Origin of the sequence: Vibrio hepatarius (assembly GCF_001274785.1) — a bacterium.
In the GTDB taxonomy this organism is placed as follows: Bacteria; Pseudomonadota; Gammaproteobacteria; order Enterobacterales; family Vibrionaceae; genus Vibrio; species Vibrio hepatarius.
The window spans coordinates 171,807-229,477 of sequence record NZ_LHPI01000009.1 but is presented as its reverse complement, the minus strand read 5'-3'; the positions used below and the strand labels follow the sequence as shown (position 1 = coordinate 229,477).

At 46.8% G+C, this 57,671-nt stretch carries 46 protein-coding genes (2 of these 46 cut by a window edge); 27 read left to right on the top strand and 19 right to left on the bottom strand.

Annotation, left to right across the window (positions count from 1 at the left end; translation table 11 throughout):
• Positions 1–1,792: the 3' portion of an efflux RND transporter permease subunit gene (locus tag AKJ31_RS11775; RefSeq protein WP_053409295.1), read on the top strand. 1,274 nt of this gene lie to the left of the window's left edge; the window shows 1,792 of its 3,066 coding nt (coding positions 1,275–3,066); its start codon lies beyond the left edge, outside the window; its stop codon occupies positions 1,790–1,792.
• A gap of 181 nt (positions 1,793–1,973) precedes the next feature.
• Positions 1,974–2,828 carry a LysR family transcriptional regulator gene (locus tag AKJ31_RS11770; RefSeq protein WP_053409294.1) on the top strand — a complete coding sequence of 285 codons (855 nt, stop codon included), beginning with the start codon at positions 1,974–1,976 and terminating at the stop codon, positions 2,826–2,828.
• A 7-nt stretch (positions 2,829–2,835) separates the two neighbouring features.
• On the opposite strand, the gene AKJ31_RS23605 is transcribed toward AKJ31_RS11770, so the two are convergent.
• Complete coding sequence (locus AKJ31_RS23605; RefSeq protein WP_053409293.1) at positions 2,836–3,273, bottom strand: prepilin peptidase; 438 nt, start codon at positions 3,271–3,273, stop codon at positions 2,836–2,838.
• Positions 3,274–3,479: 206 nt separating this feature from the next.
• Between AKJ31_RS23605 and AKJ31_RS11760 the strand changes: the two genes are divergently transcribed.
• From AKJ31_RS11760 to AKJ31_RS11695, 14 genes are all read left to right on the top strand, one after another.
• A complete protein-coding gene (locus AKJ31_RS11760) occupies positions 3,480–3,704 on the top strand; it encodes a Flp family type IVb pilin (RefSeq protein WP_053409292.1) in 225 nt (74 codons plus the stop codon).
• A gap of 63 nt (positions 3,705–3,767) precedes the next feature.
• Positions 3,768–4,526, top strand: coding sequence for a hypothetical protein (locus AKJ31_RS11755; RefSeq protein WP_072161317.1), 759 nt, complete (start codon positions 3,768–3,770; stop codon positions 4,524–4,526).
• Entirely contained in the window at positions 4,523–5,854 is a 1,332-nt protein-coding gene (locus AKJ31_RS11750; protein WP_053409290.1) for a type II and III secretion system protein family protein, read from the top strand. Before AKJ31_RS11755 ends, AKJ31_RS11750 begins: the two co-directional genes overlap by 4 nt.
• Complete coding sequence (locus tag AKJ31_RS11745; RefSeq protein WP_053409289.1) at positions 5,854–6,330, top strand: hypothetical protein; 477 nt, start codon at positions 5,854–5,856, stop codon at positions 6,328–6,330. Before AKJ31_RS11750 ends, AKJ31_RS11745 begins: the two co-directional genes overlap by 1 nt.
• A 1-nt stretch (position 6,331) precedes the next feature.
• On the top strand, positions 6,332–7,534 hold the full coding sequence (locus AKJ31_RS11740; RefSeq protein ID WP_053409376.1) for a CpaE/TadZ family protein: 1,203 nt from the start codon (positions 6,332–6,334) through the stop codon (positions 7,532–7,534).
• Positions 7,522–8,787 carry a TadA family conjugal transfer-associated ATPase gene (locus AKJ31_RS11735; protein ID WP_053409288.1) on the top strand — a complete coding sequence of 422 codons (1,266 nt, stop codon included), beginning with the start codon at positions 7,522–7,524 and terminating at the stop codon, positions 8,785–8,787. The genes AKJ31_RS11740 and AKJ31_RS11735 overlap by 13 nt, the downstream gene beginning before the upstream one ends.
• On the top strand, positions 8,784–9,695 hold the full coding sequence (locus AKJ31_RS11730) for a type II secretion system F family protein (RefSeq protein ID WP_053409287.1): 912 nt from the start codon (positions 8,784–8,786) through the stop codon (positions 9,693–9,695). The genes AKJ31_RS11735 and AKJ31_RS11730 overlap by 4 nt, the downstream gene beginning before the upstream one ends.
• Positions 9,695–10,567, top strand: a complete 873-nt coding sequence (locus tag AKJ31_RS11725; RefSeq protein WP_053409286.1) for a type II secretion system F family protein — start codon at positions 9,695–9,697, stop codon at positions 10,565–10,567. Before AKJ31_RS11730 ends, AKJ31_RS11725 begins: the two co-directional genes overlap by 1 nt.
• Entirely contained in the window at positions 10,564–11,706 is a 1,143-nt protein-coding gene (locus AKJ31_RS11720; RefSeq protein ID WP_053409285.1) for a tetratricopeptide repeat protein, read from the top strand. The genes AKJ31_RS11725 and AKJ31_RS11720 overlap by 4 nt, the downstream gene beginning before the upstream one ends.
• A complete protein-coding gene (locus AKJ31_RS11715; RefSeq protein ID WP_072161314.1) occupies positions 11,703–12,230 on the top strand; it encodes a TadE family protein in 528 nt (175 codons plus the stop codon). The genes AKJ31_RS11720 and AKJ31_RS11715 overlap by 4 nt, the downstream gene beginning before the upstream one ends.
• A 34-nt stretch (positions 12,231–12,264) precedes the next feature.
• The gene (gene tadF, locus AKJ31_RS11710) at positions 12,265–12,837 is read left to right on the top strand and encodes a tight adherence pilus pseudopilin TadF (RefSeq protein WP_245639053.1); all 573 of its coding nucleotides are present in this window, start codon (positions 12,265–12,267) and stop codon (positions 12,835–12,837) included.
• A complete protein-coding gene (locus AKJ31_RS11705) occupies positions 12,837–14,087 on the top strand; it encodes a pilus assembly protein TadG (RefSeq protein ID WP_053409282.1) in 1,251 nt (416 codons plus the stop codon). The genes tadF and AKJ31_RS11705 overlap by 1 nt, the downstream gene beginning before the upstream one ends.
• Positions 14,088–14,669, top strand: a complete 582-nt coding sequence (locus AKJ31_RS11700; RefSeq protein ID WP_053409281.1) for an OmpA family protein — start codon at positions 14,088–14,090, stop codon at positions 14,667–14,669.
• Positions 14,670–14,786: 117 nt separating this feature from the next.
• Positions 14,787–15,143 carry a YibL family ribosome-associated protein gene (locus AKJ31_RS11695; protein ID WP_053409280.1) on the top strand — a complete coding sequence of 119 codons (357 nt, stop codon included), beginning with the start codon at positions 14,787–14,789 and terminating at the stop codon, positions 15,141–15,143.
• Between the two features lie 92 nt (positions 15,144–15,235).
• Here the strand turns inward: AKJ31_RS11695 and AKJ31_RS11690 are convergent, their stop codons facing one another.
• From AKJ31_RS11690 to malT, 3 genes are all read right to left on the bottom strand, one after another.
• Entirely contained in the window at positions 15,236–18,118 is a 2,883-nt protein-coding gene (locus tag AKJ31_RS11690) for an alkaline phosphatase family protein (RefSeq protein ID WP_053409279.1), read from the bottom strand.
• Positions 18,119–18,318: 200 nt separating this feature from the next.
• Positions 18,319–19,482, bottom strand: coding sequence for an amino acid permease (locus tag AKJ31_RS11685; RefSeq protein ID WP_053409278.1), 1,164 nt, complete (start codon positions 19,480–19,482; stop codon positions 18,319–18,321).
• Positions 19,483–19,792: 310 nt separating this feature from the next.
• Positions 19,793–22,501 carry an HTH-type transcriptional regulator MalT gene (gene malT, locus AKJ31_RS11680; RefSeq protein WP_053409277.1) on the bottom strand — a complete coding sequence of 903 codons (2,709 nt, stop codon included), beginning with the start codon at positions 22,499–22,501 and terminating at the stop codon, positions 19,793–19,795.
• A gap of 556 nt (positions 22,502–23,057) precedes the next feature.
• Between malT and AKJ31_RS11675 the strand changes: the two genes are divergently transcribed.
• The 4 genes from AKJ31_RS11675 (at position 23,058) to AKJ31_RS11660 (ending at position 30,999) form a co-directional block, all read left to right on the top strand.
• A complete protein-coding gene (locus AKJ31_RS11675) occupies positions 23,058–25,511 on the top strand; it encodes a glycogen/starch/alpha-glucan phosphorylase (protein WP_053409276.1) in 2,454 nt (817 codons plus the stop codon).
• A gap of 91 nt (positions 25,512–25,602) precedes the next feature.
• A complete protein-coding gene (gene malQ / locus AKJ31_RS11670; protein ID WP_053409275.1) occupies positions 25,603–27,783 on the top strand; it encodes a 4-alpha-glucanotransferase in 2,181 nt (726 codons plus the stop codon).
• 164 nt (positions 27,784–27,947) lie between these two features.
• Positions 27,948–30,125 carry a 1,4-alpha-glucan branching protein GlgB gene (gene glgB, locus AKJ31_RS11665; protein ID WP_416340942.1) on the top strand — a complete coding sequence of 726 codons (2,178 nt, stop codon included), beginning with the start codon at positions 27,948–27,950 and terminating at the stop codon, positions 30,123–30,125.
• Positions 30,126–30,360: 235 nt separating this feature from the next.
• Entirely contained in the window at positions 30,361–30,999 is a 639-nt protein-coding gene (locus AKJ31_RS11660; RefSeq protein ID WP_053409273.1) for a hypothetical protein, read from the top strand.
• A 45-nt stretch (positions 31,000–31,044) separates the two neighbouring features.
• Here AKJ31_RS11660 and AKJ31_RS11655 read toward each other — a convergent pair whose 3' ends face one another.
• From AKJ31_RS11655 to AKJ31_RS11645, 3 genes are all read right to left on the bottom strand, one after another.
• Positions 31,045–31,818, bottom strand: coding sequence for a hypothetical protein (locus AKJ31_RS11655; protein WP_053409272.1), 774 nt, complete (start codon positions 31,816–31,818; stop codon positions 31,045–31,047).
• A 188-nt stretch (positions 31,819–32,006) separates the two neighbouring features.
• The gene (locus AKJ31_RS11650; protein WP_053409271.1) at positions 32,007–32,804 is read right to left on the bottom strand and encodes a Cof-type HAD-IIB family hydrolase; all 798 of its coding nucleotides are present in this window, start codon (positions 32,802–32,804) and stop codon (positions 32,007–32,009) included.
• A gap of 135 nt (positions 32,805–32,939) precedes the next feature.
• Complete coding sequence (locus AKJ31_RS11645; protein ID WP_053409270.1) at positions 32,940–34,688, bottom strand: SgrR family transcriptional regulator; 1,749 nt, start codon at positions 34,686–34,688, stop codon at positions 32,940–32,942.
• A gap of 502 nt (positions 34,689–35,190) precedes the next feature.
• On the opposite strand from AKJ31_RS11645, the gene AKJ31_RS23240 reads away from it, so the two are divergent.
• Entirely contained in the window at positions 35,191–35,367 is a 177-nt protein-coding gene (locus AKJ31_RS23240) for a hypothetical protein (protein WP_169780630.1), read from the top strand.
• A 90-nt stretch (positions 35,368–35,457) separates the two neighbouring features.
• Here the strand turns inward: AKJ31_RS23240 and nagB are convergent, their stop codons facing one another.
• Complete coding sequence (gene nagB / locus AKJ31_RS11640) at positions 35,458–36,258, bottom strand: glucosamine-6-phosphate deaminase (protein WP_053409269.1); 801 nt, start codon at positions 36,256–36,258, stop codon at positions 35,458–35,460.
• A gap of 364 nt (positions 36,259–36,622) precedes the next feature.
• Here nagB and AKJ31_RS11635 point away from each other — a divergent pair, with 364 nt between their 5' ends.
• Positions 36,623–37,864 (top strand): tetratricopeptide repeat protein, encoded by a 1,242-nt coding sequence (locus AKJ31_RS11635; RefSeq protein ID WP_072161313.1) that lies wholly within the window; start codon positions 36,623–36,625, stop codon positions 37,862–37,864.
• 73 nt (positions 37,865–37,937) lie between these two features.
• Here the strand turns inward: AKJ31_RS11635 and sstT are convergent, their stop codons facing one another.
• The 5 genes from sstT to AKJ31_RS11610 all read right to left on the bottom strand — a co-directional run bounded on the left by sstT (position 37,938) and on the right by AKJ31_RS11610 (position 41,485).
• Entirely contained in the window at positions 37,938–39,158 is a 1,221-nt protein-coding gene (sstT, locus tag AKJ31_RS11630) for a serine/threonine transporter SstT (protein WP_053409268.1), read from the bottom strand.
• A 222-nt stretch (positions 39,159–39,380) separates the two neighbouring features.
• A complete protein-coding gene (locus AKJ31_RS11625; protein WP_053409267.1) occupies positions 39,381–39,827 on the bottom strand; it encodes a copper chaperone PCu(A)C in 447 nt (148 codons plus the stop codon).
• A gap of 1 nt (position 39,828) precedes the next feature.
• Entirely contained in the window at positions 39,829–40,425 is a 597-nt protein-coding gene (locus AKJ31_RS11620) for an SCO family protein (RefSeq protein ID WP_053409266.1), read from the bottom strand.
• A complete protein-coding gene (locus AKJ31_RS11615; RefSeq protein ID WP_053409265.1) occupies positions 40,422–40,850 on the bottom strand; it encodes a hypothetical protein in 429 nt (142 codons plus the stop codon). Before AKJ31_RS11615 ends, AKJ31_RS11620 begins: the two co-directional genes overlap by 4 nt.
• A 101-nt stretch (positions 40,851–40,951) precedes the next feature.
• Positions 40,952–41,485 carry a GNAT family N-acetyltransferase gene (locus AKJ31_RS11610; protein ID WP_053409264.1) on the bottom strand — a complete coding sequence of 178 codons (534 nt, stop codon included), beginning with the start codon at positions 41,483–41,485 and terminating at the stop codon, positions 40,952–40,954.
• A 226-nt stretch (positions 41,486–41,711) separates the two neighbouring features.
• Here AKJ31_RS11610 and AKJ31_RS11605 point away from each other — a divergent pair, with 226 nt between their 5' ends.
• On the top strand, positions 41,712–42,989 hold the full coding sequence (locus tag AKJ31_RS11605; RefSeq protein ID WP_053409263.1) for an HD-GYP domain-containing protein: 1,278 nt from the start codon (positions 41,712–41,714) through the stop codon (positions 42,987–42,989).
• Between the two features lie 16 nt (positions 42,990–43,005).
• Here the strand turns inward: AKJ31_RS11605 and AKJ31_RS11600 are convergent, their stop codons facing one another.
• Positions 43,006–43,635, bottom strand: coding sequence for a DUF2057 family protein (locus AKJ31_RS11600; protein WP_053409262.1), 630 nt, complete (start codon positions 43,633–43,635; stop codon positions 43,006–43,008).
• A gap of 417 nt (positions 43,636–44,052) precedes the next feature.
• Here AKJ31_RS11600 and AKJ31_RS11595 point away from each other — a divergent pair, with 417 nt between their 5' ends.
• Positions 44,053–45,450 carry a tryptophanase gene (locus AKJ31_RS11595; RefSeq protein ID WP_053409261.1) on the top strand — a complete coding sequence of 466 codons (1,398 nt, stop codon included), beginning with the start codon at positions 44,053–44,055 and terminating at the stop codon, positions 45,448–45,450.
• Positions 45,451–45,794: 344 nt separating this feature from the next.
• Positions 45,795–48,344: a glycosyl hydrolase family 18 protein gene (locus tag AKJ31_RS11590; RefSeq protein WP_053409260.1), complete on the top strand. Its 2,550-nt coding sequence runs from the start codon at positions 45,795–45,797 to the stop codon at positions 48,342–48,344.
• A gap of 96 nt (positions 48,345–48,440) precedes the next feature.
• Here AKJ31_RS11590 and AKJ31_RS11585 read toward each other — a convergent pair whose 3' ends face one another.
• The 4 genes from AKJ31_RS11585 to AKJ31_RS11570 are packed head-to-tail and all read right to left on the bottom strand — an operon-like array spanning position 48,441 to position 54,601.
• Complete coding sequence (locus AKJ31_RS11585; RefSeq protein WP_053409259.1) at positions 48,441–50,555, bottom strand: type I secretion system permease/ATPase; 2,115 nt, start codon at positions 50,553–50,555, stop codon at positions 48,441–48,443.
• A 21-nt stretch (positions 50,556–50,576) separates the two neighbouring features.
• Complete coding sequence (locus tag AKJ31_RS11580; protein WP_053409258.1) at positions 50,577–52,487, bottom strand: bifunctional diguanylate cyclase/phosphodiesterase; 1,911 nt, start codon at positions 52,485–52,487, stop codon at positions 50,577–50,579.
• A gap of 5 nt (positions 52,488–52,492) precedes the next feature.
• Positions 52,493–53,155: a transglutaminase-like cysteine peptidase gene (locus AKJ31_RS11575; RefSeq protein ID WP_053409257.1), complete on the bottom strand. Its 663-nt coding sequence runs from the start codon at positions 53,153–53,155 to the stop codon at positions 52,493–52,495.
• Positions 53,156–53,209: 54 nt separating this feature from the next.
• Positions 53,210–54,601 (bottom strand): HlyD family type I secretion periplasmic adaptor subunit, encoded by a 1,392-nt coding sequence (locus AKJ31_RS11570; RefSeq protein ID WP_053409256.1) that lies wholly within the window; start codon positions 54,599–54,601, stop codon positions 53,210–53,212.
• Positions 54,602–54,812: 211 nt separating this feature from the next.
• On the opposite strand from AKJ31_RS11570, the gene pdxH reads away from it, so the two are divergent.
• Positions 54,813–55,448, top strand: coding sequence for a pyridoxamine 5'-phosphate oxidase (pdxH, locus tag AKJ31_RS11565; RefSeq protein ID WP_053409255.1), 636 nt, complete (start codon positions 54,813–54,815; stop codon positions 55,446–55,448).
• Positions 55,449–55,466: 18 nt separating this feature from the next.
• Here pdxH and AKJ31_RS11560 read toward each other — a convergent pair whose 3' ends face one another.
• A complete protein-coding gene (locus AKJ31_RS11560; protein ID WP_053409254.1) occupies positions 55,467–56,177 on the bottom strand; it encodes a helix-turn-helix transcriptional regulator in 711 nt (236 codons plus the stop codon).
• Positions 56,178–56,980: 803 nt separating this feature from the next.
• On the opposite strand from AKJ31_RS11560, the gene AKJ31_RS11555 reads away from it, so the two are divergent.
• Positions 56,981–57,671 carry the 5' portion of a helix-turn-helix domain-containing protein gene (locus AKJ31_RS11555; RefSeq protein ID WP_053409253.1) on the top strand. The gene runs 125 nt beyond the window's last position, so 691 of the gene's 816 nt are visible here — the first part of the coding sequence; it begins with the start codon at positions 56,981–56,983; the stop codon falls past the right edge of the window.

Here is a 57,671-nt window from a genome sequence, read left to right as displayed (position 1 = left end):
TCCCTTAGAAGCCGCTATTGAAGGCAGCAAAGAGATCGCTTTCCCTGTGATTTCGATGACGATGACGTTGGCTGTGGTTTATACCCCTATCGGTTTTATGTCCGGGTTGACCGTAGACTTGTTCCGTCAGTTTGCGTTTACCCTCGCAGCGGCGGTATTGATTTCTGGCTTTGTCGCACTGACTTTATCCCCCGTGATGTGCGCCTACATCATTAAGCCACAACCACAGTCAGCCAGTTGGTTCTTATGGGTAGAGGCGAAGTTAAAACGACTGATTGAACGCTACGTTAAAGAGCTGACCAAATGGTTTGATCGTAAGTGGTGGGTCTTCGGGGGATTAATCGCAGTCACCTTGGCTTCGGCAGCTATTTTCTGGCTATCACCTAATGTTCTACTGCCCACTGAAGACACGGGGTTTATCGAAGTGAAAGTGCAAGCACCAAATGGCGCAAATCGCCAATATCACCTTGAACATCTGGCAGAGCTAAACCGCATTATCGATAGGGATGCGAGTGTCGAACAGAATATGTCTTACATTGAAGATGATCCTTATAACCACATACTGCTGAAACCTTGGGAGGAAAGAGCACAAAGCGCAGAAGAGGTCGCAGGTCGATTGGCTGCAGATTCACAAACAGAGCTTTCCGCCTATAAAGCCTCTTATTTAGTTCGCTCCGCAGCTGACCTTAATATCGCCGATCAGGTCAAACTCGAAATTGTCACATCGGACAAAGATGCTGAGCAGCTGTATCAAACGGTAGCCGAAATTACTAAGTTGCTCAAAGCGTACCCTGGATTAACAAACGTCCTCAATTCTACCGCCCGAGATGAACTGGGCTATGAGCTATGGATAGACAATAATGCGATCCTCTTATCTGAGGTGGACTATGAAGAAGTCACGGAGGCACTATCGACGTATCTCAGTGCTGTTCAGCCTGGTAACTTGCAGGCCAAAGATGGTTTTACCTATCCAATCAGAGTGCAAGTGAAGCAAGAAAACTTGGGGGACTTTACGGTACTTAACAACTTGAATGTTGTCTCCGAAACAGGGGAAACGCTGCCTCTGTCGCAATTTGTCGAGATCAAACCGGCCACGCTGGACACCAAGGTGCAAACGTTTATGGGCTTGGACGCTGCAGAGATCACCGCCGACCTATCGCCGGGCTACACGGCTGATGAAGTTAAATCATACATTGATGAGCATCTGCCGCAGTTTTTAGCGGACAATCAAAGGTTCTACTTCAACGGAACGATAAAAGAGTTGATGGAGTCTCAACAGGGAACACAGTTGTTGTTTGGGATGGCGATTGTGTTTATTTATCTCATATTAGCGGCTCAATTTGAGAGTTTTAGAGACCCGTTGTTAATACTGCTTACCGTGCCTCTGTGTGTGATTGGCGCCTTGTTGTCACTGTGGTTGTTTGGTCAAAGCATCAACATTTATTCGAAAATTGGTTTGCTTACCCTCGTTGGTTTGGTGACCAAACACGGCATTCTGTTGGTTGAATTTGCCAATAAGCGACAGCGAGAAGGGATGTCTGAGCTTGGCGCCATTATCTCGAGTGTGCGCTCACGTTTTAGACCAATCATGATGACGACGGTAACTATGATTCTGGGGGCGATGCCGTTGGCTTTAAGTGAAGGCCCCGGTTCGGTAGGACGAGAAAATATCGGTTTGGTATTAGTGGGCGGGTTAATTTCTGGAACCTTGTTTACACTGTTTGTTGTTCCTGTTGCATATTATGCCGTCGCGTCGATAAAAAATGAATTATCTGAACGTATGACAAGATAATAAATTAAATTTGATTTGCATTGACTAATTATTATTGAAGAATAAACAAAACTAATACCAATCGTATTGAGTGTTAATTTTATTTCTTCTTATATGAATATAAAAATAAACCGTATAGTTGTTACGTTATAAACATGATAGTAAGTATAAGTGTTTATAATTAAGATCTTGAGAATCTGTTATGAAAACTCAAACCAAAACCATAGATGTAAAGTACTTAAAAACCTTCTATCAAGTGGTTAAACATAAAAATCTAACTGCCGCCGCGGACGCACTTTTTATGACTCAACCTGCTGTCTCACAACATATTAAAAAAATTGAGACAATCATTGGCACAGAGGTCTTTGATAGACAGGACAGGTTTGGACTGACGAGACAAGGAAAGATACTCCTTTCTTACGCCGACCAATCAATGAACTTGTATGAAAAGCTGTTTGAAGATTTGGAACGAGCAAACACTAAAGAAAAAGTCAGCATCGCGATTTCTGACTCATTCAGTCAAAAGATTATCGATCAGATACTCAACGAGCTAAGAATGTTAGACAAAATGGAAACGTCTGTGTCGTTCTTTTGCTCTTCTTCTTTTCCTGAAAGAACTGAAGAATTCGATCTTATTTTCAGTTTCAACCACTTGGTTAATAATACGGGAAAGTCTTATAACATCAGTTCTTCCCATTATGTTATGGCGCACAGCCTCAATTCAGAACACGTACCTGAAGTGATTGTTTATTGCCAAACGTTGAGAAAGTCGCACGTCCAGACAATATTAATCCAAAACAATATTGACATTAGCAAGGTAAAAAATTGGATCACAACCAGTTGCTCGACGCTGATAAAAAGCCAGCTGCAGTTTGATAATACGCTAGTCATATGCCCTGATTGGTGTATCAAGGGCATAGACTGTTATGTGTCGCCGACCAAACAGCTTTTGAACATGTACGTATGGTGTAGTGATACGCTGACCAAAGAATTCGACACCAAAGGGATTAAACGTCGAATTCATCAGGTGCTAGGTGACAATGGATTGTACCAATAGGGCAGTATTAGGCGGATAAAACCGAGAGCAAGCAGCCTAGCCAGTATGAAAACGATATAGGTATCCCGAGAGGGATGCCTTTATCGAGTGAAAGACCATGGCACCTAGATCGACAAAATATGAGTACAACTACCAGTTGAGCGAACGTTGCACAGGTCAGCAGTAGTAATACCAATATTTGATATTGAGGAGCGACACCGACGACGAATACAGCTAAAAGCTTGATGTCTCCCCCGCCAATGAATCCCTTTCTCCAGAGCAACATAGCCGCAATAAGTACCAAAACTGCAATTCCAACTGTTTGAGTAAAGTAACCAAGCGATATCGATAATAGAGAGGTGAACAATAGTGTAAAAATGACGAGTGGGTTTGGGATTTTTCTATATTTTATATCTTTCCAAGATACCATGATTGATAGAAATAATAATCCTAATATATAGACCATATTTTTCATTGCTAATGGATATTAAATTACCTATATAACTATTATCCACTATTGCTTTCAAATAAATGTTTTTTATTACCTTATAAACAATAAAGAAACTATAACTCATTGTTATTGTTATATTTAAAATGTTAATTGGTCAATGTGAATTAATTTAAATATTATTATTAAGCCAGTTAGTGGTTTAATTTATTAAAGGTAAAACAATGTACTTAAATATAATGGCTAAGTTATATGAGTTTAAGCTGTACTTACTCGAATTGCGCGATGATCAACGTGGAGTTACTGCGGTTGAATATGCAATTATTGCCGTAGCAATGTCAGCAATTATTTTAGCTGTATTTAAAAATGGAGCTTTGAAACAAGCGTTAGTGGATGCAGTTGATGCTGTGAAAACCAACATAGGAACAGCTAACCAGCAAGGAAAATAAAATCTTTTAAACCCTTTTAAAACATAATTAATTAGAGGCCGTAATGGCCTCTAGGTTAGCCTTATGAATAGAAAAATAATATTTGTTCTTGTCGCGCTTTGCATATTTGTGACGCTCTTTTATTTGCAGGGGATTCTACTCTCAGGAGCCGAATCCGAGCCAGAGGAAAAGGCAAAAGAAGAGACAGTTCCTGTTTTGGAAATGGTGCGAGACAGAAATAAGGCGGAGCTCGTTGATGCTCATGACTATAAAGTGGTTGACGTTTTGAAGTCTGAATATATGCGTGAAAACTACGATTCTCAGAAAGATATTGAAATCGGGGAGGGCGCTCGCTATAGAGAGAGTATAAAAGCCAAGCGTAAAGTCAAAGCCAGCACGATTAGCAACATCAGTGACGATGACTATATGGTCTTGTCACTAAATCAAGATGAAGTGCCTTATTACTACGAGGAAGAAAACAACCAGTTTCTAAATGCTCTTCCATTGAAGCCAGGCAACTTAATTAGCTTTTTATCGACGACTTCTACAAAGCCGGACACGGACTATTCTAACCGTCGGGGCGAGCTGGTTAGCCGCGTTATCATCAATGATGCCAAGGTGTTGAAGGTCGTGAAAGACGACGCAAGCGAAGAGAAAGCAAGTTACGCGCTGATTATTGCCCTGTCGGTTTCGGACATTTTAAAGCTAGAAATGGCGAGAAAACTTGGTGATGTCCAAATCATTCATTCTGGCCTTGTGTCTGGCAATCTCACTTTCAAAAGCAGCGATATTTTGGGCACTAAGCACACAATTCGTGAGCTACGAGGAAACGATAGCCAATGAAAGTCCTACTTCGTCGCTCTCTAATAGTATTGGTGTGTTTTTTATCTTCTCACGCCGTGGCATCAGAGCTTATGAATCTTGACCAAGGTGCTGCTAAGACACTGAAATTAAATCGAAAAATAGACACCATCTTCATCGGTGACACTAAGATCGCGGATTACAAAATTGTTGATCAGACCAAAGCTGTTGTTTATGGGATCGGGGTTGGATCGACGTCAGTCATCGTCTACGACATTGGTGGAAATGAAATCTATAACGCTGAGTTGGTGGTTAATCAAAGTTTGCGACTGCTTAAGCAGACGTTAATCGCTCGTTTTCCTGATGAATCTGTCACGGTGTCCAACGTCGGCGATCAAGTTGTACTGGACGGTGTGGTCAGTAGCGAGCAGATCAAAAGCCAAGTGTATCGCCTAGTCGGAGAACTACTGAAAAAAAATAGCAGTTTTAATACGAAGACTATCGAGAGTGCGCAGAGCGATGAAAAGGAAGAGCTGACTTACACCAGAAATTACCTCTACGAGGGCATCATTAACAACCTCAAAGTGCTAAGTACCGAGCAGATCAATTTAAAGCTGACGGTCGCTGAGGTCTCCAATTCTTTTCTCACCGAGTTAGGGGTTTCCTATTCCGATATTGGTGGGGGAGAAGTGGGCAAGTTCTATAACAAGATCCTCGATTTCACCGCACAAGACATCGTGTCGATTATTGCTGCCAGCGATAACGATGAAGTCGGGCAGATCCTCGCACAACCTAATCTCTCGGTGATTTCTGGTGAAACCGCCAGTTTCTTGGTCGGCGGTGAAATCCCCTTGGCGATCAAGCAGGACGATACCTACACCATTCAATACAAGGAGTACGGTGTAAAGCTATCAATGGTGGCGAAAGTGACCGATTCGGAAAACATCCGGTTGTCGCTGCTTCCTGAAGTAAGTTCGATCGATACTGTTAACCGTACTGAGAATGCCTCCTACAACTTCCCATCGCTTAAAACAAGAAAGGCACAAACCACGGTTCAACTCAAAGATGGTCAGAGTTTTGTCTTGGCGGGCTTGTTAACCACAGAAGAGAAGGAGTCGCTGAAGAAGATCCCAATTTTGGGTGACATCCCAATTCTTGGTGCGCTGTTCAGCAGTACCAAATCAGACAGCAAGAAAACCGAGTTGATCATTGTTGCCACCGTCAATCTTGTTGATCCAGTAGAAACAGACCAGATCAAATTGCCTGCGTTTAAACGAACCAGCGATATCGAGCGCTTACTGAGATTTTCGATACAAGACGCCGATGAGTCTGGTCTAGATAAAACCATCGAAGCGGGAGGCTTCAACTGATGAGACTTCAACTGATGAGAATAGTCACGATCTGTTTTGTGGTGTTCGCGCTGGCCGCCTGCGCTGTGCATACGCCGTCAAACACACTTTCGATTGTCAAAATGAAAGAAACGTTTGAATTAGAGAAAACCCGCAAAGACGTAGCGTTGCAAAAAGTGTCGGAATTTATCTTAGACGTCAATATGCGTGAAGCGAAGTCTAAGTTTGAGATCAATTACTTACCCGATCAAAGTGAGCTTATCGATGAGTTGGTCGTCAGTCTAAAAAATCAAGGGGTTCCTCAGCAGAGGTTTGTCTTGAACGCGACAGATAAAGACATGACTAAAGCGGTCAAAGTTGTCGCTGTGTATCTCAAGGTCCGCAATTCGGATTGCGGCTACCTCTCTTTTCACAATGCTCAGTCTTATCGATTTGGTTGTGCACTTGAGCACAATCGCAACATCAGTCTGGTCAATCCAATAGAAAGTGGTGATTAACGTGGACTTAAATAACTTGTTCAATCAAACCAATCGCGAACCAGAAGGAGAGATTACCTCTCGTGATCTGGTGGTATCAGACAACGCGAGCTTTATCGACTCTGTCGTTGAGTTATACGCCATGGAAGGCTTCTCCAAGCCGTTGTCGCAGCAAGACTACAGTTTTGCCAGCAAGCCGAAAAAGGAAACCGCAAGCTTGCAGAATGTCATTTTAGATATGCGTTCGAGCAGCAACTTGGTGGAAGATGTCTCTCAAATCGCCAGCCAATTGGACATTTCTGTGTCACTGATTGTGGTGGGTGTCGTTGATTCTATCCGCATTTATGATCTCGTCATGAGTATTGGTGCCACGTACGTTTTGTGGGACGAAGAGCTAAATGGGTTGCTCACAGCAGTTCAATTGAGTGCATTAAGTGAGGGCCCCAAAACAACCAGTACTCGGGTTGCGAAGCGTATTCTCATGATTGGCTCTAAAGGTGGGGTGGGGCTTTCGACGGTAACGTCGGCGCTGTCTTATTCGTTGTCTGAGTTTGCGGGGTTAAAAGTGCTGCTGGTAGACCACGACTATGGCGCACTTAACTGCGATATTTTCCTCGGCGTTAAAAGCAATAAGTCTAAGCCGCAGCTTAGTATTGATCCGCAAGATATCGATGAAGCAGTCGCGCTGACCTATATCAGTAGCATGCGAGACAAGCTCGATTATCTCGTGCTGGACAAGCATGGCGATGGCGCTCTGAGTCATACCGAGCGTTTGTATTCGCTTTCGTCCCAGTTGGCGTCGAAATACAATTTCATCGTAGATTCACTGCCGTTTTCCGCATTTGACGATATCAACTTCCAAGAAATCAACGACATCTACCATCGTATCTTTGTCGTGTGTGAGCCGTCGGTCTCGTCATTGCGTTCCTATAACCTAATGAAGCGTAAGCTCGGCAAAGCCAAGCATGAGGTGATCTTTTCTCTTTCTCGCCAGAACAAAGACTTTTTGATGACTTTAGCGAACGCCAAAGCGCGGATCAAATGTCGTCAAAGCATCGATATTCCCTATGAAGCCGCTCTGGAAAAAGCCGTGTTGCAAAATGGTTTGGGCGACCTGCTGCAGGGACGTTTTGGCACTCCGATCAGCGAGTTAGTACTGTCACTTACCGGTAAAAATATTAAGAAAAACAATCGATTTGGGCGGTTTCAATTATGGAGCAGTTAAAACAGGTATATGTCGAGCTGCGCAGCGAGATCTTTGATGCGCTGGACGCTGCAACGTTAGCAGAAACGAGCAACAGTGAACTGTCGAATCAGTTGAAAGAAACCGTTAATTTATTGATAGAAAAGCGAAAAATGACGGTTAGTAGCGCGCAGCGAAGCGAAATCGTCAAAGCGTTGTTGGATGAATTAAAAGGCTTGGGGCCGCTTCAGTCATTGCTAGAAAACGACCATATCTCTGACATTATGATCAATGGTCCTTCGGACATCTTCATTGAAATTGCCGGAAAAGTGCAAAAGTCTGAGATCCAATTCGTTAACGAAAAACAGCTCAATACCATCGCAAAGCGAATTGCGTCTGTTGTCGGGCGACGTATTGATGATTCGAAACCACTATGTGACGCGCGCTTAGCCGACGGCAGCCGCGTAAACATTGTCATTCCGCCCTTAGCCATTGATGGAACATCGGTTTCGATTCGTAAATTCAAAGAGCAGAAAATCCGCCTAGAACACCTTGTTGAGTTTGGTGCGATGTCGGTAGAAATGGCAAAAGTCCTCTCTATTGCTAGCCATTGTAAGTGCAACATTCTCATCTCTGGCGGTACTGGTTCGGGTAAAACCACCCTGCTTAACGCGCTGTCAGGCTTTATCGGTGACAGCGAACGGATTGTCACGATAGAAGATGCGGCTGAATTGCAGCTGCAGCAACCTCATATTGTGCGCTTGGAAACCCGTGAAGCCAGCGTCGAAGGGACGGGAGAAGTCACAGCACGAGATCTGGTAATTAATGCGCTGCGTATGCGCCCGGATAGGATCATTGTTGGGGAGTGTCGTGGCGGCGAAGCATTCGAGATGCTACAAGCGATGAACACCGGTCACGACGGTTCCATGTCGACACTGCACGCCAATACACCGAGAGATGCGATTGCCCGTATCGAAAGCATGGTGATGATGGCCACCGCCAACTTGCCGATTCAGGCGATCCGCAGAACCATCGTCAGTGCGGTTGACCTGATTGTGCAGGTCAAAAGGTTACATGATGGCTCGCGTAAAGTGATGTACATCTCAGAGATAGTTGGGTTGGAAGGCGAAAGTGTCGTGATGGAAGACATCTTCCGTTTTGAGAACAGCGGCCATTTTGAAGAGGGTAAAATTCAGGGCGAGTACCATACTCCTGGGTTATCAAAGCGTTCTGTGATCTATGAGCGAGCCCGTTTTTTTGGCTTGGAGGGTGCGCTTAAGGAGCTGTTTTCATGATGGTTGTTATTTTTGCGTGGTTGGGGTTGCTGGGATTTTATTTCTACAGCAGAAGAAACAGCGAAAAAGTACTCTCAGAACTGATTGATGACAGTGGCTCATTTGAAGGAGTGGAAGGCGTCAAATCCGTGATCGATGTGCGCCGTTTTAACGATGACTGGTTAACGCGAGCAAAGTTTGCCACTAAAGAGATTGAGCGATTATTAGACCCTAATCCTTTGGCAAAATTGGCGCTGTTTTTCATCATAAGCGCACTGATCATTTGGTTCGTTAACGACTCTTTCTTTAAACAGAACATTTGGTACGTGTTGCTTGTGCTGCAACCAACCCTGTTGGTTTTTTTTCTCGTTAAACTCAAATCACTCAGAGCCAAACAATTTCAAAGTAACTTCCCGGACGCGTTAAACATTCTTTCTGGAGCGCTTTCTGCTGGGCAGAGCATTGTGCACGCGTTCGAGTACGTTGGCGTTCGGCTCGATAATGATGTGGGTGCCGAGTTTAAACTCATGTCTGAGCGTTTGCTGATTGGCGAAGACGCTGATGATGTGTTGATGCGCAGCGCTTCATCGTTTCCTTATGTTGAGTACTTTTTCTTTATCGCTGCGATACGCATCAACCTAAGCCGTGGTGGTCAACTGAAAGAAGTCATCAACCGCATTAACCGCATCATGTTTAACGTTCGCGCCATCGAAAAGAAGAAAAACGCGTTGACGTCTGAGGCGCGTTCTTCGGCGAAAATCATCGCCGCGTTGCCGTTTATTTTCTTAGCGATATTGAAGTTTACCAGCCCAGAAAATTATAACTTCGTGATGTTTGAAGACGGCGGAAAAGTGATTTTTTACTACGTCGTCGTCAGTGAGCTCATTGGTTTTTTCTGTATTTGGATGATATTGCGAGGCGTCGATTGATGACTGAAAGCTATTCATCATTGCTGATCGTCTTACCGCTGTTCTTTATGTCGTTGGGGATTGCGTTATTTGTCATGAAAGCGATTGATAACGCCAAAGGACAACTTGCCGCGCGGAAAGCGATAGGCGAGGAAAGTGACCATGATCCATATATGGATGCGCTCGCGGTTCTGTTGAAAGTGCTCAACTTTAATCAGCAAGAAACCAAAGAGAAATTAGTCAAAGCGGGGATATACAGCAATGTGATTGCCAATGTGTATTACTTGATAAAAATCGTCCCATTCGTTGTTTGCCTGTGCGTAGCGATATTCCTATTGATAGCGGAATTCTTTGATATCTCAATGTTTGTTGTCGTCGTCGCGTTAAGTGCGATTGTCTTCCTGATTGCGCCCGATGCCTATGTTGCTTCACGCGGTAATCGAATCACCAGAAAAATCAGTAACCGTTTACCTTTTTTACTCGATCTGATGAACGTCTGTGTCCATACCGGTATGACGATAGAAGCGAGCCTAGAGTATCTCGCGAAAGAGCTTCGTACCGTAGATAAACATCTTGCCTACGTGCTGAAAAAAACGCTCGAGCGGGCTCAGCTTGTTGGCATCGAGAGGGCGTTGGAAGATTTTTACACCTTTGTCCCCACCGCGGAGGCCCAAAGCGTGGTGATGACCTTAACGCAAAGCCTCAAATACGGCTCGTCGGTTGGGCCTGTGCTAGGAACGCTCGCTTGCGATATTCGAGAGCTGAGCATGATGGACCTTGAAGAGAAGATCGGAAAGATGGGCGCCAAAATGTCGATTCCTCTTATCGCGTTTATCATGGTGCCGATCATCGTGTTGATCGCGGCACCGGGAATCATGAGGATGCTGGCATGAGTCGATTTACGAAAGAACTCGCCGTGCTGTGGTTGATTTGCCTTAGCGGGTGCTCAGGTATGGATGACGAGTTGGTAACGCAAGAATCCATGCTATTGAAATCTGGCGATCAACAACCTCTGATTGAGTTTTATAAAGTCAATATCAACCGAGTGCCAGAGTATAAGTATCGATTGGTGAATTCCTATTTGGATGTCGGCGATATTAAATCCGCGAACCTGTATATCAATACTTTTAGCGAAGATGAAGCCGATGAGCCGGAATATATTCTCTCTCTCGCACGGCTGCACTACGAAAAAGGTATGCTCAGTAGCAGCGAAATGGAAATGAGAAAGTACCTCGACAATGGTGGAGAGCAGTATCAGTACCACTTAATGATGGGCAAGGTATACGCGAGAAAAAAGCAGTATCAGGAAGCGATTAACCATTTCGAGGAGAGTCGCAAACACGGTGCTTCCGACCGAGATGCACTGAATAACATCGCGGTGGTTCGAATGATGGAAGGAAAACCCGTCGAAGCGATGGATATTCTTTACGACCTGTACTCGAACAATCCCAATGACGAAAAAATAAGTTCAAACCTGATTGTTGCGTCGATCATCGCACAACGTCCAGACATTGCCTTCGATGTATTGCGGAAAGTCCGCCCTGACAAAGAAGCCCACAAACAGTTAGAGACGTTAATGAAATCGGTGGGGAAATCGACGCTCAACCTGAATGAACCTGGGATGGGAAACGAGGGCGCGAAACCACCTCACAAAACATTGAAGCCATCACTCAATATCGATAAGAGTCCCCCTATGAACAACAATTCAAACGTGATTGAAAAAGAGATAGGACAGCACAACGCCAAGCTTAACAACGTACGCAGGATCGAACCTGTCAGGACATTAACGCCACTTAAGACGCCAGTTTACCGTGTGCAAGTTCTGGCAACTTATAAACCGATTCCGCCGGAATTCTTAGATTTCCTTAAAGACAATTACGGTAAGGTCTATGTCTACAACCACGGTCTGTGGAAGCGATATTGTGTTGGTCAATTTAACGACTTAGAACAAGCCAAACTGTTTTTGAATAGCTTGAACATTAAAGGCGCTTTTGTCGTCAATTATGTTCAGAAGAAGTTCATCGAATTATGAACAAGCAAAAGGGCTCCATCACCGTTGAAGCCGCGTTAGGACTACCCATTTTGATCATGGCGGTACTGACTTGGGTAGAAGTGTGCGTGTTTACCTATTCAACCGCTTTAACTGATCATGCCCTGACAATTGGTGTAATGAAGATTAAAAAGCAAGGCAACTTGTATCAATCAACAAAAGTGGACTACGAACGCTTGCTTACTGCCGAGTTGAAGAATTCGGGGGGCGCGCTTTGGAATGCTGTCACCAAGCAAGGCTCGGTGCAATCTTCCATTCAATACCTGTCGGGTTATCAAGAGCTGGTGGATTGCAGCCTGTTGCCCGCAGATGAACGTGAAAACTGTGCTAGTGGAGAAGGGGACTCCAGCAACAAACCTGTCGCGATCTACAAACTGAAGTATGAATATCAGCCGATGTTCAATTTTCTCATGCCAAATATGGAGATACGTCGTGAAATCATTTCAATTCAAGAAAATGAACGCTGTGCGTTTCAAATGGATGGCGGCGGGGACTGCGCGGGATAGAGCATCGATGCATTGCTCTCAGCGGGGCTCTTTTGTGGTGGAATTTGCACTGGTGTTGGTGGTCTTCTCCAGCCTTTTTGCCATGGTGGTGAACTACTCCGTGGCGATCAACACCAAAGGGCAACTCGACCGCGTGGCGTATTCTCTCGCGACCATTGTGGCGGAGCGCAGGCAACTGTTTAATAGCTCTCTTGATGTCTGTGAGCCTGAAAACTCCGGCGATTGTAGCCAACGGGGGAACGATCTCTATTCATTGGTTAGCGCCTCCATGGCGAGCATGATGCCCAACTTCGATCAAACTAAGTTTGGTTTACGTGTTGAGCAGGTGTCGCTAGATAGAGAAGTCGTCAGTAGCGGCGGAGCCGAATTTGATAAACGCTATGAGCGAGTCGATAAAGGCGCGATTTCACAATGCGACATTACGACAGAAGCGCAGAAGATGAACGAAGAGGATGCGAAGCGATTATTGCCTCTCACCACTCGTGGTAGGCGTTTACCGCTCTATCAGGTTTCGGTGTGTTATGCGGTGCCGTTTAATCTTCTTGGTATCACCAGTGGTGAAGTCAACTACGTTGTTTCAACGTCTTATGCGTTTGCGAGGGTGTAATGAAACCGTCCAAAAGTAAGCAACAAGGTATCGCGGGCATTGTTTATGTTTCCATGCTGCCGTTGATGGTAATGGTGCTCGCGTTTTCCATGCAGCTGTCGCAACAGTTTCTCTCTCACGCCAAGTTGGCGGAGGCGTCGGAAGTGGCCAGTTTAGCGGTGATTGCCAGTCCGAAAGGTGACGAAGCCGGGAACCAAGACTACGTGAGAGCGGTGGTGGACCGCTATGTACTGGACAACAAAGATGATATCTCCGTTAGCGTGAGCCGGGAGGAATGTCATTACGGAGATGGCTGCGTTGAGCGAAGTGAAGAAGCGGGGCCATTTGTCGACTTCTTTGTCAAAGTGAAAGCAAACTACCAATCTTGGATCGCGTACGACAGCATCAATCTGGAACCAGAGTTCAGCTTAAGCGGAGAATCGTCTTCAAGAAAATACTTACCGCTGCCTGTTGATGTGTACTTTATTCTGGACGTGAGTTCTTCGATGAGTGAAGACTCGGGAAGTGAGGGCTTACAACGAATCGAAGTAGTCAAAAAAGTTATTGCCCGTGTAGTGAATGACATTAAAGATTTTAAAACAGACGTTAAGAGCCGCGTCGCTTTAGCGGCATATTCCGGTTATAGCATTAAGAAAAAAGGCGCGCGATTGGTTCCCTACGATTACGCGTCATACGATACGCCACAAGAAACCGTTGAGAACATGTTTAACCCGCCACAGCGAATTGACGACAGTGTAGGAGGGTTACTGAGATACCATGATATCCCTTTAACTGAGGACTACGAACCCTTCTTAAACACACTGACCAGTGACTCATTTGAGTTGGGAAGCACCGGGACTCAATCCTGGCAAGGCATTATGTCGGCTGCGCAAGAAGCGGACAAGGCAACAGAGCTCAATCCTCAGCAAGTTTTTATCATTTTATCTGACGGCATGGATAACCCGAAGGGAGAGGGGGTCGATATGAATTTGCACTACTTAAAAAGCCTAGTCGACCTTGGCTTATGTACAAAGCTCAAACATCGTATTTCTAACAAGCCGAATCGATTTCAAAGTGAATCCCCAACCGACAAGGAAAAAACCAAAGTGACGATGGGCGTCATCGGGGTGAACTACAAAGTGGACCCTAGTGATGGCTTTGGTGACTGTGTCGGACAAAAGAATATCTATCACGCGCGCGATGGCGAGGATGTTTATAAGTACATTCTCAATTTGATGAATGAAGAAACCGGTCGTTTGAGAGAAGGGTAAATGATGAGAATAAACAACGTCTGGAGTTTGATTTGTCTATCTCTATCTTATCCGTCGCTATCGAACTGTTTGCCCGTCGAGGTTAACAGCGTGCGAAGTACAGAGTGGGTCGCGACGTACCAAGTCACTACTCAGGTGATGGGCAAGATACAAGAAGAGAAAACCATCGAGAACAATCGGGTTTTAGACCGAAAACAACTCACGCTGCCAACCAATGCGAAGGAAGAAGAGTGTATCTATGATACGCAAAGCCAAACACTGCTGCTGAATTATATGTTTGACCAATACCGTTTGACGGGCTCTCAACATCAGATTCTGAAGCAGTATGTCGAGCTGGTGGGCGACGATGTAGACATTTTGGTTGAAGGGCATGCGGACAGTACCGGAACCGAGCGGTACAACAAATGGCTATCTGAGCGGCGTGCTCGCGAAGTGGCGATCTATCTCAAAGATTCGCTGAAGCTGGGCAATCGAATCAAACTCGTTGCGTTTGGCGAGGCCTCTCCAGCTTGCTCGTTACCGGAAAACAAACGGAACGGGTGCAACCGACGGGTTGTTCTCAGTTTGAAATCTCAGGCTTAAAAATCACCGCGCCTGAGGCTGACAATGCTACAATCGGTAGCAGTGATTAACACTAGGGTGTGAGTATCGCTTATGCTACACTCGCCGCCTTTTCAGAATTCAATAGAGATTGTAACCATGAGCCTAAAGCAAGAACTTCAGCAATTACATAATCGCCTAGATACCACAAAACGTAAGCTGGACGCTGCGAAAGGTCGTGGTGACCAAGAACTCGTAACTCGTTTTACTGACGAAGCGGACAAGCTAGAGAAGAAAATTAACTCGCTTAAAGGTAAGCAAAGCTACGATATCAACAAAGAGCGCAAGAGCTTGTTGGACATGCCGTTTTCGCGTGAAATTACCAAAGCAGAACAAGCGGACATGGGTAAGCTGAAAAAGTCAGTCAAAGGTCTAGTGGTAGTACACCCGATGACCAAACTAGGCAAAGAGTTACGTCTAGAAGTGATGACAGGTTTTGCTCCAAAAGAGTTTTAATCCATCGCTCAGATAAAATGAAAAAGCGCCGTTTGGCGCTTTTTTCGTTTTCAGCCCTAAACCACCTACTTCAGTAGGTGGTAATTTACTTATTACTGTTGAATATCCAGCTTGTTGAGCAACGACGGATAACCCCAGCCGTTTGTACCAGCTTGCACGTCTTCTCCGGACAGGTATTGATATAACGTCGGCGCTAGTGAGCCGTTAGCTTCAATGGTGAGTGGAGACGCTTTTTCTCCAATTGGTGTGCCCCAGAAGCCAATAAAGGCATCCTTTTCAAGATAGCTTTCCCCCGCATGGCGCCCCGGCACTTTGGTGTTGTAACCCACGCCATCTTTCGGGAATAGGTTAACGGTCCCTGCGCGCTCTTCTGCATACAATTCTGCTAGTTCAACCACAGAATTAGGCCTTGGCGTAAAGCGTGACAACTCTTTCCATTCTGCGCTAGTACACCAGGTTGATGAGTCCGATTGCTGCGCTTTGTGCAAACACTTGTCGACCAGTTGGCTAAATTGCTCAAACGCTCGTGCATCGGGCTTTGGCAAATAAGGGTTTAGTGTTTGTGCTCCGAGTAGCTGAACTTTACCGGTCAATGAATGATAGAAATAGCGGTCACCGTTTTTGATGATCACCTCATCGTGTCTCTGACCGTCTCGGTTTGCGATCAAACGGACTTCACAACTCGACTCATTGCACGCGGTGTTGCGCACCGCCATGTAGTCCAAACTCTCATCTAAATAGCCAAGTGCTTCTGCAATCAAGTCAACGTGTTTACCCTGTGGCGCGTTGATTGGCGTCCACTCGGTTAACTCTTGGTAGGTCGGCTGTGCTTGCCAACCGCTGCGTGAGTTAAAAGTGTCGAGCATAAAGTTGCCCCCCGCTGTGGAGGCCACCACGACATCAAGGGTTTTGTTGCTCGGATAGTTGAGCGCGTTGGTAATCTTTGGCCCTTCGCCTTCATCGGAAGAGATTTTCTTCACTACCAGTGGGTAACCGAGCTTGTCTTGCAACGGCTCAAAAATTACTTTTTCTGGGTTAAGCGTGTGGTAAACCGGCGATAAACCGTGGTCGCCTGCCATACCAAAGAGTGTGTTGTCGTACACACCCGCACGGTGGAAAGTGGTTTCCACCTGAGAAATCCAGTAGTCGAGACGGTTGAGTTCGCCAGTCGGCATTATGATCTCATCGCTAAATGGGCCGACAAAATGGGCAAAGTGATCCGGCCAAGGATTATAGATGAGTGTGTAGTCTGGCATGCCTTGACCGTCGAGTTCGGCGAATGCCGCAAGATCTTGTTCTATCTTCCACTTACGCGTTAAACGAGTGTAGATGTCCCAAATTGGGATCTCTTGGTAGCTTTTGATGTTATCGATCAGTGCTTGGCGTTGCTTGGTCAGTTGTTGCTCGACCTCTGCACGTTGGTTGAGCTCGCGCAGACAGCGCTTCTCGCCAAAATCACGCAGGGTTTCACCCGCACCTAAGTTCACCAAGGCGTCATAACTGGTGTGTGCGTTCCAATCGTATTGCGCATTACAGTTGAGCGTTTTTAAGTGCACCAAACGGTCAAACATGGTTTGCACATTGTTGGCTTGTATTAATCGGTCGAGTTGTAGCGCATCATTGCCAAAGAAGTAATAGGCGCGGTCTTCATGGCGGTCAACAAAATGAAAGTTTGGAATGCCAGTGCCCGCGTCCCCAGAGACTTTGGCGCCCGTTTTGATTATCGGCAGGTTACGCACACTAATGGTTGGCGTTGAGGAGACGCCAACGCGAGCGATTGAGTCGCTATATTCGCTATACAGGCGCTTAAAAAACGGTAAGTAGTGTGGATCTTTATAAACTTGCTCAGAGAGAATTTGTAAGAATCGGGTATCTTGTACGTGTTCCGGCTGCCCTTGAGAGAACTCGGGTTGAGCTTTGAGTTGCGTGAGGTGCTCTTGGTATGCTTTATCAATAAAAGGCTTATCTGGGTCGACCAAGCCTTCCATCAAACCTTGTTGTAAGCCATCGACGGTAATCTGAACGGCAAAGCGGCGGTTTTGCTGTGAACTAAGAAACTCAATTACCTGACTCGGCTCAGAATCAAAGCTCTCTTGTAGCCAGTCATTCAGTCGCTGCTCTCGTTCATCGTAGTAAACAAACTGACGGTAGGCTTTGAGGACATTCAAGCGCACAAAGTCGATCAAGCTGATAGTGATCGCTTGCGCTTTATTGTTCACTTTATTGGCGTATTTTGGGTCGTTATCAGCAATGATCGCCAGCACAGCGTTTTTCATCTCGCCGTCTTCCATCCCATTTGCCGTTTGCTGCATGATCCCGACAACAATCGGTTGAATCTTCGCCACAAGCGCCAGATCATTGTCGTTTTTGCTCAAGTAAGTGTAGTGATCGGGCAATTGATCCATGTCTTGCCATTCACCCACTTGGAACAGTGCGTCATACACTGTCACCATCGAAGCCATAAATTCGCTATCGACTTTCAGCCCTTCTTGGTGGGCTTGGTCTTTACTGTGCTTGCTGACTTCCTCATTGGCGTGATCTTGGGTGGTAAACAGCGTGTGTTCAAAGCCCCTTAGCGCTTGTTGGTCATAAACGGTCCGCAAGTACGCTTTAAACTGGTCGTCATCACCGATGCCAGTGTATCGGTCATAAAATTGGTAAAGAAAGTAGCCGAGTGGAATCGCGTAGGTTGGGTCTGCCAACTGCCCCATGACTTTGGTTTTGGTCTTGGCATCGAGCGGTAACGTCAACAAGTACGCCTCTAGCGTCATACCGCCAATGGTAAACAGCGTCATATCGCGCGCGAAGCGGGTCGAGTAGGAGAGTGACGAAACGATTTGGTTCTTAAGCACTTCACTGGAGTTAAATAATCCACCAATCACGGGTGTGTTACCGACGTCAGCGTGCACAACATGTGTGTATGAAAACGCGCTTACTAGCGCAATCGACAGAGTACTAGATTTAAACCAAGCCATTGATCGCCTTCTTTAACCAACTATTAAGAGTATCCATTGTGGCAGCAGATTGTTGGAGTGCAAAGAGTTATACAAGGCGTTGTATAGAGAGTGGGAGCGGATTAACTCTATCGCAACTTCGTTGAGAGATGTATTGATAGCGAGATAGAAAAAAGCCCTCAGATTAGAGGGCTAAAAGAGGTGTTCATTTGGCTTATCGGTTACCCCATAAACCAAGAAACAAAGATTAAACCACCAAACAAAAAGGTGCTGATTAATGCCGTGTTGCCGCCAGACGCGGTGTAGTACATCTCGGTCTCAGGCTGATCAAATGCAGGATGGCGCACTTTACGCACCATCGCCAGCGGTCCCCAGATGGCAAGGAACACGAGCACCATACCCGCGTAGTCCAACATGCTGACAAACTGGTTGGAGAATAGCGCCGCTAACGCGATCGGCAAAATGAACGTCAGGCCATAAGCCGTATATTTGTTGCTGGTCAACATATCTCGGTTTTGGTCGTACAGCGCCATTGACACCCCAAGGAAAGACGTTACTAACGCCAATGCAGAGAACAACGCAATAATCGCTTTGATACTGCCATTTTGGCCGCTAAAGGCGTTGATGAGCTCGGAGATGGTTTGGAACTGGGAGATGGCTGCAGTGCCGAGGTTACCGATAATCGCCAACAACCAAGTCAAGTAACATACCAAAGGAATGATTGAGCCCAGCAAGATCATATTGCGAATCTGCGTGTGGCTGGCGCCGCGGTTATAGTTCACTAGGGAAGGAATCACCACCATAGAAGCAAAACTGGTGAAAATGATGGCGCTGTATTTGATGACATCGCGCCCAGAGTAATCGCTCGCTTCGGTCAAATAATCTAGATTGATGTTACCAAACAAAGACAGAATCACGATAAACAGCATCGCGACCATCAATAAAAACAAGCCGCGGTTGAGTCGGTCGATGTATGAAGTGCCGGAAACCACAATCACGCCCATAAGCAGACTAAACAAGGTGTAGCTGGTGGTTGCGGAAACTTCGATACCAAAGTCGCTGGCCAATTTATGGATGATGTCTCCGATACCCAGTACATACGCGATTGACATGCACACTAGTAATAGATAGAACAACACGTTGATAAAGTGCTTACCTTTGGTTCCCAGCGTTAAGTGTGCGACGCTGCTCATGCTGTTACTTTGCTCGGTTTTGCTGCACGCTTCGGCAAGCAGGAGCGCGGAATAGGTGGTACCGATAAAAATCACCAGCATCAGGATAGCGCTGGTAACAAAACCAAACTGCGCTAACACCATAGGTATTGCCAGCATACCTGCGCCTAATGCTGTACCCGCCAATATCAAGGCGCTACCAAACAACTTCATATTCAAAAGAAAATACCCCAACGGAAAAAAGAGAAACTACGAACTGTAAAAAAATATTTCCACAGAGAGTAGCAAATTTTTTTGTCAGAAAAGGTCAGAGTTATATAAGGATTCTTGGATTTTTTTGACGCTCGAAGCCTTGTATTTACTTGCTTTATAGGAGCTTGCAAGTATCGATATTGGGCGTGAATGCTCGCAGGTTTGCTGGGAGAATAAAAGGCGGTTTGATAGAGGTAGTTGACGGGATGAACTGCTCTAAACCAATAAAAAGCCCAACCCTCAGAATAGAGAGCTGGGCTTATTTTTCGGCTTAGTAGCCCATTAACTGCAGCAAATTCTCAGCGGTTTTGACCGCTTCTTTGCGGTTGGCAATATTGAGTTTTTGATACAGGTTACGAATGTGCGTTTTGATCGTGGTGCCAGCGACGTCTAGTTCTTGCGCGATTTGCTCATTACTAAAACCAGAGTAAATCAGACCAAGTACCTGCCATTCACGTTGAGTTAGCGGGCTAGTGCGTACTAACTCCGGAATGTTAGGGTGATTAACTAGCTTCTCGACAAACTCTTCGTCGAAGTGAACCGAGCGACTGCGTTGAGTGGTTGAGATCTCTTTAAGCAGTTGCTGCGCGCGATGACGCTCCAAGTCACCCAGTTCATTCTTGTGGTTAAGTTTTTCTAACACCGGACCGATCTTCGCACCGTCAATCAGGAAGTTGCCCAACATGCCGGTTTGGTTAGTCAGTTCTAACGCCTGTTTCAGGCATCGATGCGCTTTGTCCTCATCGTTCATCGCGATCGCCAGTACCGACTCAACAATCAAGTTGCGGTTTGTGTCTGTCAGCAAGTGGTTGTCTTGCGCCGCTTTGTGAATGAAGTTGAGTGTTTTTTCTGCTTCTTCATACAAGCCAAGATTTATCTGCGCGCGAGCAATGTTACGCCACTGCAATTGGGTAAAGTGGTTACACGCTTCTTCTGGTGTCACGGTGGTTTCTAGCCACTGCTTGATCGATTCCATATCTCCACGCGCTTGCCAGAACAGAATCAACGACAGCGATGCATTGGCGGTCCAGTCGACGTGATAGGTCGATTGCTTGAGCAAGTGAACGATCTGGTCGATAAACTTACCTGCTTTGTCTAGTTCACCTCGACCGATCGCGATGCGTGCCAGCATGGAGTAGCTATGTAAGTGCTTACTTGAGCTATGGTTACCGAGAACTCTAAGCCCTTTGTACGCGCACTCTTCTGCTTCGTCTAAGCGATTCCAGCACCAGAGGATTTGAGCGCGAACTCGTAGCAAGAACTCGTGCAGCGGGACTTGGTGTAACTGCTGCTCTTCGATCAGCTTGAAGGCGTTATCCTGCACTTCAAACGCGGCTTGAACGTAGCCTTGAGCAATAAGAATCTCGCTTTGCTGCAACATCGCCCACAATGCTTGGTGGTATACCTGATACTGGCGTGCTAGCTTTTCGGTTTGCTGCATCATAGGTAACGCACGGCTTAGATGACCGAGCACGTGGTTCACTTCGCCTACTACTGATGTGGCGACAATGCGGCTTCGGTAAACCGTGCTGTCTAATTGGCTTAGGGATAACTCGGCTAATTCGAGTGCTTTTTCTGGCTCATTTTGGTTGATCGCGACCTGCGCACGCAGTGCGTTGAATTCGCCTTGTTCTTTGGTGCTTAACACGACGTTAAACGCTTTCATTTGCTCGTCGGCTTTCGACAACAAATCACCCACATCGTTGTACCTGTGCTGACTTTGTGCCAACCAGGCTTGCAACATGCAAAGTTTCGGGTCGCTATACAGCTGCTCTTGCGTCAGGGTATCGATCGCTTTTTCCAGCGTTTGCAGTTCACCACTGTTAAACATCTTCCAGCCGTATTGGCTAAGAATGTCGGCCGTGAGCTGACTGTTGCGCGCTTGCTGAGCGTGGCGTAGTGCCTGATGCGGGGAAGAGAGCTTCAACCACGCACAAGCCGCGGTTTGGTGCAGTTCCGTTTCTTGCTGTGGAATGCGTGCAGAACGCTCGTGAGTCAGGAACTCTGCAAACAAGTTATGAAAACGATACCAGTTTTGCTCTCCCTCAAGCGGATGAATAAACAGGCCAAAGCGATTCAGCGACTCGATCATACTGAGCGCATCGTCACGTTTGGTTAACGCGGAAACCAGCGCATCATTGAAGTGATCCAGCACCGAACACTGCAACAGAAACATACGGGTTTCTTGGTCAAGTAGGTCGAACACTTCTTCGACCAAGTAATCCCACAAATGGGCGTGGTTGAACTCAGAGAATGACTCCGCTGATTGTGCCAACGTTTTGTGTTGATGCTGGGCTTGCAGGGCGATCAACTGCAACGCAGACGGCCAACCTTCGACATAATTTCTCAGGTTGGTAGCGGTCGTATCGTCGATACCATCCGCGACACGTTGATTAAAGAAGCGTGTGGTTTCTTCGGTATCAAACGCCAGTAACTCATTGCCGATCTCGATCATTAAGTCACGTACGCGCAAGTTCGCAGTCCCCAACGGTGGAGTGGCACGGCTAGTCACTACCAACGTGAGGTTGTCTGGCATGTGTTTTAAGAAGAAGCGCATCGCTTCATGGATATCGTCGTCGCTAATCAGGTGGTAGTCATCGAGCACCAAGTAACACTCTTGATGAAATTCCGCCATTTCCGCAAAAACTTCGCCAAAAAGTGAGTGAAGTGAAGAGAACTGGCGTTTTTCTGCAAGTTTTTGCGAGTTGGGGCAAGCGCCATTGGTTGCCTTATTTAACGCTTGAAGTAGGTAGTTGATAAAGCGAAATGAGTCATTGTCGCTTTCATCTATGCTGTACCAGCCGACATTCATTTTGTCTGAAAGCCACTGGGATGCCATCGTAGTTTTTCCGTAGCCTGCCGGCGAGCGAAACAGTACGAGCTTGTAACAAGGAGCCTGCTGTAATAAATCAAGAACTCTCGGGCGGACAATCGCGTTGTGTAAGCGTCCCGGGCGGGTTAGTTTCGAAGGAATCCACATCTTCTTTTCCCTGTTCTGAGTTGCTCATTATCGTTATGTAATGGTGAGCATTGCTGTTTAAATATTGGCCAGAAACGGCCAGTTGACAGGGATGTTACTTGAGAACTCTATCTACAGTTATTGATCAACAGCTAGATTTTTGTCTAATTCACACTTTGCCTTTATCTACGCCTCAGTTTTGTGATTTTAATCACCTTTAGGTGGTGTTTGAAGTGGGATTTAAACCGTACTTCACACCAAAAATGATGAAAATTGCGAAATAGAGGAAAACTTAATGTGATCTAGTATACATAATCATCAATTGGATGTTTTTGTATACATCTAACTTTCATACACCAACAGTAGGGTTAACTAGGTTTATGGTGTGATCTTAGTCACCAGAGCTTAGGGTTAAACGTGCTTAATTGAGAGTTTGATCACTGAGACTCTGGTTGTAAGCCTTCTACGCCCTGACTCCTCCTCCTAATCCACCGTGAGGGGAGGAGGATGTTTTGCTTGTCGTGCAGATGCACGATATGTCTCAGATGGATTGAAACCAATAAGTGAGATTTCTCTAATGAAACCTACGCAGCAGAAAAAATTTGATAAAGCGTCTTTCCAAGAAAGCGTAAAGAAGCACCTAACCGCAACTTACGCAACGACAATTGAAAAAGCAGATAGTCGCTCTTGGTATCTTGCTATGGGCAGCGCGCTTGCTGAGCTTACTACTTTTGACATGCTTGAAACCGAGCAAGATGAAAGAATCATCAACGCGAAAAGCGTCAACTACCTATCTCTAGAATTCCTTATCGGTCGCCTAACGGGCAACAACCTAATCAGCATGGGTTTGTACGAACAAATCACGGAAGCGATGGGAGAGCTAGGTCAAAACTTAACAGACCTACTAGAAGAAGAGCGCGACCCATCATTGGGTAATGGCGGCCTAGGCCGTTTGGCAGCGTGTTTCATGGACTCACTGGCTGCGCAAGAATTCCCAACGGTAGGTTACGGTCTTCATTACGAGTACGGCCTGTTTAAACAGTCTTTCAAAGAAGGCCACCAACAAGAAGCACCAGACGCGTGGCGCTGTGTAGAAGGTTACCCGTGGGAAATCGCACGACCAGACCTTGCTCAAGAGATCGGTTTCTACGGCCACGTTGAAACGTACCAAGAGGGCGGTAAAGAGCGTCGCCGCTGGGTTCCGGGTATGACAGTGAAAGCGATGCCTTGGGATCTCCCTATCGTCGGTTACGAATCAGATACCGTATACCCGCTGCGTCTTTGGGAATGTCAGGCTCTCGCGCCATTCTCACTCGCAAGCTTTAACAACGGTGACTACTTCGAAGCTCAGCACTCTCTTATCGATGCGGGCAACATCACTAAAGTGCTTTATCCGAACGACAACCACGAGAAAGGCAAGACTCTGCGTCTAATGCAGCAGTACTTCCACAGTGCGGCGTCGGTACGCGATATTCTTCGTCGTCACGAAGAAGCGGGTCATACACTAGCATCGCTACCTAAGTACGAAACGATTCAGCTTAACGATACGCACCCAACGATCGCCATCCCTGAACTGATGCGCATTCTGATCGATGAGAAAGGCTTAGGCTGGGAAGAAGCGTGGGATATCAGCTCGAAGACATTCGCGTACACCAACCACACGCTATTACCAGAAGCACTAGAAACGTGGAGCGAGTCTTTGATCCAACGTCTACTGCCTCGTCATATGGAAATCATTTACCATATCAACCACTTGTTCTTGCAAGAAGTTCGCGCTAAATGGCCGGGCGATGTGGCGAAGCAGCAAAAACTGTCCATCATCCAAGAAGGTTTCCACCGTATGGTACGCATGGCGAACCTATGTGTGATCGGCTCTTATGCGGTAAACGGCGTAGCGGCGCTTCACTCTGAATTAGTCAAACGTGACTTGTTCCCTGAGTTTAACGAGCTATACCCAACTCGCCTGCAAAACGTAACCAACGGTATTACACCTCGTCGCTGGTTGAAGTTCTGTAACCCAGGCCTATCTGCGCTGATTAGCGAAAAGATTGGCAGCGACTGGCCAGCGCATTTGGAGCAACTTGAGCAAATCGCGCAATTTGCTGACGACGCGACGTTCCAAAAAGAGTTCATGGCAGTTAAGAAGCAGAACAAACAGCGCTTAGCAGATTGGGTCAAAGAGAACATGGGTATCGAACTGGATACTAACGCGATCTTTGACGTGCAAATCAAACGTCTACACGAGTACAAACGTCAGCACCTGAACATGCTGCACATTTTGTCTCTTTACCATCGTCTGTTGAACGATCCTAACTTCGACATGGTGCCGCGCGTGGTGTTCTTTGCCGCGAAAGCCGCTCCGGGTTACCACCTAGCGAAAGAGATCATTTACGCACTCAACAAGATCGCGGATAAGGTCAACAACGATCCACGTATCGGCAACAAGCTGAAAGTCGTGTTCATCCCTGACTACCGCGTGAGCATGGCTGAGATCATTATCCCAGCGGCGGACGTTTCAGAGCAAATCTCGACTGCAGGTAAAGAAGCTTCGGGTACTGGTAACATGAAGATGGCGCTAAACGGTGCGCTAACTATCGGTACAATGGATGGTGCTAACGTTGAGATTCGTGAAGAAGTGGGTGATGAGAACATCTACATCTTCGGTCTAGATGTTGACGGCGTAGAAGCGATTCGCGCACAAGGTTACAACCCGTTCGATTACTACAACGCAGACCCACTATTGAAAGCGTCGCTAGATTTGTTATTGGGTGATGAGTTTACTCCGGGTGAGCCGGGCAAACTGCGCGCCACATACGACAGCTTGCTAGACGGTGGTGACCAGTATCTATGTCTTGCGGACTTTGCATCTTACGTCGCGGCGCACGAAGCGATGGACAAACAGTACCGCGACCAAGCTGGCTGGGCGAAGAAAGCGATTCTGAATACGGCGCTGGTGGGCAAATTCAGCTCAGACCGCTCAATTCGCGACTACGTCAACAATATTTGGAAACTAGAAGCGGTTAAACGTTAATTCCACATGATAAAAAGCCAAGGCGTGAAGCCTTGGCTCTCTTAATTTACACCCTACATTTGAAGGCAAAGTCAGTCCTTCGGAGAGAGCGATGAACGATCAACATACATTAAAACAAGTCGCTGAAATGGCAAGAATCGCCGACAGCTATGTGAGCGCGTGGGGAGATGAAGCAAAAGTCGAAGACGAAACCATTCGTCGCTTACTTGCGTCTTTAGGCTACGACACCACCAACGATGACACTCTTCTTAAATCTGCCGAGAAAAAGCACAAGAAGCCTGTGCTAGAGCCAGTGCAGGTTGTTCGCGACGGTGAACCGGTTGAAGTGGCGCTGAATTTAGGCGCGAGCGCGCGTGAAAGCGAGTTCAACTGGCGTTTAGATACCGAGCAAGGAGAGGTACTTGAAGGCTATCTTCAATCTCAGGTTGTAAGAGATGAGCGTAAAGAGGGTGGCCCTCTAGTGTTTGCGTTGCCGAGTGATTTAGCGTGGGGTTACCACAAGCTAACGATTACTCGTAAGCGCCGTAAATCGCCGTATGAGATGACGCTGATTGTGACGCCAAAAGCGTGTTACAAGCAGGAGCAAATCGAGCACGGCAAAAAAATGTGGGGTCCAAGTGTTCAGCTTTACACCTTGCGTACCCAACATAACTGGGGGATGGGTGACTTTGGTGATCTGAAACAACTGGTTGCTGACATCGCTTCACGTGGTGGTGATTTTGTTGGTCTTAACCCGATCCACTCTCTATTCCCCGCGAATCCGGAAGGGGCGAGCCCATACAGCCCGTCTTCTCGTCGCTGGCTGAACATTCTCTACATCGACGTTAGCTCAGTACCTGAGTTTGCGTTGAGCGTTGAAGCGCAGCAACAAGTTGGCAGCGCAGAGTTCCAGCAACGTCTGCAAAAAGCGCGCGACTCTCATTGGGTCAATTACACCGAAGTGGCGGACCTCAAACTGAGCGTACTACCACTGCTGTTTGACGAGTTTAAAAAGCGTCATCTGGACAAGAACAGCGAACGTGCACAAGCATTCTTGGCATTTGTTGAAGAGGGCGGTGACAGCCTGATGCATCAAGCCGCGTTTGATGCACTGCACGCTAAATTGCACGCGCAAGACAGCAACGTGTGGGGCTGGCCAGTCTTCCCAGAAGAGTACCGCCGTTTCGAGAGCGGTGCGGTGAAGAAGTTCATCGAGCAGAACCAAGACCAAGTGCACCTTTACATGTACTTGCAATGGGTCGCAGACACTCAGATCAACGAAGCGCAAGCGCTAGCCGAAGAAAAAGGTATGTCTGTTGGTTTATACCGCGATTTAGCGGTCGGTGTGGCGGACTCTGGCGCCGAAACGTGGGCAGATGAAGGCAACTTGATTCTGGATGCCAGCATCGGCGCGCCGCCAGATATTCTTGGGCCTTTGGGGCAAAACTGGGGCTTACCACCGCTGAATCCACAAGTGCTGCGTGCAACTGGTTATGACGCTTACGTACAACTGCTGCGTGCCAACATGAAACATTGCGGCGCTCTGCGTATTGACCACGTACTTGGCCTGCTGCGTTTGTGGTGGATTCCGAAGGGTGAAGACGCGACCAATGGCGCGTACATCTACTACCCGGTTGAAGACATGCTGGCGATCTTGGCGTTGGAATCGCACCGTCATCAATGTAGCGTGATCGGCGAAGATTTGGGCACTGTGCCTGATGAAATTGTTGAGATTCTGCGTGATGCGGGTGTGCACTCATATAAAGTGTTCTTCTTTGAAACTTCGGAAGAAGACGGTGGCTTTATTTCTCCAGCGCACTATGCTGAACAATCGATGTCGGCGCTATGTACCCACGATATGCCGACGTTACGTGGCTTTTGGCATTGCGATGACCTGAAAATGGGTCAAGAGCTTGGTCTGTATCCAGATCCTGAGCAGCTAGAGGTGCTGTTTGCGAACCGTCTAGAATGCAAGCAAGGTATTCTTGATTCGGTTGCGTGGCACGGCTATCTGCCTGAAGGTGTCGGTCGCGATGCGCAATACGTGCCGATGGACTCTTACTTAGCCGAAGCGCTTCAACTGCATGTTGCGGCAGGTGCGTCGACTTTACTTAGCGTGCAGCTTGAGGACTGGTTAGAAATGGATAAGCCAGTCAACATTCCGGGCACAGTCGATGAGTATCCAAACTGGCGTCGTAAATTGTCGATGAACCTTGACGAAGTGTTTGCTCAAGAAGGGGTGAATCGAATAGCGAAAAAGTTGACCGAGGTCCGTGCTAAGGTAAGCAATTAGCAAAGCAATCTCAATGTTGACACGGAAAGTTTCGAGTTAATCACTCTATGTGAAAATAGAATTCAGTAAACTTTTAACACGCTATTAAGCCCGCACCTATTTTAGCGGGCTTTTTTATAACAAGATTCAATTGAAAGTTAGGTTAGGAGAGAAGTATTTTGAAAATGAAAACTCTAAACAAACAATTAGAAGCATATGCCCAACTTTCACAAGCTGCGTTTGCTGACCCTTTTGCCTTTTTAGGCCCATTCATTGACCCCAAACAGGGTGTTGCACTTCGGGTTTGGATGCCAGGTGCGAGTAAAGTATCTCTGATGATTGACGGTGAAGACCGCGTTGAACTGGAACGTGAAGAAGAGTCGGGTTTCGTCTTAAAACAAGAGCGAAACCTGCACTTTACCCATTACTCACTTGCAGTTGATTGGAACGGCACAGAGCAGATAGTGGATGACCCGTATCAGTATCACTCGATTTACGCCGAGTACGATGACCTGCACACGCCAAAAGATATGTACAAGCATATGGGCGCTCAGTTCATTACGATGGAGCGTGACGGCAAGCAAATCTCAGGTACGCGATTCTTGGTTTATGCACCGCACGCGAGCTCATGCAGCTTGGTGGGCGCGTTTAACCAGTGGGATGGCCGTCGCCACCCAATGCAACGTCTAGACTACGGTATTTGGGGCCTGTTTGTACCGAACCTGCCAGAAGGCACCCAATACAAGTTTGAACTCAAAGGGCCAAACGGTGAGGGGCTACCACATAAAGCGGACCCATGGGGCGCGCATTCAGAGCAATACCCGTCGTTTGCTTCGTTGACGTACGACCACACCCGCTATCAATGGCAGGATGAGAAGTGGCAAAACCGTCCGGTTACGGAAAAACGCAAACAAGCGCTATCGTTTTATGAGCTGCACGTAGGCTCTTGGAAGCGTAATGAAAACGGTGATTTCCTCAATTACCGCGAGCTGGCAGATGAATTGATCCCGTACCTCGTTGATATGGGTTACAGCCACGTTGAGCTAATGCCTGTGTCTGAGCACCCATTCTACGGCTCGTGGGGTTATCAACCTGTCGGCCTGTTCGCGCCGACTAGCCGCTACGGTTCTCCTGATGATTTCAAATACTTCGTTGACCAATGTCACCAAGCCGGTCTTGGTGTGGTGCTCGACTGGGTGCCAGCACACTTCCCGTCCGACGATCACGGCTTAGCCAACTTTGATGGAACGCCGTTGTACCATGATCCGGACCCTCGTCGCGGCTGGCATCAAGATTGGAACTCATTCATTTACGATATGGGGCGCGAGCACGTACGCCGTTTCCTAGTGTCAAATGCACTGTATTGGTTTGAACAGTTCCACATCGACGGTATCCGCGTTGATGCGGTGGCTTCAATGCTGTACTTAGATTACTCGCGCAGCCACGACCAATGGATCCCGAACGTTAATGGTGGCAACGAAAACTACGATGCTATCGCGACGCTGAAGTGGATGAACGAAGAAGTTTACAAATACTTCCCGAATGCGATGACGATTGCCGAAGAATCGACCGCTTTCCCTGGTGTTTCGGCGCCAACGTTTATGGGGGGCCTTGGTTTTGGCTTTAAGTGGAATATGGGTTGGATGCACGACTCGCTGTCGTACATTAAAGAAGACCCAATTCATCGTAAGTACCATCACAACACCATCACTTTCCCATTGGTGTACGCGCACAGTGAGAACTACGTGTTGTCGCTATCCCACGATGAAGTTGTGTACGGCAAAGGTTCGATTCACGACAAAATGCCGGGTGATGAATGGCAAAAGACCGCCAACTTGCGTGCGTATTTAGGTTACATGTATGCGCAGCCAGGTAAGAAACTCAACTTTATGGGTGCTGAAATTGGCCAAACCGCAGAATGGAATCATGATGACCAATTGCAATGGTTCTTACTGCAATTTGAACGCCACCAAGGTGTGCAAGCACTCACTCGTGATCTGAACAATCTGTATCGTGATGAAAAAGCGATGCATGACCAAGATTGTGACCCAGCGGGTTTCGAATGGCGACTACAAGACTCGGCTGAAGCGTCAGTATTGGCACACGAGCGTATCAGCGAAGGCGGTGAGCGTATTTTGGTGATCAGCAACTTCACCCCAGTACCGCACGATTCGTTCCGTCTAGGTGTGCCTAACGAGGGGACATACGAATTGCTGCTGAATACTGATGATGCCAAGTACCACGGTAGCGATTATGCGGTGAAAGCGAACGTCAAAACTGAAGCAACACAAAGCGAAGGTTTACCGCAATCACTACTATTGAGCTTACCGCCGCTTTCTACGGTGTTCTACAAGCTGAAATAACCCACCTGTGAAGATACAAAAAGCCCGGATGTCCGGGCTTTTTTGTTGCATATAGCTCAATGGGTTATCTTAGAAATGGGATAATATTGTAATCTTGTCGTAACAATGAAATCGGCTCCAATCACCACCTAGGCTCGACTGTATCTTAGCTAAAGTTTGAATAGGTAAAGCGAACTGAGAGAGCGTTCTCGCAGCGTCATTGTGAGGCTAGACGCTCTCGAAAGGCGGTGGGATTATGAAGAAGTACTACTCGTTGTTAATACTTCCTAGCCAATTGATTGCTGCTGAACTACAAGTCTCCCTTGAATTACTCGATGGCACTTATGTGGGTGAACCTAAGTTCTATTACGATTTGCCGTATAGCGATAGTCCAGGTTTCTATTACGAAGAAAATAGTTTGGAATTTGGCATTGGAGTGAAATATATCCATGACTTTGAGAACTGGGATTTGTTTGTCAAAGCGGCGATGGGCACTTCGGAGCTGAGAAACTCTCGCACATCTGAGCTGGGTATACGCTATCGCCCCAATCCGAATCACTGGATCAGCGTAAAATACAAGGGCACTTACGCGAAAGAAGAATACGAAATTGACCAGCGCATCATCGACCCTGAACACCAAAATACGATCACTAATGGTGAGTGGGCAATGTGGGCGATCGCTAGATATCGACTCAATTTAAACCAGTACTGGGGTTATCCTTTCTATGTTGGGGTAGAAGCCTCAAAAGAACTGAATTCTCCTGAGTTGATGGAAGATGAATTTTCGATGTTGGCGGGCTTTCATCACGACATGTTCTTTGCGGAGTTGAAAGCGGGTGAAGATTTGGTCGCGGCTTCATTGGGGCTGAGTTTTGAAATGTTATGGGGTAAGTAGCCGCTTAAGTGAGGCTACTTACTGACAAGTTCTTTAAGTCATTTTTCAAAGTTGGTAGTTAAACTCAATGCGGTGGTCGCCGTCACCAAAGTGAGTATTTTCACTCCAGTTGGCAAAGTAACGCATATTGAAGCGTGGGGTGAACTGGTACGAAATCGCGAACTCATGATTCAGCACACTGCTGTCCCCTTCAAAACCGTGATCTTTGAAGTTATCTGAGCCGGATAATGTCGTCATCCACATCGGGTTGTAATTAAGCCAAATTTTGTCGGTAACAGCAATTTTGGTGTAAGTACCTACTAGCGCGAAAGTGCCCGGTACAGAGTAGCCGCTTTGAACTTTTCCATCGTCACCCACTACGTTATTGCCAAACGCTACACCCGCGCCAGCGAGAGGAAAAAAGCTCACCGGTCCGAGTGCGGGTAGGGCTTGCAGCATACTGTAAGAGGCGGTTCCAAATTCGTTGTTGGTGTTGTAGTTGATGTCGATTTGTTTACCGTGACCATTTTTTACATTAGCGGTAAAATTGCGGATGCGAAATGAGTCGATGCTGTCGTTGGTTTGTGACTCATCGTCGTACCAGCCAAGGGTATCTCCAGCAATCCCTTTGACTTCTAAGACATTCATTCCTGCCTTGTTTTCAACACCCGTATCGTACGTTTGTCCATATTTCAGATTGAGTCCTTTATTGGTCACGCCCGCGCCGATCTGCGCAAAAATAGCCAAAGGATCAGACATGTCTTGGGTAGTGTCTTCGTTCGCAAGGGTTTGAGTGATGGGGAGTGCTGCTAAAGCACAGAACGTAATGAACTTTTTCATTGATAACCTCATCAATTAGTGGATTGCGCTCAATATGTCACGCGCTACTCACAAAGTAATGGGGCAAAAGTTTACTCATCCGACGAAAGCGAAATTTCAAGTGTTCGCTGACAGCGAAGCCTTACAAGTCAGTTGGTGGAGAGTAAAGTGAGGGTAAGCCGACGGCGATCAACTTACCCAGAGAGGATTTAGAGCAGTTGTTGCTTGATGACGGTGAATACCCCCGCTTGTTTATTGCTCGGAGCAGTAAAGCGAGCGATTTGTTTCACTTTAGGGTGAGCGTTTTCCATCGCGTACGAGTGGCCACTCGCTTTGAGCATTTCCAGATCATTTAGGTAATCGCCGAAGCTCATGGTCTGTTCAAAGCTAAAGCCAAGTGTACGTTGTAAGTGCTCAATCGCCGCACCTTTCGACGCTTCTGCATTCATCAGGTCTAGCCAGATTTTCGCGCTGACAACCACTTGATGCGTGTGACCAAAGGCTTGGTTGAAAGTAGGGTAAACCAGCTCTTCAGTACCGCCAAAATGACAGATCGCAACTTTGATGAAGTCATCTTCAACTTGCAGCAAGTCTTCCACGTATTGGCAGCGGTGGTAGTATTTGGCGAACTCTTTTAGCGCATCTGGATCTTGAGTTTCGATATAAGCGGACTTTTTGCCACACAATACAATCTGTGCGCCTTCAATCGCGCGTGCTTGCTCGATAATCGCTTTGATTGATGGCTTATCAATCTCGCAGCTATACAGCTCTTCACCTTGATGCATCACCAAGGTGCCGTTTTCAGCGATAAACATCATCTGCTCTTTTACTGGCGCGAACGTTTCAATCAGGCTGTAGTACTGACGACCCGATGCCGCAGCAAAAATGATCCCTTTCTGTGTCAGTTGCGGATAAATGTCGAAAAATTCAGGGTTAAGTTGGCCGTTTTCGTCAAGAAGCGTACCGTCCATATCGGCGGCAATAAATTTAATATCACTGTTTGGCATAATCGCGAAGGTGCTCTGAATCGGAGAATATCTTGTATGAATGAAGCTGAATACGTTACAGGAACTGCCCTGCGACTCAAGTGATTTTCGTCAAGTCAGCCTGAGAAAGCGCAAATTCATCCTTTTGAACCAAACCTAGTCGGTCGACCATACGTTGCGAATATCCGGCCATCCCCAGTTAGTTAGCGCTACGTCCTTGAGTACGCCATGAAAGCGCAGTGTCTGCCGGTGGTGAAACAGAGGAATTAACCAGTACTGATTGATCAGCGCCGAGGCAATCGGCTCAAGTGCATTAAGGTACTCTTCTAGCGGGTTCTCTGAGCGCAATTGGTTGAGTGATTGCGCCAACCAATGTTGTGACGATTCACCAATGCAGTGTTGCAAAATGGGGTTGTGGTACAGGCTGTTAAACGCAGATGCATGTCGGTTGTCATCTAAGTTAATGTTAGTAATCACCAGAGATTCGCAGAGCTCACCATCCATCGCTCGTTGGTTGAGCTCTCGGTAAGAGTAAACATTGACTGCCACTTTACAGCCGAGCGCTTGCAGAATGCTCTTGACCGCGTAGGCGCAGTGTTTCAATGCGCTGTAGTCATAAACGGCAATTGAAAGTTGCGTAGGTAATGGCGCTGCTCCGGCTTTAGGGCGGAGGACTTTTTGCCAACCGGGCAGTAAATTTTGTGCCCGGACGCAACCAAACAAGGTATTGGCCTTTTTTAACTGCTCAAACACGTTGGTTGGCGCAAGAATGTCAGATAAGTAGCGGCATTGGGCGTTGTCCCAACTCGTCTCACCACGTTGGTTGAACAGGACAAATAGACAACCATCTTCGGTCTGAGACTCTTGGCTGTCTTTGTCTGTACTTGTGTCTGCAGCATGTGAAAGGTAGTAATTGCAGCCTTGGTCGTGGGCTTCGGGCTGATTGGTCTCAATCTGTTTTTCTGCGCCATGAGAATCGTCAAATTGCCAGATAGTGACTTGGTCCGTCAGCGCTCGGCAGGCGTAGTAGCGCTCAAACGCTTTGAGACACAATTTGGCGTTTGAGTGTTCAGTGACCACAAAAGGTCCGCTGCCAACCACCAATGTTTGTCCCACTTGGTTGACCTGACTTGCGGGCTGAATGCCATATTTCACGCCCGATATCAGCCCCCCAAAGCCTTGGTCCGCTTTACTGAGTTGAAACACCACTTTGTTGTTTTGCGGCGCTTGCACATCAAGCAAATGTGCCAACTCGCTTTGGTAATTGGGTAAAGATTTTAGCTTGCCAAAAAGACTGACAATGCAATTGCCGTCGATCGCCGTCCCATTGTGGAAACACAGTCCAGGTCTGAGGTAAAACGTCCAAGTGCGGGCGTGTTGGTCGCATTCCCAATGGTGGGCGAGTTGTGGCTCCAACTGACCTTGTGCATTGCTCCCCACCAGACAGCAATATACTTGGCGCATTAAATAGCGTTCACTCGAGCGCTGTAAAAGGTGAGGGACTAACCGTTCCAATGGTCGTTTATAGGTCAACTGAATATGTAACCTGCCTTCACGCATGGACGCACCCGAAGTACTTTGCAGTAACTGACCAAACGCCGCTTTGTCGTCATCCAAGATCGAGAGTGCTTTTTCATACTTACCTTCGCGCACGCGAATCGCGGCCAACTGGCCTTTTAGCTCGTTCAACGGATACTTCAACACCAGTGACGAACGTTGGTTACGACCGACCTTAGGCGTCCATTCCAACCAGTCTAGTTTTTGCATGTCGTTGAGTAAGTTACGTGCATGACGAGGACTGGTGAAAAGCGTTTCTGCCACATTCGGCAGAGAGGTTTTGATCTCCTCTCCCGTTCCCCAATTCGAAAGGCGACTGTAGTAGCGTAATAGGGTTAAGTCGGACAAAGTATTCTCGATACTATGAAAATGATGGTTTAAGAGTGTTCCTTATTTTGCCTATTTTCAAGCAATCTCTGTTTGGTTTTGTTGAAAAACACTAAAAATAGGAAGTAAAAGAATGGATTTTCTCTGTGTTGATAATCCTAGTTTAGTGCCAGAATAGCGATTGTGGTTAACCACACTACCCAGCACTGATTGGGTTTATGCTCCAAACACCCCCGCGATCATTCCAATCAGTGCTTTTTCAAATCCTTTCCACCCTTCAAATTGACTACCACTCAGTCACTCAGTCGCTTACTGCTTCGCCAACGAAATTTCGTGCAAAAGCGGCTCGGTATATTGCTTATTCGCTAGGGTGAACCAGTAGCGATGTATCGTTTTTTACACTGTAAATGAAAGCGTCCGAATGCTTGCCGACAAATCTGAGCGGAAGAAACTGTTACCAAAGCAAAACGGTTATCTATACTGATTAGTGGGATGCCGTAGTGGCTCGGCAAAAGGAGGTAACATGGAACTGCGCAATGAAAGGGGTGAGATTACTCAATTGGCGGATAATCTTACCATCAAAGAGATTCAGGAAATGGGTTACACCATCGATCTATGTGATGAAGCGTTCGATCCGAATGAACACTGGCACGCGAATGGTGACAATTCGGCAACAAGAGGCGAATTTCCTGAAGACTAGATCGCTTTTCTCAGCAATAAAAAATCCGAGGCGATGTAGGTGTTACCTACATACCAACCTCGGATTTTTTGATTCTAGTGCTTAACTAAATTAGAAGCCTTCGATGTTTTTCGCTTCTAGTTCAGAGAAGTATTTCACTGTTTTTACTTTCAGCTCTTGAGTTGCTGGCTCGTCACATACAATCACTGCTTTCGGGTGAAGCTGCAGCGCCGAAACAGTCCATAGGTGATTTACACAACCTTCTACTGCTGCTTCTAGTGCTAGTGCTTTGTTGTGACCAGTCACTAGGATCATCACTTCTTCTGCGTCAAGCAGCGTACCCACACCGATAGTTAGTGCGTACTTAGGAACTTGGTTGATGTCGCCGTCGAAGAAACGAGAGTTTGCGATACGAGTATCTTCAGTCAGTGTTTTGATACGTGTACGAGAAGATAGCGAAGATGCTGGCTCGTTGAACGCGATGTGACCGTCATTACCTACGCCACCCATAAATAGGTTAATTTTGCCGTAAGCTTTGATTTTGTCTTCGTAACGTTTGCACTCAGCGTCGTTGTCTGGTGCGTTACCATCAAGCAGGTTGATGTTCTCTTCTTGGATATCAACGTGGTTGAAGAAGTTGTTGTACATGAAAGAGCGGTATGATTCTGGGTGATCCGCTGGGATGCCAATGTACTCATCCATGTTAAATGTCACAACATGCTTGAAGCTAACTTCGCCAGCTTTGTGCATTTCGATCAGTGCTTTGTAAGTAGCAAGCGGAGTACCACCAGTTGGTAGACCCAGAACGAATGGACGTTCTGCTGTTGGTTTGAAGTCATTGATACGCTTAACAATGTGAGCCGCTGCCCACTTACCTACTTGTGCTGCCTGCTTTAACGGGATAAGTCTCATTGTGTGCCCCTAATATTGGATTTAGTGATGCTCTGATTCATTAATTCGCATTATAAAATAAGTCTGGAGCTTCTGCTATTGTTTTTGGTCAAAATTTCACAAATTATTTGACGATACCTAATAAATAGGTAAGAAAACGTTATCGGACAAGTTTATTTGTCTATAGTTTAATCATTAATTTTCTTCGTTAATTTTTATGTTGTTAAGCAAAGTTTTTGATTAAAAGAGAAAAAATTCCTTTACCAATCACATCTGATGGCGTGGATTCGCGTCTTGTTTCCAATCACAAGGTATGATGATAAAACTCAAACAATTGCTGCACCTGCCGATACAAGATACGTTAGGTCAAGAAAAAGAAAGTTGAATGAATATTATAGGCATCGCGATAGGTATCACCGGACTGCTGTTACTGGGCATGTTTTTATGGATGCTCGCGTTATCCATGCGTCGAAAGCGTATGGAACAAGAACGAAAAGAGCGCGAGTTAGCTTATCGAAAAGCGATGGAACGCGACCGCAAGCAAGAGCGCGAAGACCGCATTTACAAAGCGGAGCACGATGATATCCCTTCTATTTTGTACTTGGCGAAAGAAGCTGAGCGCACTCGACCAAAAGAAGCCCTGCATTGGTACACTAAAGCGGCCAAGCTCGATAATGTTACCGGCATGTACGGGATTATCCGCCTTAGTAATCGCATGAATCAGGACATGGTACTGCGCGAACAATCGCGCTTCTGGCAAATTTGTATCTCAGCGATTGAAGGCAGTTTGGAACACAAGTTTGAGATGGGCAATGCGCTATTTTATGGGCGTGGTACCGAGCGAGATATTCCTAAAGCGATCGAAGTGCTTGAGTCGGCAGCGAACTTTAATCATGTTAACTCCCTGCTGTTTTTAGGCGACTGGTGGATATCGGACTCGAACCCTCAGCAAGAACCGGCGTATGCCCTTGAACTGTTCCGCCGAGCGGCAGCGCTAAAAAGTAACGAAGGACGGATGAAACTAGGCCTGTGTTACATCAAAGGTATCGGCGTTGCTGCTAACCATGAGTTGGGTTGCTACTGGTTAGAGCGCGCTTGTGAACGTGGCTATTTAGAAGCAATGTACCGCGCTGGCGAGGCTTGGATGGACTATCGCCCGAATGGCAGTGCGATCGCCTACATCTGGCTGTTTTTAGCGACTCAGCTTGGCTACGCGCCAGCCAAAACGTTGCGTGATAGAGTGGCGCTCAATTTAGGTGTGGATACCGTGGTCGGATTACAAGCGTTGTGTAAGCCGATCATCAAGAAGATTCGTGAAAACAAAGTGGGTAAACACTCGATCATCAAAGCGTTGAATAAGCTCTATAAACGTACGGTTCCTTTGCAAGAGCAAGATGTGCCGAAACATGATGTTGTCCAAGAGCCTGAGTTAGACCTGGAACCAGATTTTACCAAGTTTAGCAATCAGGTTTTGGAATCAGAGCAGGCTCAAAGCCCTATGCAACAAGGTCATTCGCAAGAAAGTCATCAGCAAGGCAGTAACCAGGCAAACGATGATGATGTTGGAATCGAACTTGCGACCGATTCTGAGGACAAACCTGAGAAGTTAGATTTTCGCCAGTTTTAGTCTCTGCCCATGCAGTAGATAAAAGATAAAAAAACGGCCTCTGTATCAGAGGCCGTTTTTCGTTATTTGTAGATTATTGCTGTTCTTGTTTGTGTTTTGCTTTACACACAGCAGCCGTGAATACGACGTCGGTAGAACTGTTCAATGCCGTTTCCGCAGAGTCTTGAACCACACCGATGATGAAGCCAACCGCGACAACTTGCATTGCGATATCGTTTGGAATACCAAACAGACCACACGCGAGAGGGATAAGCAGTAGCGAACCGCCCGCAACACCAGATGCACCACAAGCAGATACTGCCGCAACGATGCTCAATAGTACCGCTGTTAGCAGGTCAATTTCGATACCCATCGTGTGCACGGCAGCTAGGGTTAGCGTCGTAATGGTGATCGCCGCGCCAGCCATGTTGATGGTCGCGCCTAGAGGAATCGATACTGAGTAAGTATCTTCGTCCAGCTTAAGCTTCTCACATAGCGCCATGTTCACTGGGATGTTCGCCGCACTTGAACGAGTAAAGAATGCCGTTACGCCACTTTCGCGTAGACATTGCAGAACAAGTGGGTATGGGTTCTCACCCGTTTTAACGAAAACGATGATTGGGTTTACGATTAGCGCAATGATCGCCATTGAGCCCAGCAGTACTGCTAGCAGCTGTGCGTAACCAGCCAGTGCTTCAAAGCCTGTGGTTGCCAGTGTTGCAGACACTAAACCAAAGATACCAAATGGCGCTAGACGAATAATAAAGCGAACGATCTGAGAAACGCCGTGGCTTAGGTCTTCAAATACCGCTTTGGTTGTGCCAGACGCGTGGTGAAGGGCTAAACCAAGACCGACAGCCCAAGCGAGAATACCGATGTAGTTTGCGCTCATCAGAGCATTAACTGGGTTATCGACAATTTTGAACAACAGAGTGTTTAGAACTTCAGCGATACCTTGAGGTGGAGTTGCGCCTTCAGCACCCGCGACTAGCGTCAATGTGGTCGGGAATAAGAAGCTAAGTACAACTGCGGTCAGTGCTGCAGTGAATGTACCGAAAAGGTAAAGAACCACGATTGGGCGCATGTAAGTGTGTTGGTTTTTCTTTTGGTTGGCGATAGAAGCCGCAACCAGAATAAAGACCAAAATAGGAGCGACGGCTTTTAGCGCGCCAACGAAAAGGCTTCCAAGTAATCCTGCGCTCTTTGCGTATTCTGGGGCGATAGTTGCCAGACCTACACCGAGAACGATACCGGCAAGGATTTGCAATACGAGGTTACCTCGCGCAAATCGGGCAATAAATGAGTTGTGTTGCATAGTGAATCCCTGCAAATGATTAGTTTTATAGGTTGTTTTGACTGCAGCGAGTAGGGCTGCGGGAAACATACTATCGTGTTGAAATAATGTGTCTATAATTAATTTAAATTTAGTAATAAAAATTAATCAGCAAAGTATTGGTTACTTTTTGTATCGTAATTGTTCAATTTAACGCGATAAAAAAAGGAGCATTGCGCTCCTTATTTTGTCTTTGTTGATATTTTAGTGGTTATGCTTCATGCCACTCATTACTTTTTTAATCGGCGCTTTAAAGCTCTGTGTGTCGCCATTGGCGAACGTCACTTTAACGTCAATCTGGTTTCCTTCCACTAAAGGCTCTGCTAATTGGAACAACATGATGTGTAAGCTGCCTGGTTTTAATACCGTGGTGCTTTGCGCTGGTAGAATAATTTGCTCAACCTGACGCATCTTCATCACGTCACCTTCTTTTATTACATCATGCAGTTCAACCTTGCCAGCTGCGCTGGTGGATGCTGCAACGATCACTCGCTCTGCGTCACCTTTGTTTTCAAACTCAGCAAACACCGCACTGGTAGGCGCGTTTGGTGGTGTTGCTCTTGCGTATGCGTGCTGTACAGAAACGTCCGTTGCTGCTTGAGCAAAAGGGCTGAGTACCAACCCCATAAGAAGAAGAGTTTTCAGCTTCATATTATTGTCCTTCTGATGTGAGGGTAGTAAACGCTTCGACCAAAGGTGCTGGCGTGAGGGTGTGCGGCACTTTAGTGATTAAGGTGCCATCAGGCTTAAGGAAATAAAAGTACGAGCTATGGTCGAGAGTGTATTTGAGCTCTGAATTCTCAAGTATGGTTTTACGGAAGATGACGCCATAACGATGAGCGAGCGGGGTAGTGATATCAAGTGGTGCAGACAACCCTTCGATCATCGGATGGAAATACTGCGCGTATTTGTATGAGTCAGCCGCTGCGTCACGCTCAGGGTCGAGGGAGATAAACATAGGGCGAAAACGCGCTTTGGTCTCTTCGTCAATTTGGTTGAGTGCGCCAGCCAACATCGCCAAAGACGTTGGGCAAACGTCAGGGCAACGAGTAAAGCCAAAGTAGACAACGCGGATACGTGGGTCCTGCGGGTCGAAGATCTCCACCGCTTGGCTGTCTTCACCAAATAAAGTCACGCTATCAGATTGCGCTTGGTTACTCTGTACCGATGCCTGCGAATCAAGATAGGTTTTGACACCGAAACCCAGCGCGAATGCGACAACTAAAATTAATGACCAGTTCTTGCTCATCTTTCCATCCTTAGCGATGTTTTAATGTTTTGTTGACCATCAGAAAGCTCACCAACCCATGTCATCTCTTCGGTGGTACAAACAGGGAGAATAACGTCACCAGTGAATGCGCCGTTGGGGCTTTTGGTCAGTTTGAATACCGCTGTGCCCATTTCCATTTCGTGTCCTTCCAGTTTGAGAAGTAGCTCAGAAGCATTGGTTTGTGGCCATTCAACGGAAATATGAGTGGGAATAAGTGGTTGGCTGACATCTCGATCAACGGTGATGCTGACGCCATCTTGAATACATGGCTGAGACGACAGCAAGCAGTAGTCATCCAGCGATACAGTATTGACTTGACTCTTGAGCTTTTCGTAGACGTCTCCGGCAAAGAAACCAGCACATAACGCTACGACAAGCAGCAGTATTTTGACTAACGAGGGCACAGGGATCTCTCATGATTTTTAAACCCGCATCCTAGCATTATGTGCGGGCAAATACATGAACACGCTTAGAATTCTGTGCTAATCATCCGTCGAGACTAAGGTTATTTGCGACGATGAATGCCGTACACCGCATGATCTAATATGCGGTCGCCCACTTTTTCATGGTTGGTGATGATTCCTTCCAGTGACATACCGACGCGCTCAGCGACCAGTCTGCTAGGCAGGTTTTCGTTGGCTGCGGATAGCTGCACCTTTTCCATACCGTAGTCATTGAAAGCAATATCAATCAGCTTTTTCACCACTCGGGTCATAATGCCTTTGCCCTGCTGAGATTGAGACAACCAGTAGCCGACTTCGACGCATTTGGTATCGTGGTTGATGGCGTTAAAACTGCAGTTGCCAACAATATTATCTTGATAGATGATAGCGCAGGTCATCGACTTACCATCCGCATACTCGTGCAATACACGTTGTATGAACATGCGAAAATCCTGCTCACTTTGGCAATACGGTGGCCAAGCTAACCATTGGGATAAATATTCATTTTGTGTGGATACTAATTCAGAATAAGTCGAAGCGAACGACTCATGTACTAAGCTGATCTTTAACTCATCATCTATCGTTATTGAGAACATATTTAGCCTATCAACTGAAGTGGTAAAGCTAACTTATCAGACAATGAATGGTTAGACCACTATCAATAGCCACATTAAATATAAGAGCTATGTAGCACAAATAAAGTGTATTACGTTACCTTAATCACAATTTCAACAATAGCCTTTTAACTAGTGTGGTCTTTTGTCTGGGAGTTTAGTTTACTCTCGGCCTGAAATAATTAGTCAATACGTTGGTGCGGAGTATATGGATTTGCCACAGGAAAACGTCAGTGTGGATTTACGGCAGGTACTGTTTGAAATGGCAAGTGCATTAGATGCGGTCGGTGTGGACGATATTCACCACGGACACCGGGTCGCTTACATTGCGTATCAATGCGCGCAAAGAATGGGTTGGAACCAAGAACGAGCGCAAATGGCGTTTGCGTTAGGACTGATTCACGATTGTGGTGTCTCGCAAGCTGAAGAGCGTACGTCGTTACTGAGTTCGTTGAAGCCAACCGATACCCGGCGGCACTGCATTAAAGGCTTCCATCTGCTCAATTCTTGTAAACCGCTCACAGAGTTGGCTTTACCCATTTTGCATCACCATACATGGTGGCAAGATCTGGTTGAGCACGATGGTCTATCCGAAGAGGATAAGCAGTTCGCCGCGCTAATCTTTTTATCCGACCGAGTGGACTACCTTCACACCGAATATACGCTTGATAGCTTCGGCAACATTACTGACGCGAGTCGCAATGAGATAGCCAAGTCGATCCTGCAACTCTCGGGGACGATGTTTGAACCAAATCAAGTGCAGCATATGCTCGAACTGGTTGATAGCGATGACTTTTGGTTTTCAATGGATCCTCGCTACATAGAAAGCCTGGCGCAGCGGTTTAGTCCCGTCCCGTTCTTTTCTCAACAACTCGATTTGGAAGAAACCATCGAAGTGGCTGAACTGTTCGCGCAACTGGTGGATGCGAAAAGTTCGTTTACGTTTCACCATTCCAAGAACGTGGCCAAATTAACCGAGTATCTCGGCTTACTAATGGGCTTTTCTCCCCGCTTTCAACGCATGCTGTATTTGGCGGGTTTGGTGCACGACATTGGTAAACTCAATACGCCAGTGTCGATTTTGCACAAGCCGTCAGAACTGACCGACGAAGAATACGTCTGTATCCGTCGTCATGCGACCGATACGCGCCAAGCCTTGGTTAAGATGTTCCATTCTCAGGCAGTGATTGACTGGGCGTCAAACCACCATGAAAGGTTAGATGGCTCGGGCTATCCTCTGGGTAAAACGGCTAAGGAGCTGGATAAACCGAGTCGGATCGTTGCGGTAGCGGATGTATTCCAAGCTTTGACGCAATCTCGTCCATATCGACAAGGGTTATCGTTAGAGCAAGCAATGTTGATTTTGCAGGAGTTGGTGGAAGACGGTCAATTAGACCAAGAGATATTCGCCTGTCTGCGCCAACATGCGGACGTTTGCTATCAAATCTCTGTCAGTTGCAGTGATGTAAAAATGGCCAGTGCGTAAACACTGGCCATTGGCATTATTTTGATTCAAGCACAAACTGCTTAAAACGTTCTTTAGTTGCTTTGTCCGCCTTCTCGTACCAGAAATGCAGCATTTCTTCTGGTGTAGTATCGCCTTGTGTGGCTGCAGCGTTGCGCATTGCTTGGCTTGTCGGCTCATAAACAGAAGCCACACCACCGCGGCGGTTGTACTCAAGGACTTCTTGCTTGTAGTTACGACCGACTTGCATGCCATCTTTTAACAACAGGTCTTGTTTAAGTTTTACTGTCGCACCTTTGTCATCAAGTAAGCGCCATTGCTCTTTATCGAGCTTCTGTCTTGCTTGTTTCTCGTTGCGGTATTCTGGCAGTTGGAACTCAAGTTTGGTTTCGCTTGCGTCGAACTTCGCTAGTACTGCTTGGCTTTCAACGATAATGCGGTCGTTACCTTGGCTAAAGTATGGCTTGTAACGGAATAGGATTTGGTTTTCGCCATCCGGCAATACCAGTGATTTGTGTGCGTCGAACAAGCTGCCTTCTAGCTTTGGTGTTTCTCCATTGGCAACCAGCACTTCGATAGTATCTGGCACAGCGACGGTAACTTGGGCAAGTGCGTTTCCGCTTAAACATAACGTTGCTAAAGCAAGCGATGAGATCTTCATGTTCATTTTGGAATCTTCTCCGTTTTTATTGTGCGGTAACTTTGCACTTCTGTAGGAACTTTCGCAATCGTCTTGTTCGCACAATCGCAATATTTAACCTTGCTATGACGATTTTGCTCGGCGATTGTTTAGCCAATAATCGCAGTTTTGCGTTACGTTTCACGGTAACCGAGAAAAAATACTCCTATATTATTCTCACGTCTAACACCAACGAAAAGGATAACGCTATGAATTGCATTTGGATGCACGACAGCCGCGCAGTGTTGTCGTCATGGTATAACTTAGACTACTGCCTCTCTCTGCAAAGCAAAGAATCTGCTGCTGTTTAATCTCCTAGGTGCGCCCGCACCGTTATAACTCGTTTATTCAATTATCTTGTGCGCTTTTTGGCGCAGATAGACTCGTATTTATAGGAAATTAAACATGAAACGTATCCCAGAACCTTTTCGCATCAAAATGGTAGAACCGATCAAAATGACGACCTACCAAGACCGTGTTGAAGCACTAGCAGAAGCAGGCCTAAATCCATTTTTATTAAGAAGCGATGATGTCTATATCGACCTGCTAACGGACTCTGGTACCGGCGCGATGAGTGACAACCAGTGGGCTGGTTTGATGATGGGTGATGAGTCGTACGCAGGTAGCCGAAACTATTACAACCTGTGTGCGGCGGTTGAGCACTTTTTTGGCTACAAGCTAACGGTTCCTGCTCACCAAGGGCGCGGCGCTGAACAAATTTTGTTCCCAGCCTTGATTGAACGTATGAAAGCTGTTCGTGGTGGTACTGAGCCTGTGTTCATCTCCAACTATCACTTCGATACGACGGCTGGGCATATTGAGCTCAATGGCGGTAAAGCGATCAACGTTGTCGATAAGCACGCTTTTGACACCACCACACCGTATGATTGGAAAGGTAACTTCGACCTACAGAAACTGACGGCAACCATCGAGCAATACGGCGCAAAAAACATCTGTGCGATCATCACTACCGTGACTTGTAATAGCTCGGGCGGCCAGCCTGTGTCGATGGAGAACATGCGCGCGGTGTATGAGATCGCATCGAAGAACGACATTCCAGTGGTGATCGACTCGGCTCGCTACTGTGAAAACGCTTACTTCATCAAGAAGCGCGAAGAGGGCTACCAAGACAAATCGATCTTAGAAATCATCCGTGAGATGTACCAATACGGCGATATGTTGACCATGTCTGCGAAGAAAGACCCGATGGTCAACATCGGTGGTTTGTGCTGTATTCGTGACCACAAAGAACTGTTCCAAGCGGTGCAAACGCGTTGTGTTCCAATGGAAGGTTTTGTGACCTATGGCGGTATGGCTGGACGCGATATGGAAGCCCTAGCGCGCGGCATGTATGAAGGCGCTGACGAAGATTACCTTCACTATCGCATTAGCCAAGTAGAATACCTCGGGGAACGTTTACGCGAAGGCGGGATTCCAATCCAGTACCCAACTGGCGGTCATGCCGTGTTTGTTGATGCAGCGAAAATTCTGCCTCATATCCCACCACACGAGTTCCCAGCACAAGTATTGTGTAATGCCCTTTACTTAGAAGCAGGCATTCGTGCGGTTGAAATTGGTTCGTTGCTGCTAGGCCGCGATCCGGAAACGGGTGAACAAAAAGCCTCTGAACTTGAGTTGATGCGTTTGACCATCCCACGTCGTGTCTACACCAACGACCATATGGACTACATCGCCGACGCGATCATTGCACTTAAAGAACGCGCCCACGAACTGAAAGGTTTGACGTTTGAGTATGAACCGCCAGTCCTGCGCCACTTTACTGCTCGATTTAAGTCTAAGTAATAATTATATTTTTTCCTAAAACTGTGCTCTAAGTTTGCCTCACCTTTTTCGGTGGGGCTTTTTTATTTCAACTATTTATTGGCAAGTTATTACTATTTTTGAGTGAAAAATAGACAAGTGAAGATTGCGTAAAATTGATTATATTTTGACTCAATGTCCGAGTTGTTATGCAACAAAATGATAACAACAAGGTGTTTTTTCGTTTTGACTCGTAAAGCATTTTTTAGGACTTTCAACTCAGAATGACTCTCTTAAATACTGGTGGGGATGTTCTTCTTTTTGCTATTGAAGGACAGATTGAGCTCTGAATTCAGAGTGAAATTCCAAGATTGAGAGAAATAGATATGAATCGAATTACTTTGTGCGCGGCTAGTATCGCTATGGCGTTATCTGGCGCTGCGATCGCAGCACCAACCGCTCCAAGCGTCGATGTATATGGCTCGAACAATTTACAGTTTTCCAAAATCGAACTCGCGATGGAAACGACTTCTGGCTACAACCAGATGGTTAAGTACTTTGACGAAGCTGATATTAACGTAACGTTTAATCAGTGGAGTGGTACAACGGGCGACACTTACAAAATCTACTTTGATGGCGTAGAGGTGGCGACAGGACCAATCTCTGGTAGTCAGACAACGGCAAACTTCAAATACGCTCAAGGCGGTCGTTACCAAATGACCATTGAAGCGTGTGATGCAACGGGATGTAGCACCAGTGCTCCAGTAGAAATCGTCGTGGCAGACACGGATGGCTCTCACTTGAAGCCGCTAACAATGAACGTTGACCCGAACAACAAATCATACAACACCGATCCAAATACGGTCGTGGGTACGTACTTTGTTGAGTGGGGCATCTATGGTCGTGAATACACCGTAGACAACATTCCAGCAGATAACTTAACACACATTCTCTACGGCTTTATCCCAGTGTGTGGCCCGAACGAATCGGTGAAATCGGTAGGTGGTAACAGCTTTAACGCACTACAAACCGCGTGTCAGGGTGTAGCAGATTATGAAGTCGTTATCCACGACCCATGGGCAGCTTACCAGAAGAGCTTCCCGCAAGCGGGTCATGAATACAGCTCACCTATCAAAGGTAACTACGCAATGCTGATGGCGCTTAAGCAGCGCAACCCAGATCTAAAAATCATTCCTTCCATTGGTGGCTGGACGCTATCAGACCCATTTTATGATTTTGTAGACAAAACCAAGCGTGACACTTTTGTCGCATCAGTTAAGAAGTTCCTAAAAACTTGGAAGTTCTATGACGGTGTAGATATCGACTGGGAATTCCCTGGCGGTGGCGGTGCTGCGGCAGATAAAGGTGACCCAGTAAACGATGGTCCAGCATACATTGCATTGATGCGCGAATTGCGTGCAATGCTGGATGAGTTGGAAGCTGAAACAGGCCGTACGTACGAGCTAACATCAGCAATCGGTGTGGGTTACGACAAGATTGAAGACGTGAACTACGCAGATGCTATCCAGTACATGGACTACATCTTTGCGATGACTTACGACTTCTACGGCGGTTGGAACAACGTTCCTGGTCACCAGACTGCGTTGTACTGTGGCTCGTTTATGCGCCCTGGTCAGTGTGATGGCTCTGGTGTGGATGAAAGCGGCGTGCCATACAAAGGTCCTGCCTACACAGCAGACAACGGTATCCAGCTTCTTCTTGCACAAGGTGTTCCTGCGAACAAACTAGTGTTAGGTACAGCAATGTACGGTCGTGGTTGGGAAGGTGTGACGCCTGCAACCCTAACTGACCCAACAGACCCAATGACAGGTACAGCGACAGGTAAACTGACGGGTACGACTGAACAAGGTGTTTGGGAAGATGGCGTAATCGACTACAAAGGCATTAAGTCATTCATGCTAGGTGCGAATAACCAAGGCATCAACGGCTTTGAATACGGCTACGATGCACAAGCAGAAGCAGCTTGGGTTTGGAACCGTACAACTGGTGAGTTGATCACTTTCGATGACGACCGTTCTGTGAAAGCAAAAGGCGCGTACGCACGTAGTCTTGGTCTAGCGGGTCTGTTCTCGTGGGAAATCGATGCGGACAACGGCGATATCCTTAATGCTATGCATGAAGGTCTAGCTGGTGGTTCAGTGACGCCTGCGAACCGTGCGCCAACAGCAAGCGCTAGTGCGGACGTTACCGTCGTTGGCCCTGCAAGTGTAAGTCTAGACGGCAGCGCTTCTAAAGACACTGATGGCACTATCGCGACGTACGCTTGGGAACAAGTGTCAGGTACAGCGGTCGCACTAACGGGTGCCAATACAGCGGTTGCAAGCTTTGACGTAGCAGAAGTGACTCAGGTTGAAACGCTAACCTTTAAGTTGACAGTGACCGATAATGAAGGTGCGACAGCGTCTGATACGGTTGTTGTTACGGTGAACCCAGTTAATGTGACACCTGAAAACCAAGCGCCAGTTGCGGCTATCAATGCGCCTGCAAATGTTAACGCAGGTGATGTGGTAGTGGTTGATGCATCGGCTTCGACTGACGCAGACCAAGACGCGCTTAGCTTTACTTGGGATGTTCCAGCAGGCATCGACGCAGTGGTTGACGGCGCAACAGTAAGCTTTGTTGCAGCAGAATACACGCAAGATACCTCTTTGGCATTCACCGTGACTGTAAGTGACGGCAAAGCGAGTTCAACTGCCTCTGCGACCGTCGTGGTAGCGAAGAAAGTCACTGGCGGCGACCAATGTACTAACTTATGGGATGCGACTATTGCTTACCCAACACCGGGCACTCAAGTGAGCTGGGCTGGTAAAGTTTGGGAAAACAAATGGTATGCAAACGTGGGTGAAGACCCAACCAAGTCTGGTCAGTGGGGCGTTTGGAAAGAAGTTGGCCCAGCGAGCTGTTCAACAAACTGATCGCTAAATAGTATCCTAATCATGGAGCAATAAGAAAAAGCCATTCAGAGCAATCTGAATGGCTTTTGTTTTGTCTGTTGTTTGCCAAAGTAGAGGCTAGTTAACCGCGCGAACTTTGCCTTGCTTGAGGTTATTGAGCACTTCTGCTTTTGGACCGTCAGCAATCACACATCCTTTTTCCATCACAATCACACGGTCAACGACATCAAGCATCGAGGTCTTGTGTGTAATCAGAATCAGCGTTTCACTCGATTTTAACTGAGCCAGTTGCTGTTTAATGTGCATTTCAGAACGGTTATCCATGGCGCTGGTTGGTTCGTCCATGAGTAACACTGGGGGACGCCCTAATAGCGCACGGGCGATAGTGACGGCTTGACGTTGTCCGCCTGACAACAACATACCGCCTTCACCAACTTGACGTTCAAGACCGGCTGGATCTTGTTGGGTAAATACCGTCACCCCAGCACGGTTTGCCGCGTCCATTACATCGCGATCGTCTGCCAACGGTCGACCAAGGGTGATGTTGTCGCGAATGGAGCCGTAGAACAGTTGGCTATCTTGCGGTACACAACCGATGTTACGGCGGATATCAATATGGTGAAGTTGCTGAATATCAGTGTCATCAATACGCACATGGCCTTCAGTCGGTTGATACAAGCCCATGATCAAGCGTTCAAGTGTGGTTTTACCGGAACCGATACGACCGATGATCGCCACTTTTTCACCCGCATTGATGGTCAAACTCAAATCACGTACTGAGGCGATTGGCGAATCTGGATAGTGAAAAGTCACTTTATCCAGCTCAATTTTTCCGTGCACAATCGGACGGTGAATGTAGCGTTTTCCTTCTTCCTGTTCGTCTGGCATCGACATCACCTGCTCGATGATGGTCATCGACGATTTTGCTTGATTGTAGCGGGTCGATAGCAAGGATAACTGCACCATAGGACCGATGGCACGACCGCTCAACATCGTCGCGGCAATCAAGCCACCCATGGTGAGTTCGCCCTCGGCAATCAGGTAAACACCTAAGATAATCATGCCGACGTTAGACGCTTGTTGAACAAATCCTGCGGTGTTTTGAATACCGTCGGTGATTCGACGGCTTTTGATGTTCCAATTCGCCATGTGCGCCACAGCTTCTTCCCAGCGGAACTGGAACTGGCTTTGTGCGCCAAACAGTTTCACCGTTTCCAGTCCGGCGAGGCTCTCTATCAGGTTGGCGTATTTCTGTGACGCGAGGCGTGAACCTTCTTCAATGGTGTGGCGTAGTGGACCTTGAATCAGCAGCGAGTAAACAATCAGAATCAACACACCACAGATCGGAACAAGTACAATGTTGCCGGCCATTAGCCAAATAAGTAGCAGGAATAGCACCGCGAAAGGTAAATCGATCAACGAGCCGATGGTTGCCGATGTAAAGAACTCTCGAATTGATTCGAACTCTTGTAGGTGTCGGGCGAATGCACCGACTGACGGCGGTCTCGCTTCCATTCGAATCCCCATGACTTTACTGAACAGTTTGGAGGAGATAAGAATATCGGACTTCTTTCCTGCCACGTCGATAAAGTAGCTGCGCAGCAACTTGAGCACTAGGTCAAACAAGAAGATCACAAAGATGCCGCTCGCCAACACCCATAAGGTTTCAAATGCAAGGTTGGGTACTACTTTGTCGTACACCAAGCGGGTAAACATTGGGGCGGCGACCGCGAAGAGGTTGATCAGGATTGAAGCGATCAACACGTCACGGTAAATGTGCTTAGATTGCCAAATCGTGCCCCAAAACCAGTGACCTTGTTTGGTTTTGAGGATCTCTGGTGAGCGTTCGTCATAGCGGAACTGTTTTTTGACCAGAAAGTAGCGACCTGTGTATTGCTCATTGAGGTCACCCAAGGTCATCGAAATTGGTACTAGGCCAGATTCTCCGGTGACAATTTCTGCTTCGCCAGTTTCCTTATTTACACTATTGAGAACGCAAGCGTCGCCCCCTTTGAGGATTAATACTACAGGGAGTACCAGTTGCGAGATCTTATCCAGTTCAGCGCGGTTTTCTTTCGCCACTAATCCCGCGCGCTCGGCTGAGCGAGGGAAGAGAAACGGTGTCAGCTTGCCATCAGTCAATGGCAAGCCGTTAATCAGGGCTTCTGGTGAGTTTGCTAAACCATAATAGCGGCTCACGTAGATAAGCGAATTTAATAGCGGATCCTGCATGCTATCTATACCTTTGAACTGTTATTTATCTACGATAAAGCCTTGGAAGACTTCAATAAAGTGCTCAGACAAGAAGTCTAACTGAGTTTGTGTCTCGACTCGTGATGCGATAGTCGTAATTCCTAAGTTGTGCGCCGTTCTTGAAATCGAGGTTAGGGTAAACTTCTGCTTCTCATCATCAAGGTGGTGCGTGTAGAGGTAATCAAGTTTCACATAAGCCGGACGGAACTCATTGATGTAATCAAGTGATTGGAAATGACGCCCGTAGTTATCGACACCAAAGTCGGCACCCGCAGCACGAACCGCGTTACAGAATAGTGCGGTGTGGTGTGGAGAGTTGATAAAGCAGCTTTCCGGGATTTCAAAATGCAGCAATGGCGCTTCATCTTTGTGTTTGTTGAGCAGTTGAGTCACCCAACGGATAAAGCTTGGTTGAGAAATACTGCTTTGCGCGATGTTGATCGCCAGTGGTTCGCTAACGCCACCAGCAGAGATGCGTTTGACCATAGATTCAATGACGTACTCATCGAAAATGTGGCTGGCATTAAGTTGCTCAAGTGCAAACAGGTATTGGTTAGCACTGAAGCGTTCGCCATCTTTTTCAATCGCAGAGAAGACTTCGCGGTGATATGGCTGACCCCAGCTGTTGTTCGCCGCCTGCAGACGGAACGTAACCCAATCGTTGCTGATCGCTTCTTCCACCAAGTTCTTCCATTGCTGTTTACCTTTGATGGTCGTGCTGTTGGAGTCGGTGAGGTAACCGTAAGCAAGCTCTGGGTTTGTTTTCGCATTTGCCAGCGCGTTATCCAGCATAGCAAGGATTTCGCCAGTCTTTTTCTTCTCTTCGCTGTGTACCACACCAAGAGCAACGTTGGATGTCGCCATCCCTGTTGGATCAGCGTTGATGTCTTGAACGAAGGTGATGATGCTGTCTGCCATCAGCTTAAGCTCGGTATCGTCCATGTTCGGCAAAATGAAACCAAATTCTTCGGTTGAAATACGTGCAGAGACCAAGCCAGGAGAAGTTAATGACACTTTAAGATGATCGGCTAATTCACGAACTTTGCCGTCACCCGCTTCATAACCTTTTTCTTCATACAATTCGCGGATAAAGCTTGCTTCGAGAATCGCCACGCCACCGATCCCGCCTTCGTTTAGCCATGAATTCAATTGGCTCATGTAGTACGCACGGTTACCCAGACCGGATACTGGGTCAATGTAAGCTCGTTCACGCAGTTGTTGCGCTTCTTTTGCTTGTGCTTTGAATGACTTCTCCAGCTGAGAAGACATGCTGTTGATGCCGTCTACTACGTAAATAAGGTCTTGAGTCGCTGGGCGCGGCAGTGGGTCGCCAAATTGGTTACGCGCAACTTGTTCCATTTTTGCCACGATAAGTTGTAGCGGACGCAGTGCTCGGCGCAAGATAAACGAAATCGCCAGAAGACCAATCAACATGATGAAACTGAAGGCAATGAGCAGACGTTCAAACGCCGACCAAAGCTGGGTGTAGGCATCCCCAGTGTGGCTGACAATTTCAACTTCGGCTAACTGCATCCAACCGCTGGTAACCACGCGGCGGTCATGGATTCGTTCAAATAGATGTAGGTTGGTAAACCACTTAGGGACATCAATCGGTTGTACCGGGTATGTTCGGATGATTTCTTCACCTGAGTCGAGGAAAATCAGTCTCACTACAGAATAGCTACTGCCGTCAAACAGCGCGTTAATGACTGACTCCACCGCCACCGTATCCTTATCTTCAAGATAAGGTGCAAGGGCTAGCCCCACGGTATTGATGGTGTTGTTTACTTCCGAGCGTTGTTGCTGAATGAGGTTATTGCGTGTGGTGTTGAATTCGATGATAAAGACCGAAATCAATAGCATCAAAATAACCGCAATCATGCCAGCGACAAGTTGTTTATATAATGTCATATTGCCTACTCATCATAATTGATAATGGGTTTCTGTAGTTTTAGTGATTTTTCACGGGCGCGAAGGTCATTCCATAAACTTAAGCGAGATGACTTTCCTGCCAACTGTCCTTGTTTCGACTTCATTAACCACAAGTTTTGACCGTTAAAGCTGTATATCGGCAGCAGGTCGCGGCGCTTAGATGCGCGAATAATTTCAGGGTTAATGTTATCGAGTAGAATCGGTTCTGAACTTGGTGTCGCATAGTATGCTAAAACCATATGAAATTGATTTAATTCAATGGCTTTTACGTACACAAGGCGCAATTTCTTATCTGACACGCCCAGCTCTAGCAGTGAGAAGTACTTGGCGATAGTGAAGTCTTCACAATCGCCGGCGTTACTGCCAAGGAACTCAAGCGGGGTCGCCCAGTAGTCATTTTTTCCCCATAGCTGGTCATCATTGACGAAGTTCAGCTGGTTAAAGAAGTTGTTCACGCGGGTGAGTTTTTCGCTTTCAGACAAGCCGCTGTAGTCCGACATTTTTTGTCGCCAGGTTTCTACTCTGCGGCCCGCTCTATCACCGTAAGTATTGCGCACAGCATCCACCCAACGCTGCTCTTGAGAGTTAAGCGCAAGCGAGGTTGTCGGTGCTGCTAACAGCAGTAGAACCGCAAGTACGTATTTCATCTGACGTTAAGTCACAGTCGGAACAAACAGGTGTGTGGTCTCATAGCGTTTTTGTCACTCCTTGAGGGCGTTGTTACGCGCACTTAAAATTGGTTTTAATAAGTATTCCATTACGGTTCGCTTACCAGTAATGATGTCCACCGAAGCGGTCATACCCGGAATAATCGGTAGAGAGTTATCTTTATTAAGGCTTGTCTCTTTTGTCCTAACTCGAACCAAATAGAAGCTGTTGCCTTCTTCATCTGTCGTGGTGTCGGCACTGATGTGCTCAAGTGTGCCTTCCAAACCACCGTACTTGGTAAAATCATAGGCAGTAAATTTGACGATCGCAGGTAAGTCTGGACGTAAGAATGCGATGTCTTGTGGAGCAATTTTCGCTTCGACGAGCAATGTATCTTCGCTCGGTACAATTTCTACAATGTCCATACCTGGTTGGATTACGCCACCGACTGTGTTGATGTTGAGCGTTTTTACCGTTCCCGTCACTGGCGAGGTAACGATAGTTCGGTTAACTCGGTCTTCTAGACCAACCGCTGACTCGGTCAGTGCCGAGAGTTTGTCTTGTGCTTGGTTGAGTTTCTCTTGTTGTTCCGAGCGGAATTTTTGCGCCACGTCGATACGGTTCAGTACCGATTCGCGAATCGCCGATTCCAACACTGGGATTTTCAGTTCACTTGACGTCATTTCGCGGCGCGTATCATTGACCTGACGCTGCAATTTAAGCAGTTCAATTCTTGGTACCACACCTTCATCAGCAAGTGGTTTGGTGATTTCGAGCTCTTTACGTGCAAAGCGGTAGCTGTCGCGTAAGTTACGTACTCGAGCCTGAATTTCAACCAAGTCTTGTCGCTTCTGCTTTACCTGCTGGTCAATCAGTGAAAGCTCGTTGCGTAGCTTGTTCAGGTCTTGCCTATATTCAGCGCGTTGGCGAGAGACCAACGTTGGGTAGTTTTGGGCAAACTCTTCAGGAAAATCGAGCTTCTCTACATTCAGTACCACATTTTGTTGCCACTGCTCGGCTTGCGCTTCTTCATGGATTTCGACGCTTTCCATAGACGCTGATAGTTGATAAACATTGGCTTTTAAGTTCGCCACTTGTTGCTCGCGTTCACGAAAGTCTGAGCGAAAGCGCGTGTCATCGATAAGCAGCAGTTGCTGACCTTTCTGTACCTGTTGGCCTTCTCTCACCAAAATTTCTTTGACCAAGCCACCTTCGAGGTTTTGTACAACCTGTATTTGTGAAGACGGTACAACCTTACCCTGACCGACCGTTACTTTGTCTATTTGAGCCCAAGATGACCACCCGGCGGCGAGGATAAAAAAGATCACCATTACCCAAAGCATCAGTCTTGCATTGTTTGGGGTATTTAGCAGTAGTGCAGCCGTTTTATCGTCGACATACTCTAACTCGGAGGGAGTAAGCTTGTTGTAGCTGCTCTTACTCATTGATGATCCTTGTGAATAGAAGTTATTTAATTGATTTTATTACTGACTACAAAAAATGTTAAGAACTTGCTGTTAGAATAGTGCTTTGAAGTCGTTTAAATCACGAAACAATGCAATTATTAGATTGAGTGTAGCTTTTCTGACGAGGTAGGCACTTGAGTTCGAGGGTGATTGGGCGCACAATCAGCCAAAAAATTAGCGAGGAGAAAAGATGGAACTTGAAGATATTCGCCGTGAGTACACAAAAGGTGGCCTGAGAAGAAAAGATCTTCTGCCAGATCCTATCGCTCAGTTTGACCTTTGGTTGAAGCAAGCGGTTGAAGCCAAGTTAACCGACCCAACTGCGATGACAGTGGCGACAGTCGATAGTACTGGTCAACCATTTCAACGTATCGTGCTGCTAAAGCACGTCGATCAAGATGGTTTTGTGTTTTACACCAACTTAGGTAGCCGCAAAGCTCAGCAGATTGAAGGCAATTCGAAAGTCAGCCTGCATTTTCCTTGGCATCCGCTAGAACGCCAAGTGCACATTACGGGTGTGGCGGAGAAACTGTCGATGGTTGAGAACATGAAATACTTTTCATCGCGCCCCAAAGAGAGCCAACTTGCGGCGATTGCCAGCAAGCAGAGTAGCCGCATTTCTGCGCGTGGTGTGTTGGAAGGTAAATTCCTCGAACTTAAGCAGAAGTTTGAAAAAGGTGAGATTCCTGTGCCTAGTTTCTGGGGGGGATTCAGAATCAAACCAACGTCGATTGAATTTTGGCAAGGTGGTGAACACCGTCTGCATGATCGATTCTTGTTCTCTAAAGAAGACGGTCACTGGGATATTGACCGCCTAGCACCATAACTTGTTTAATACGCCGCTTTATGCGGCGTATTCACTATTTAGCGCCACCGAAATCTGCGTTTTTAGCAGCGTGGGTGGAATATAAGACGCACATCCTTGTTCTAACGCCATATCAATCAACTGTGCTTTGGTATGCGCACCAAATTTTGCTCGCAAACGTGCGACGTGACTTTCCAGTGTTTTGATCGAGATGTTCATCGCTTCAGCGATATAGTGCGGTTTCTTGCCGTAGAGCAAAAGGAACAGCGCTTCTGACTCCCTTGGCGTCAGGTTAAGCGGTTTGTCTCGCTGGCTTGGACGCATGGTCAGTGCTTGATTGGTTGGTAGGCCAGTCGCGCGGCAAATCCAGTGTCCCACTTCCAGAATGGCGGTATCGGAAAGATCTTGGCCGTAGAAAATCGTACCAATCACTTTGCCGTTATCATCCAACCAAGGCGTCTTGGTAAAAATATGCGCTCGCCAGCGACCGTCTGGGTATGGGTGAATATCCAACACCTTGAGACTGGTACGTTTCTCCATCACAAACACATCTTGGTTTCTAAAGTCTTGGGCACATTTAGACGTTGGGCTCGGGATATCGAAATCGTTTAAGCCAATGGATTGCTCGGCTGACTCGAGTCCAACTAGATTAGCGTAAGCTTGGTTGGTATAAACAAAAACAGAATTGGTATCTTTACAGCCCCAATATCCGGGAAGCTGGTCGATGATCGAGAGTAACTGCGGATTCACTTTCTGATATGCGCCTCATGGAACAGTGGGCTTATTCTAGCGAATGTAGGTCGGTTGTACGATAAAAAAATGCCAGGCACCGGAGAGTGGCTGGCAAATACAAGATTTACTCTTGATAATGTGTAGAAGAGGCTCTATGAACCCTGCGAGCAGGGCATAGACGTATCAATAGATACCACAAGCTGCTCGTACCGGAACAGCTCGCGAACGATTGTACTGGGTGCATATGAAGAAGAAAGGGGGGAAATCCCCCCTGTTACTTTTGTAATATTGAAGAAAAGTGTTTGATTGCACATTGTAATCAACTATTGAAGATGCCGCTTTGTTATCGTTGTTTGATAGTGAGGCGCTATGTTTTCACCAATCGCCAAGACATTTTACGAAAGCATGATCAAGGATATCATTCCGTCTATCTGTCCGCGTTCGCCTCTGTATCAACCAACTGCTTGAATTCTAAGGCTTGGTTTAGAAGTGCTGTCTACCTCGACCAAAACTGATGCCAAGTCAGGCTCTGGCTGACAGCGTAAGGCAAATATCTAAATAACGCTCTGTAGGCGAAGGCCAGTCTGTGAGCATTTTTGTTGCTGGATGTTGAATAGAAGTGACACTCACCGTAAATAATGTGCACTTGATCATTGTTCCGGGGAGTTTGATCGCGTCTTTAACATGCTGCTAACTCGCATTCTTATTGGAACTGCGGTGAAAATTTAGCCAAGTTGGCAAGCTGTCGAAGGAGTGTTTCGGTAATCTATACTTTTGTTATACCATTTGCCCCTGAGTACAATCCTAATGGGTGGGTCACAATGAATCTTCCTCCTGAATTTCCAACACCATCAGAACCAGTCAAGTTGTTGCTACCAAGACCCGCAGAACTGATCACTTTACCTTCGTACATGGATTGTCACGATCATAGCTACACACAGATTGTTATTGGCCTAAAAGGGCAGGCGGAATTTGAAGTCAGTGGTTATGGCAACTTTATTGGCCCGGGACAGGGGTGTGTGGTGACCTCGGAAACTGACCATGCGTTCGGTGGCGTTGTTGGTCAGTCGGATATTCTGGTGCTCAATCTTCCTGCTCCATCTGACGATGACCCACTGATGCTGCAAAAGCTGAATGAACTCAATCAGCGTGATACCTACTTCCAACTTGACGGACAAATTCAAAAACTGATCCGCATGTTGGTGTCTGAGATGCAATCAAATCCAGAAGACCAACTGCTTAGCCGCGCCTGTAACGATACGGTGATCGCACTGCTACAGCGTCATATGTCGGCATTCGCTACTATCCGTAAAGAATCCCGCTTCGACCTCGAAGCGATTGACCGATACATTGAACAGCATCTAAGCCAAAAGATCTCCGTAGCTCAACTTGCAGGCAGTGTTTTCCTTGGTGAAAGCCAATTCCACAACTTGTTCAAAGAGCAAATGGGCATCACGCCACACCAATACGTGCTGGGTAAGCGAATCGATATGGCAAAGCAGCTGATCGCGC

Bases quoted from the DNA above. Each gene is read 5' to 3' on its own strand.
- AKJ31_RS11725 (WP_053409286.1), top strand. From the start codon at position 9,695: ATGACTGAAAGCTATTCATCATTGCTGATCGTCTTACCGCTGTTCTTT.
- AKJ31_RS11685 (WP_053409278.1), bottom strand. From the start codon at position 19,482: ATGAAGTTGTTTGGTAGCGCCTTGATATTGGCGGGTACAGCATTAGGC.
- AKJ31_RS11705 (WP_053409282.1), top strand. From the start codon at position 12,837: ATGAAACCGTCCAAAAGTAAGCAACAAGGTATCGCGGGCATTGTTTAT.
- AKJ31_RS11750 (WP_053409290.1), top strand. From the start codon at position 4,523: ATGAAAGTCCTACTTCGTCGCTCTCTAATAGTATTGGTGTGTTTTTTA.
- AKJ31_RS11690 (WP_053409279.1), bottom strand. From the start codon at position 18,118: ATGGCTTGGTTTAAATCTAGTACTCTGTCGATTGCGCTAGTAAGCGCG.
- AKJ31_RS11600 (WP_053409262.1), bottom strand. From the start codon at position 43,635: ATGAACATGAAGATCTCATCGCTTGCTTTAGCAACGTTATGTTTAAGC.
- sstT (WP_053409268.1), bottom strand. From the start codon at position 39,158: ATGCAACACAACTCATTTATTGCCCGATTTGCGCGAGGTAACCTCGTA.
- AKJ31_RS11745 (WP_053409289.1), top strand. From the start codon at position 5,854: ATGAGACTTCAACTGATGAGAATAGTCACGATCTGTTTTGTGGTGTTC.
- AKJ31_RS11760 (WP_053409292.1), top strand. From the start codon at position 3,480: ATGTACTTAAATATAATGGCTAAGTTATATGAGTTTAAGCTGTACTTA.
- pdxH (WP_053409255.1), top strand. From the start codon at position 54,813: ATGGAACTTGAAGATATTCGCCGTGAGTACACAAAAGGTGGCCTGAGA.
- AKJ31_RS11595 (WP_053409261.1), top strand. From the start codon at position 44,053: ATGAAACGTATCCCAGAACCTTTTCGCATCAAAATGGTAGAACCGATC.
- AKJ31_RS23605 (WP_053409293.1), bottom strand. From the start codon at position 3,273: ATGGTCTATATATTAGGATTATTATTTCTATCAATCATGGTATCTTGG.
- AKJ31_RS11695 (WP_053409280.1), top strand. From the start codon at position 14,787: ATGAGCCTAAAGCAAGAACTTCAGCAATTACATAATCGCCTAGATACC.
- AKJ31_RS11715 (WP_072161314.1), top strand. From the start codon at position 11,703: ATGAACAAGCAAAAGGGCTCCATCACCGTTGAAGCCGCGTTAGGACTA.
- AKJ31_RS23240 (WP_169780630.1), top strand. From the start codon at position 35,191: ATGGAACTGCGCAATGAAAGGGGTGAGATTACTCAATTGGCGGATAAT.
- AKJ31_RS11755 (WP_072161317.1), top strand. From the start codon at position 3,768: ATGAATAGAAAAATAATATTTGTTCTTGTCGCGCTTTGCATATTTGTG.
- AKJ31_RS11575 (WP_053409257.1), bottom strand. From the start codon at position 53,155: ATGAAATACGTACTTGCGGTTCTACTGCTGTTAGCAGCACCGACAACC.
- AKJ31_RS11590 (WP_053409260.1), top strand. From the start codon at position 45,795: ATGAATCGAATTACTTTGTGCGCGGCTAGTATCGCTATGGCGTTATCT.
- AKJ31_RS11770 (WP_053409294.1), top strand. From the start codon at position 1,974: ATGAAAACTCAAACCAAAACCATAGATGTAAAGTACTTAAAAACCTTC.
- AKJ31_RS11585 (WP_053409259.1), bottom strand. From the start codon at position 50,555: ATGCAGGATCCGCTATTAAATTCGCTTATCTACGTGAGCCGCTATTAT.
- AKJ31_RS11580 (WP_053409258.1), bottom strand. From the start codon at position 52,487: ATGACATTATATAAACAACTTGTCGCTGGCATGATTGCGGTTATTTTG.
- AKJ31_RS11620 (WP_053409266.1), bottom strand. From the start codon at position 40,425: ATGAGCAAGAACTGGTCATTAATTTTAGTTGTCGCATTCGCGCTGGGT.
- nagB (WP_053409269.1), bottom strand. From the start codon at position 36,258: ATGAGACTTATCCCGTTAAAGCAGGCAGCACAAGTAGGTAAGTGGGCA.
- AKJ31_RS11625 (WP_053409267.1), bottom strand. From the start codon at position 39,827: ATGAAGCTGAAAACTCTTCTTCTTATGGGGTTGGTACTCAGCCCTTTT.
- malQ (WP_053409275.1), top strand. From the start codon at position 25,603: ATGAACGATCAACATACATTAAAACAAGTCGCTGAAATGGCAAGAATC.
- AKJ31_RS11660 (WP_053409273.1), top strand. From the start codon at position 30,361: ATGAAGAAGTACTACTCGTTGTTAATACTTCCTAGCCAATTGATTGCT.
- AKJ31_RS11605 (WP_053409263.1), top strand. From the start codon at position 41,712: ATGGATTTGCCACAGGAAAACGTCAGTGTGGATTTACGGCAGGTACTG.
- AKJ31_RS11650 (WP_053409271.1), bottom strand. From the start codon at position 32,804: ATGCCAAACAGTGATATTAAATTTATTGCCGCCGATATGGACGGTACG.
- malT (WP_053409277.1), bottom strand. From the start codon at position 22,501: ATGTGGATTCCTTCGAAACTAACCCGCCCGGGACGCTTACACAACGCG.
- AKJ31_RS11730 (WP_053409287.1), top strand. From the start codon at position 8,784: ATGATGGTTGTTATTTTTGCGTGGTTGGGGTTGCTGGGATTTTATTTC.
- AKJ31_RS11570 (WP_053409256.1), bottom strand. From the start codon at position 54,601: ATGAGTAAGAGCAGCTACAACAAGCTTACTCCCTCCGAGTTAGAGTAT.
- AKJ31_RS11655 (WP_053409272.1), bottom strand. From the start codon at position 31,818: ATGAAAAAGTTCATTACGTTCTGTGCTTTAGCAGCACTCCCCATCACT.
- AKJ31_RS11700 (WP_053409281.1), top strand. From the start codon at position 14,088: ATGATGAGAATAAACAACGTCTGGAGTTTGATTTGTCTATCTCTATCT.
- AKJ31_RS11735 (WP_053409288.1), top strand. From the start codon at position 7,522: ATGGAGCAGTTAAAACAGGTATATGTCGAGCTGCGCAGCGAGATCTTT.
- AKJ31_RS11610 (WP_053409264.1), bottom strand. From the start codon at position 41,485: ATGTTCTCAATAACGATAGATGATGAGTTAAAGATCAGCTTAGTACAT.
- AKJ31_RS11720 (WP_053409285.1), top strand. From the start codon at position 10,564: ATGAGTCGATTTACGAAAGAACTCGCCGTGCTGTGGTTGATTTGCCTT.
- AKJ31_RS11675 (WP_053409276.1), top strand. From the start codon at position 23,058: ATGAAACCTACGCAGCAGAAAAAATTTGATAAAGCGTCTTTCCAAGAA.
- glgB (WP_416340942.1), top strand. From the start codon at position 27,948: ATGAAAACTCTAAACAAACAATTAGAAGCATATGCCCAACTTTCACAA.
- AKJ31_RS11635 (WP_072161313.1), top strand. From the start codon at position 36,623: ATGAATATTATAGGCATCGCGATAGGTATCACCGGACTGCTGTTACTG.